This window comes from Actinocorallia sp. A-T 12471 (genome assembly GCF_033875155.1).
Classification (GTDB): Bacteria; Actinomycetota; Actinomycetes; order Streptosporangiales; family Streptosporangiaceae; genus Actinocorallia.
Genome location: NZ_JAWZTE010000010.1, coordinates 226842 through 283368, shown reverse-complemented (window position 1 = coordinate 283368; position 56527 = coordinate 226842). Strand labels below are relative to the sequence as shown.

At 70.8% G+C, this 56527-nt stretch carries 53 protein-coding genes and 2 riboswitches (2 of these 55 only partly in view); of the genes, 30 read left to right on the top strand and 23 right to left on the bottom strand.

All coding sequences use genetic code 11. From position 1 onward, the window contains the following. The 3 genes from R9X44_RS25935 to R9X44_RS25925 all read left to right on the top strand — a co-directional run. Positions 1-422 carry the 3' portion of an EF-hand domain-containing protein gene (locus R9X44_RS25935; RefSeq protein ID WP_319816886.1) on the top strand. 127 nt of this gene lie to the left of the window's left edge, so only the last 422 of its 549 coding nucleotides appear in the window; its start codon lies beyond the left edge, outside the window; it ends in the stop codon at positions 420-422. After that, a complete protein-coding gene (locus tag R9X44_RS25930; RefSeq protein ID WP_319816885.1) occupies positions 422-1444 on the top strand; it encodes a terpene synthase family protein in 1023 nt (340 codons plus the stop codon). The genes R9X44_RS25935 and R9X44_RS25930 overlap by 1 nt, the downstream gene beginning before the upstream one ends. A gap of 68 nt (positions 1445-1512) precedes the next feature. Further along, a complete protein-coding gene (locus R9X44_RS25925) occupies positions 1513-4506 on the top strand; it encodes a bifunctional [glutamine synthetase] adenylyltransferase/[glutamine synthetase]-adenylyl-L-tyrosine phosphorylase (protein WP_319816884.1) in 2994 nt (997 codons plus the stop codon). Here R9X44_RS25925 and R9X44_RS25920 read toward each other — a convergent pair. Then, positions 4472-5368: a phosphatase PAP2 family protein gene (locus R9X44_RS25920; RefSeq protein ID WP_319816883.1), complete on the bottom strand. Its 897-nt coding sequence runs from the start codon at positions 5366-5368 to the stop codon at positions 4472-4474. The genes R9X44_RS25925 and R9X44_RS25920 overlap by 35 nt on opposite strands. Positions 5369-5556: 188 nt before the next feature. Further along, positions 5557-5952, bottom strand: a complete 396-nt coding sequence (locus R9X44_RS25915; protein WP_319816882.1) for an OsmC family protein — start codon at positions 5950-5952, stop codon at positions 5557-5559. 214 nt (positions 5953-6166) lie between these two features. Between R9X44_RS25915 and R9X44_RS25910 the strand changes: the two genes are divergently transcribed. Together R9X44_RS25910 and lipB are read left to right on the top strand one after the other, a co-directional pair. Then, positions 6167-6895, top strand: coding sequence for a peptidase E (locus R9X44_RS25910; protein WP_319816881.1), 729 nt, complete (start codon positions 6167-6169; stop codon positions 6893-6895). Between the two features lie 82 nt (positions 6896-6977). Then, complete coding sequence (gene lipB, locus R9X44_RS25905) at positions 6978-7646, top strand: lipoyl(octanoyl) transferase LipB (RefSeq protein WP_319816880.1); 669 nt, start codon at positions 6978-6980, stop codon at positions 7644-7646. A gap of 12 nt (positions 7647-7658) precedes the next feature. Here lipB and R9X44_RS25900 read toward each other — a convergent pair whose 3' ends face one another. Then, the gene (locus R9X44_RS25900; RefSeq protein WP_319816879.1) at positions 7659-8135 is read right to left on the bottom strand and encodes a DUF1877 family protein; all 477 of its coding nucleotides are present in this window, start codon (positions 8133-8135) and stop codon (positions 7659-7661) included. 123 nt (positions 8136-8258) lie between these two features. Continuing rightward, positions 8259-8579 (bottom strand): YbjQ family protein, encoded by a 321-nt coding sequence (locus R9X44_RS25895; protein WP_319816878.1) that lies wholly within the window; start codon positions 8577-8579, stop codon positions 8259-8261. A 58-nt stretch (positions 8580-8637) separates the two neighbouring features. Here R9X44_RS25895 and lipA point away from each other — a divergent pair, with 58 nt between their 5' ends. After that, positions 8638-9570 carry a lipoyl synthase gene (gene lipA / locus R9X44_RS25890; protein ID WP_319816877.1) on the top strand — a complete coding sequence of 311 codons (933 nt, stop codon included), beginning with the start codon at positions 8638-8640 and terminating at the stop codon, positions 9568-9570. A 10-nt stretch (positions 9571-9580) separates the two neighbouring features. Further along, positions 9581-10258, top strand: a complete 678-nt coding sequence (locus tag R9X44_RS25885; RefSeq protein WP_319816876.1) for a DUF4191 domain-containing protein — start codon at positions 9581-9583, stop codon at positions 10256-10258. A gap of 352 nt (positions 10259-10610) precedes the next feature. Here the strand turns inward: R9X44_RS25885 and R9X44_RS25880 are convergent, their stop codons facing one another. Continuing rightward, positions 10611-11084 carry an RDD family protein gene (locus R9X44_RS25880; RefSeq protein ID WP_319816875.1) on the bottom strand — a complete coding sequence of 158 codons (474 nt, stop codon included), beginning with the start codon at positions 11082-11084 and terminating at the stop codon, positions 10611-10613. Positions 11085-11218: 134 nt separating this feature from the next. Between R9X44_RS25880 and glnA the strand changes: the two genes are divergently transcribed. Further along, positions 11219-12643, top strand: coding sequence for a type I glutamate--ammonia ligase (glnA, locus tag R9X44_RS25875; RefSeq protein WP_319816874.1), 1425 nt, complete (start codon positions 11219-11221; stop codon positions 12641-12643). A gap of 183 nt (positions 12644-12826) precedes the next feature. Here glnA and R9X44_RS25870 read toward each other — a convergent pair whose 3' ends face one another. Beyond that, a complete protein-coding gene (locus tag R9X44_RS25870; protein WP_319816873.1) occupies positions 12827-13780 on the bottom strand; it encodes an AraC family transcriptional regulator in 954 nt (317 codons plus the stop codon). A 148-nt stretch (positions 13781-13928) separates the two neighbouring features. Between R9X44_RS25870 and R9X44_RS25865 the strand changes: the two genes are divergently transcribed. From R9X44_RS25865 to R9X44_RS25855, 3 genes are all read left to right on the top strand, one after another. After that, a complete protein-coding gene (locus tag R9X44_RS25865) occupies positions 13929-14753 on the top strand; it encodes an NAD(P)H-binding protein (protein ID WP_319816872.1) in 825 nt (274 codons plus the stop codon). Between the two features lie 124 nt (positions 14754-14877). After that, on the top strand, positions 14878-16413 hold the full coding sequence (locus tag R9X44_RS25860; protein ID WP_319816871.1) for an acyl-CoA synthetase: 1536 nt from the start codon (positions 14878-14880) through the stop codon (positions 16411-16413). 21 nt (positions 16414-16434) lie between these two features. Further along, the gene (locus R9X44_RS25855; RefSeq protein ID WP_319816870.1) at positions 16435-17805 is read left to right on the top strand and encodes an aldehyde dehydrogenase family protein; all 1371 of its coding nucleotides are present in this window, start codon (positions 16435-16437) and stop codon (positions 17803-17805) included. A 38-nt stretch (positions 17806-17843) separates the two neighbouring features. Here the strand turns inward: R9X44_RS25855 and R9X44_RS25850 are convergent, their stop codons facing one another. From R9X44_RS25850 to R9X44_RS25825, 6 genes are all read right to left on the bottom strand, one after another. After that, a complete protein-coding gene (locus R9X44_RS25850; protein WP_319816869.1) occupies positions 17844-18737 on the bottom strand; it encodes a TIGR01777 family oxidoreductase in 894 nt (297 codons plus the stop codon). 35 nt (positions 18738-18772) lie between these two features. After that, positions 18773-20197, bottom strand: a complete 1425-nt coding sequence (gene sucB, locus R9X44_RS25845; RefSeq protein WP_319816868.1) for a 2-oxoglutarate dehydrogenase, E2 component, dihydrolipoamide succinyltransferase — start codon at positions 20195-20197, stop codon at positions 18773-18775. A gap of 68 nt (positions 20198-20265) precedes the next feature. Continuing rightward, on the bottom strand, positions 20266-21645 hold the full coding sequence (gene lpdA / locus R9X44_RS25840) for a dihydrolipoyl dehydrogenase (protein ID WP_319816867.1): 1380 nt from the start codon (positions 21643-21645) through the stop codon (positions 20266-20268). A 123-nt stretch (positions 21646-21768) separates the two neighbouring features. After that, positions 21769-23238 (bottom strand): leucyl aminopeptidase, encoded by a 1470-nt coding sequence (locus R9X44_RS25835; RefSeq protein ID WP_319816866.1) that lies wholly within the window; start codon positions 23236-23238, stop codon positions 21769-21771. Between the two features lie 64 nt (positions 23239-23302). Beyond that, positions 23303-24070 carry an adenosylcobinamide-GDP ribazoletransferase gene (locus R9X44_RS25830; RefSeq protein ID WP_319816865.1) on the bottom strand — a complete coding sequence of 256 codons (768 nt, stop codon included), beginning with the start codon at positions 24068-24070 and terminating at the stop codon, positions 23303-23305. Between the two features lie 32 nt (positions 24071-24102). Further along, positions 24103-25035 carry a bifunctional adenosylcobinamide kinase/adenosylcobinamide-phosphate guanylyltransferase gene (locus R9X44_RS25825; RefSeq protein WP_319816864.1) on the bottom strand — a complete coding sequence of 311 codons (933 nt, stop codon included), beginning with the start codon at positions 25033-25035 and terminating at the stop codon, positions 24103-24105. A gap of 84 nt (positions 25036-25119) precedes the next feature. On the opposite strand from R9X44_RS25825, the gene R9X44_RS25820 reads away from it, so the two are divergent. Further along, positions 25120-25344 carry a hypothetical protein gene (locus tag R9X44_RS25820; protein WP_319816863.1) on the top strand — a complete coding sequence of 75 codons (225 nt, stop codon included), beginning with the start codon at positions 25120-25122 and terminating at the stop codon, positions 25342-25344. Positions 25345-25663: 319 nt separating this feature from the next. Here the strand turns inward: R9X44_RS25820 and R9X44_RS25815 are convergent, their stop codons facing one another. Further along, entirely contained in the window at positions 25664-26665 is a 1002-nt protein-coding gene (locus R9X44_RS25815; protein WP_319816862.1) for an aldo/keto reductase family protein, read from the bottom strand. Positions 26666-26737: 72 nt separating this feature from the next. Further along, on the bottom strand, positions 26738-27325 hold the full coding sequence (locus R9X44_RS25810) for a DUF3043 domain-containing protein (RefSeq protein WP_319816861.1): 588 nt from the start codon (positions 27323-27325) through the stop codon (positions 26738-26740). A gap of 115 nt (positions 27326-27440) precedes the next feature. Here R9X44_RS25810 and R9X44_RS25805 point away from each other — a divergent pair, with 115 nt between their 5' ends. Together R9X44_RS25805 and pspAA are read left to right on the top strand one after the other, a co-directional pair. Further along, positions 27441-28232 (top strand): PspA/IM30 family protein, encoded by a 792-nt coding sequence (locus R9X44_RS25805; protein WP_319816860.1) that lies wholly within the window; start codon positions 27441-27443, stop codon positions 28230-28232. Between the two features lie 3 nt (positions 28233-28235). Continuing rightward, the gene (gene pspAA / locus R9X44_RS25800) at positions 28236-28514 is read left to right on the top strand and encodes a PspA-associated protein PspAA (RefSeq protein WP_319816859.1); all 279 of its coding nucleotides are present in this window, start codon (positions 28236-28238) and stop codon (positions 28512-28514) included. 72 nt (positions 28515-28586) lie between these two features. On the opposite strand, the gene nadA is transcribed toward pspAA, so the two are convergent. Beyond that, the gene (nadA, locus tag R9X44_RS25795) at positions 28587-29738 is read right to left on the bottom strand and encodes a quinolinate synthase NadA (protein WP_319816858.1); all 1152 of its coding nucleotides are present in this window, start codon (positions 29736-29738) and stop codon (positions 28587-28589) included. Between the two features lie 206 nt (positions 29739-29944). Between nadA and erpA the strand changes: the two genes are divergently transcribed. Both erpA and R9X44_RS25785 read left to right on the top strand, forming a co-directional pair. Continuing rightward, the gene (gene erpA, locus R9X44_RS25790) at positions 29945-30289 is read left to right on the top strand and encodes an iron-sulfur cluster insertion protein ErpA (protein ID WP_413774987.1); all 345 of its coding nucleotides are present in this window, start codon (positions 29945-29947) and stop codon (positions 30287-30289) included. Positions 30290-30422: 133 nt separating this feature from the next. Next, positions 30423-31385: a carbohydrate kinase family protein gene (locus R9X44_RS25785; RefSeq protein ID WP_319816856.1), complete on the top strand. Its 963-nt coding sequence runs from the start codon at positions 30423-30425 to the stop codon at positions 31383-31385. A 331-nt stretch (positions 31386-31716) separates the two neighbouring features. Here the strand turns inward: R9X44_RS25785 and R9X44_RS25780 are convergent, their stop codons facing one another. Next, positions 31717-32019 (bottom strand): sulfurtransferase TusA family protein, encoded by a 303-nt coding sequence (locus R9X44_RS25780; RefSeq protein WP_319816855.1) that lies wholly within the window; start codon positions 32017-32019, stop codon positions 31717-31719. 45 nt (positions 32020-32064) lie between these two features. Further along, positions 32065-33198 (bottom strand): cysteine desulfurase family protein, encoded by a 1134-nt coding sequence (locus R9X44_RS25775; protein WP_319816854.1) that lies wholly within the window; start codon positions 33196-33198, stop codon positions 32065-32067. 169 nt (positions 33199-33367) lie between these two features. Here R9X44_RS25775 and coxB point away from each other — a divergent pair, with 169 nt between their 5' ends. The 4 genes from coxB (at position 33368) to R9X44_RS25755 (ending at position 37802) form a co-directional block, all read left to right on the top strand. Then, positions 33368-34177 carry a cytochrome c oxidase subunit II gene (coxB, locus tag R9X44_RS25770; RefSeq protein ID WP_319816853.1) on the top strand — a complete coding sequence of 270 codons (810 nt, stop codon included), beginning with the start codon at positions 33368-33370 and terminating at the stop codon, positions 34175-34177. Continuing rightward, positions 34174-35883, top strand: a complete 1710-nt coding sequence (gene ctaD / locus R9X44_RS25765; protein ID WP_319816852.1) for a cytochrome c oxidase subunit I — start codon at positions 34174-34176, stop codon at positions 35881-35883. The genes coxB and ctaD overlap by 4 nt, the downstream gene beginning before the upstream one ends. Before the next feature lie 3 nt (positions 35884-35886). Then, positions 35887-36297 (top strand): cytochrome c oxidase subunit 4, encoded by a 411-nt coding sequence (locus R9X44_RS25760; protein ID WP_319816851.1) that lies wholly within the window; start codon positions 35887-35889, stop codon positions 36295-36297. A 227-nt stretch (positions 36298-36524) separates the two neighbouring features. After that, a complete protein-coding gene (locus tag R9X44_RS25755) occupies positions 36525-37802 on the top strand; it encodes a L,D-transpeptidase (protein WP_319816850.1) in 1278 nt (425 codons plus the stop codon). 90 nt (positions 37803-37892) lie between these two features. On the opposite strand, the gene trpD is transcribed toward R9X44_RS25755, so the two are convergent. Continuing rightward, positions 37893-38945, bottom strand: a complete 1053-nt coding sequence (gene trpD / locus R9X44_RS25750; protein ID WP_319816849.1) for an anthranilate phosphoribosyltransferase — start codon at positions 38943-38945, stop codon at positions 37893-37895. A 63-nt stretch (positions 38946-39008) separates the two neighbouring features. Further along, positions 39009-39437, bottom strand: coding sequence for a hypothetical protein (locus R9X44_RS25745; protein WP_319816848.1), 429 nt, complete (start codon positions 39435-39437; stop codon positions 39009-39011). A gap of 230 nt (positions 39438-39667) precedes the next feature. Here R9X44_RS25745 and R9X44_RS25740 point away from each other — a divergent pair, with 230 nt between their 5' ends. Genes R9X44_RS25740 through R9X44_RS25725 form a run of 4 tightly spaced genes read left to right on the top strand, consistent with a single transcriptional unit; the run spans position 39668 to position 43847 of the window. Then, positions 39668-40303: a heme-copper oxidase subunit III gene (locus tag R9X44_RS25740; RefSeq protein WP_319816847.1), complete on the top strand. Its 636-nt coding sequence runs from the start codon at positions 39668-39670 to the stop codon at positions 40301-40303. Positions 40304-40315: 12 nt separating this feature from the next. Further along, the gene (locus tag R9X44_RS25735) at positions 40316-41143 is read left to right on the top strand and encodes a c-type cytochrome (RefSeq protein WP_319816846.1); all 828 of its coding nucleotides are present in this window, start codon (positions 40316-40318) and stop codon (positions 41141-41143) included. Then, complete coding sequence (locus R9X44_RS25730) at positions 41140-42222, top strand: ubiquinol-cytochrome c reductase iron-sulfur subunit (protein ID WP_319816845.1); 1083 nt, start codon at positions 41140-41142, stop codon at positions 42220-42222. Before R9X44_RS25735 ends, R9X44_RS25730 begins: the two co-directional genes overlap by 4 nt. 2 nt (positions 42223-42224) lie before the next feature. Continuing rightward, positions 42225-43847, top strand: a complete 1623-nt coding sequence (locus R9X44_RS25725) for a ubiquinol-cytochrome c reductase cytochrome b subunit (RefSeq protein WP_319816844.1) — start codon at positions 42225-42227, stop codon at positions 43845-43847. Between the two features lie 489 nt (positions 43848-44336). Here R9X44_RS25725 and R9X44_RS25720 read toward each other — a convergent pair whose 3' ends face one another. The 3 genes from R9X44_RS25720 to R9X44_RS25710 form a co-directional block, all read right to left on the bottom strand. Next, positions 44337-44618, bottom strand: coding sequence for an Lrp/AsnC ligand binding domain-containing protein (locus R9X44_RS25720; protein ID WP_319816843.1), 282 nt, complete (start codon positions 44616-44618; stop codon positions 44337-44339). A gap of 67 nt (positions 44619-44685) precedes the next feature. Beyond that, positions 44686-45435 (bottom strand): rhomboid family intramembrane serine protease, encoded by a 750-nt coding sequence (locus R9X44_RS25715; RefSeq protein ID WP_319816842.1) that lies wholly within the window; start codon positions 45433-45435, stop codon positions 44686-44688. Continuing rightward, entirely contained in the window at positions 45416-47170 is a 1755-nt protein-coding gene (locus R9X44_RS25710; protein WP_319816841.1) for a DEDD exonuclease domain-containing protein, read from the bottom strand. Before R9X44_RS25710 ends, R9X44_RS25715 begins: the two co-directional genes overlap by 20 nt. 115 nt (positions 47171-47285) lie before the next feature. On the opposite strand from R9X44_RS25710, the gene R9X44_RS25705 reads away from it, so the two are divergent. The 6 genes from R9X44_RS25705 to R9X44_RS25680 all read left to right on the top strand — a co-directional run bounded on the left by R9X44_RS25705 (position 47286) and on the right by R9X44_RS25680 (position 54454). After that, on the top strand, positions 47286-48554 hold the full coding sequence (locus R9X44_RS25705; RefSeq protein ID WP_319816840.1) for an NYN domain-containing protein: 1269 nt from the start codon (positions 47286-47288) through the stop codon (positions 48552-48554). Positions 48555-48741: 187 nt separating this feature from the next. Continuing rightward, entirely contained in the window at positions 48742-49725 is a 984-nt protein-coding gene (locus R9X44_RS25700) for an NlpC/P60 family protein (RefSeq protein ID WP_319816839.1), read from the top strand. Between the two features lie 438 nt (positions 49726-50163). Next, positions 50164-50364, top strand: a riboswitch (cyclic di-AMP (ydaO/yuaA leader). Positions 50365-50411: 47 nt separating this feature from the next. Continuing rightward, entirely contained in the window at positions 50412-50930 is a 519-nt protein-coding gene (locus R9X44_RS25695; protein WP_319816838.1) for a C40 family peptidase, read from the top strand. A 101-nt stretch (positions 50931-51031) separates the two neighbouring features. Further along, a riboswitch (cyclic di-AMP (ydaO/yuaA leader) is annotated at positions 51032-51187 on the top strand. 12 nt (positions 51188-51199) lie between these two features. Continuing rightward, entirely contained in the window at positions 51200-52009 is an 810-nt protein-coding gene (locus tag R9X44_RS25690; protein ID WP_319816837.1) for a CHAP domain-containing protein, read from the top strand. Between the two features lie 77 nt (positions 52010-52086). Continuing rightward, positions 52087-53271 (top strand): hypothetical protein, encoded by a 1185-nt coding sequence (locus R9X44_RS25685; protein WP_319816836.1) that lies wholly within the window; start codon positions 52087-52089, stop codon positions 53269-53271. Between the two features lie 58 nt (positions 53272-53329). Further along, a complete protein-coding gene (locus R9X44_RS25680; RefSeq protein ID WP_319816835.1) occupies positions 53330-54454 on the top strand; it encodes a glycosyltransferase family 4 protein in 1125 nt (374 codons plus the stop codon). 357 nt (positions 54455-54811) lie between these two features. Here the strand turns inward: R9X44_RS25680 and R9X44_RS25675 are convergent, their stop codons facing one another. Next, on the bottom strand, positions 54812-56527 hold the 3' portion of the coding sequence (locus R9X44_RS25675) for an AMP-dependent synthetase/ligase (protein WP_319816834.1). It continues 66 nt past the right edge of the window; the window shows 1716 of its 1782 coding nt (coding positions 67-1782); the start codon falls outside the window, past its right edge; it ends in the stop codon at positions 54812-54814.

Here is a 56527-nt window from a genome sequence, read left to right as displayed (position 1 = left end):
GCGAGCCGCCGACCTCGTCCCCCGGCAGGACCCTCCTTGAGTCCTTCGACCTGGTGTGGGCCGCGGTGATGTCCCGGCTCGACCTCGACGCCGACAGCCGCATCGGCCGCGACCAGTTCCGCAGGGGCATGGCCGAGGCGTTCATCGTCGGACCGGACTACGAACCCGTCCTGCGCCCCGCCAACCAGGCCGTCGCCCGCATCTGCGACGCCGACGCCGACGGCCTCATCGACCCCGTGGCGTTCCGCACGATGCAGACCGCCTACGGCACCGCAGAGGCCGACATCGCGAGCGCGTTCGGCGCGCTGGACGCCGACGGCGACGGCATGCTGACCGTCAGCGAGCTGGAGCGCGCGGCCCGCGAGTTCTACACCGGCGACGACCCGCGGGCCGGCGGCAACTGGCTGTTCGGCCGGATCTGATGGACGTCTCCCTCCTGCTCCCGCTGGCCGAGCGCATCCCCGCGCTCGTCGCCCCCTGCCGCGTCCACGAGCGCCTGTGGCCGATCGGCGAGGAGTCCACCGCGTGGGCGCGCACGCACGGCCTCGTCCTCGGCGAGTCCGACTCGACCCGGCTCGGCCGCGGCCGCTTCGAGCGGCTGGTGTGCCGGCTGCTCCCGGACGTCGCGCCCGCGCGCGCGGTGCTCGTCGCCGAATGGCTGGTCTGGCTGTTCGCCCTTGACGACCAGATAGACGACGGCGGCCTCGGCGGCTCGGCCACCGCCGTCGACGCCCTGTACGAGCCGCTCATCCTCACGCTGCGGCGCGGCGACGCGCGGCCCGGCGCGAGCGTCCTCGAGGCGTCGCTTGCCGACCTGTGGGCCCGTACCGCCCCCGGCATGAGCCAGGACTGGCGGCGCAGGTTCCGCGACCATGTCGCCTGGCACCGGCAGGGCTGCCTTGACGAGGCCGTCGCGCGCCGTACCGGCGAGCTGCCCGCGCCCGGCCGCTACCCGGCAGTCCGACGCCGTCTGCACGCCCCGTTCCTGCTCGACCTCCTTGAGCCCGCGTTGGGCGCCGAGGTACCGGCCGAGGTACTGGGCACCAAGACCTGGCAGCTGCTGCGCGACGGCACCGCCGACGTCACCGCGTGGTGCAACGACCTCGTCGCCTACACGCGCGAGGAGCACAGCCCGCTCAACCATGTCGCGGTCACCGCGCGCCAGCTCGGCCTGTCCCCGCGCACGGCGGCCGCGGTGCTCGTGCACGAGCGGATCTGGGCGCGGCTGGAAGACGTCGCGCGCGCGGCCCGCGCGCTGGACGGCGAGATGCGCAGACTGCGTCTCGACCCCGTGCGGGCGCGCGGCGTCTCGCGGGTGGCGTGCGCGATGCTCGCCGCGCCGCGCGCGCAGCTCGACTGGCTGCACGAATGCGGCAGGTACAGCCCGATGCCCGATCCGTCCGTTCCCTCACCGCGCCGTAAGCCGCGCGTAACCTTGACGTGAGATCTGTAACGTTCCGGAGACCTTGCCGCCCTTGATCCGGTGCGCGGGCGGCGGGGAGGGTTACTTTGATGGGTGTGAGTGAACGCCGTACCTCCCTCGCCGCCAGGCTCGCGCGGTTGGGCTTCACCGACGCGTCGGCGGCTGAGGAAGCCCTTGCCGCCACCCGTGGGCCTGCTTCCGGTGGCCCGCTAGACGACTCCGTAATCGACGCGCTGGGCGGGACGGCAGATCCCGACCTCGCCCTGACGGGCCTGCTGCGGCTCGCCGAAGCCGATCCAGGGCTGCCCGGCCTGCTCCAGGCCGATCCGGCCTTCCGCGCCAGGCTGCTGGCCGTGCTCGGCGTCAGCGCCGCCCTGGGCGACCATCTGACCCGCCACCCCGAGCAGTGGAACGTTCTCAGGGGCGAGCCCGTCGCGCCGAGCCCCGCCGAGCTGCGGGCCGACCTGCTGCGGGCCGTCGGGGCCGATCCCGACGCCGTCGCCCCCGTCGCCGCGCCGGGCGGGCTCGACGCCCTGCGCGTCGCCTATCGCCGCCGCGTGCTCAGCCTCGCCGGCCGCGACCTGTGCGGCGAGTGCGACGTCAGCGAGGTCGCCGCCGAACTCGCCGCGCTCGCCGACGCCGCCCTCGAGGCGGGCCTGGCGATAGCGCGGGAAGAGGTCCCCGACCACGCGCTCGCGCGCCTCGCCGTCATCGGCATGGGCAAGTCGGGGGGACGCGAGCTCAACTACGTCTCCGACGTCGACGTCGTCTTCGTCGCCGAACCCGTCGAGGGCGCGGACGAGGAGGCGGCGCTGAAGGCCGCGACCAAGATGGCGGGGGCGATGATGCGCGCCTGCTCGGCGACCACCCCCGAGGGGTCGCTGTGGGAGGTCGACGCCAACCTCAGGCCGGAGGGCAGGTCGGGCCCGCTGGTGCGCACGTTGGCCAGCCACCGCGCGTACTACGAGCGCTGGGCCAAGACCTGGGAGTTCCAGGCGCTGCTCAAGGCGCGGCCCGTCGCCGGCGACGCCGAACTCGGCAGCGCCTACCTCGAGGCGATCTCGCCGATGGTGTGGAAGGCCGCGGCGGGCGAGGACTTCGTCGCCGACGTGCAGGCCATGCGCCGCCGCGTCGAGGACGACCTGCGCGAGCGGCACGGCGAGGTCGAGCGCCAGCTGAAGCTCGGCCCCGGCGGCCTGCGCGATGTGGAGTTCGCCGTCCAGCTGCTCCAGCTCGTGCACGGCAAGGCCGACGAGCTGCTGCACAGCGCCAACACCCTGGAAGCGCTCCAGGCGCTTTCCGAGGGCGGGTACGTCGGCCGCGAGGACGCCGCCGACCTCGCCGCGGCCTACCGGTTCCTGCGCCGCACCGAGCACCTGCTCCAGCTCTACCAGCTCCGCCGCACCCACCTGGTGCCCGAGGGCCACGCCGAGCTGCGCAGGCTGGGCCGCGCGCTCGGCCTGCAAGGCGACCCCGCAGAGCGGTTCACCGAGCAGTGGCGCAAGTACGCGCGCGGCGTCCGGCGCATCCACGAGAAGCTGTTCTACCGGCCGTTGCTGCGCGCGGTCGCCAACCTGCCGGACGAGGCGCGCCTGACGCCCGAGGCGGCCCGCGCGCGGCTGCTCGCCCTCGGCTACAACGACCCGGCCGGCGCGCTGCGGCACATCGAGGCGCTCACCAAGGGCGTCTCGCGCCGCGCGGCCATCCAGCGCACGCTGCTCCCGGTGATGCTCGGCTGGTTCGCCGACGCGCCCGACCCCGACGCCGGGCTGCTCGGCTTCCGCCGCGTCTCCGACGCCCTGGGCAGCACCCCCTGGTACCTGCGGCTGCTGCGCGACGACGTCACCGTCGCCGAGCGGATGGCGCGGCTGCTGGCGTCCAGCGCCTACGTCACCGACCTGCTGCTGCGCGCCCCCGACGCGGTCACCCTGCTGGGCGGCGACGCCGAGCTCGCGCCGCGCGCGGTCGAGGACCTGCGGGCCGAGGCGATGGCCGTGGTGTCACGGCACGAGGACCGCGAGAAGGCCGAGCACGCCGTCGCCGCCGTGCGCGCGATCCGGCGGCGCGAGCTGTTCCGGGTCTCGGTCGCCGACCTGCTCGGCGTGGTCGACGTCCGCCAGGTGTGCGAGGCGCTGACCGACATCACCTCGGTGACGATCGAGGCGGCCCTCGAGGCGGCGATCAACAAGGTCGAGATGGAGCGCCGCACCCCGCTGCCGTGCGACGTCGCGGTCGTCGCGATGGGCCGCTTCGGCGGGCACGAGCTCGGCTACGGCAGCGACGCCGACGTCATGTTCGTCTACGAGGCGCACGAGGGCGTGGAGGACCGCGAGGCCCACCGCGCCGCGCACGCCGTCGCCGAGGAGCTGCGCAGGCTGCTCGCGCTGCCCGCGCCCGAGCCGCCGCTGGGCATCGACCCCAACCTGCGTCCCGAAGGCAAGTCCGGGCCCTTGGTCCGGAGCCTTTCGTCGTACGCCGCCTACTACGGGCGCTGGTCGTCGCCGTGGGAGAGCCAGGCGCTGCTGCGCGCCGACCCGCTCATCGGCCCGGCCCACCTGCGCGCGCGCTTCGCCGAGGTGATCAACCCCATCCGCTGGCCGGAGGGCGGCATCTCCGAGCGCGACGTGCACGAGATCCGGCGGCTCAAGGCGCGCATGGAGGCCGAGCGGCTGCCGCGCGGCGTCGACCGGCGCCTGCACCTCAAGCTCGGCCCCGGCGGACTGTCGGACGTCGAGTGGGTGGCCCAGCTCCTCCAGCTCAAGTACGCCTCGGAGGTGCCGGGACTGCGCACGACGCGCACGCTCGCCGCGCTGGAGTCGGCCGTGGAGTACTCGTTGCTCGAAGCGCACGACCAGCGGGTGCTCGCCGACGCCTGGGACCTCGCCACCCGCATCCGCGGCGCGGTCATGCTGGTGCGCGGCCGCGCCTCCGACCTGCTGCCGACCGACCACCACCGGGAGCGCACGGCGGTCAGCCGGATGCTCGGCTACCCCGGCACCGGCGACATGCTGGAGGACTGGCGCAAACACGCAAGGCACGCGCGCGAGGTCACCGAGCGGGTCTTCTACGGAAACGCGCGCTGACCCACGGCACGGCTTTGAGTCTCGGCGCGGTTTTGAATCTCGCCGCGCCGAGGGCCGCGCCGAGCGCGCCCAGCACGAGGGCGACCCCGGCCACCACGTCCAGGACGTAGTGGTTGGCGGTCGCCAGCACCACCGCGAACGTGCACACCGGGTAGATGACGCCGAGCAGCCGCGTCCACCAGCGGCGGCCGTGGACGGCGAGCGCGATCCCGCACCACAGCGCCCAGCCCGCGTGCATCGACGGCATCGCCGCGTACTGGTTCGTCATGGCCGCCGACACGTCCGACGCGTACAGGCCGGGCGTCCCGAAGACCGTCACGGGGTCCAGGAAGCCCTCGGAGGGCAGGAAGCGCGGCGGGGCGAGGGGATAGAGCCAGAAGCCCACGAGCGCCAGTCCTGTGGCCGCCACGAGGGCCGTGCGCAGCGGCGCGTAGTGCCGCGCGCGGGCCAGGTAGAGCCACACGAGGACGGCGAGCGTCACGGCGAAGTGCGCGCCGAGGTAGAACAGGTTCGCCGCGAGCGACAGCGCCTCGCTCGCCACGAGCGCGCGGTTGAGCGCGAGCTCCACGTCGAGGAACATCGCGCGTTCGACGTCGAGGACCGCCGCCGCGTTGGCGAACGCCCGCGCGGGGCCGCCCGGGTCGTTCAGCAGAATCCTGACGAGCGAGTACGCGGCGTAGAAGACGACGACGAGCAGCAGTTCCCTGCGGACCGACGGCCGCAGCGACGACGGCGTCGGCTGCGTCGGGGGAGCGGGGGCGGGCTTGCGGGGAGCGGGCTTCGGGGTTGGGTCGGGGAGCGGCGGTGGGACGGACACGGCGTCCGCCGCGCGCGGCGGCGCGGCGGCGACCGGTCCGCCCAAACCGGTCAGGCCAGGTTGACCAGGGGCAAGGGGGGCGATGCGCACCATGCAGTCCATCGTCCGGTGGGGGACACGGGTCTGTGATCACCGGAGCGGACGGTCTTCGCCTAGCCTTCTGGGTGGACGCCCACCCCGAGAGTCCTCCGGGAGAACCGGGAGTGCGGCCCTCGCGGAGCGGGCCCGGGAACTCAGGGAAGGCGCTGCTCGACCGGCATCGGGTTCTTCAGCGCCTTGCCGACCGGGCAGTACCGCTCGTGGACGCGCTCGGCCACCGCGCGGAAGACCTCCCCGGCCTTCTCGTCCTCAGGGGGGAGTTCGACGTCATACGTGATGGTGAAGGACCTCAGCTCGGTGTCGGAGACCTTCTCGGCCTCCACGACCGTCGCCAGGGCGTTCAGCCGGTGGCCGCGCTTGGTCGTCAGCGGCTCGACCGTCGCCAGCTCGCACCCGCCGAGCGCGGCGAGCAGCAGCTCGACGGGGGAGAACACGTTCTCGTCACGGATCGAGCCGATCTCGATCCTGCCTCCCCGCCCGTTGGTGGCGACGAATCCGGTCTCGGTGCGTTCGACCCGTACCGACGGCATGGTTCCTCCCGGTGCCCGAAGATCTGCTTGCGTCCGCAACGGTAGCGCCCGCGCGATCATCCCCATTCCTCGTCGAGGATGTCCCCAGAAACGCGGAAACGCCTTTCCCTGGCTGTCCGTAGCCGTACGGTGACTCTGCAAGGGGTTCTGACTGCCTTCCGCCAACGGGGGTACCGGGAACCCTGGGGACCGCCCACGAGAACCGGGAGCACAGTTGAGCACTGACGGACAGCCGCACATCCTCGCCATCGGCGGCGGGACCTTCGTGTCCAACGGCAGGTTCGGCCTCGACCCGAGCCCGCTGCTGCGCTACGCCTTCGACCTGACGGGCCAGGACCGCCCGCGCGTCTGCTTCCTGGCCACCGCCCTGGGCGACCAGCCCGAGCGCGTCGCCCTCATGTACGAGGCGTTCGGCAGGATGGACGCCGAGGTCAGCCATCTCGCGCTGTTCCCCATGCCGAACATGGAGGACCTGCGCGGCCACCTGCTCGCCCAGGACCTCGTCTACGTCACCGGCGGCAGCGTGGTGAACCTGCTCGCGCTGTGGCGCGCGCACGGCCTCGACGAGGTCTTCGCCGAGGTGTGGCGCTCGGGCGTCGTGCTCGCCGGGCAGAGCGCGGGCGCGCTGTGCTGGCATTCGGGCGGCAACACCGACTCCTACGGGCCCGCGCTGCGCCCGCTCACCGACGGGCTCGGCCTGCTGCCGTACTCGTGCGGCGTCCACTACGACAGCGACGCCCAGCGCCGTCCGCTGCTGCACTCCTCGATCGCCTCGGGCGAACTGCCCGACGGCTACGCCGCCGACGAGGGCGTCGCGCTGCACTACGTCGGCACCGAGTTCGTCCAGGCGGTCGGCTCCGGGCAGTCCGGGCGCGCCTGGCGGATCGAGCGCGACGGGACGGGGGTGAAGGAGACCCCGATCGAACCCCGCCAGCTCCGGTGACCGTCGGGCGGATCGTCAGGCGGCTCAGTTCCCGCTGAGGTCGGGAGGGTCGGCGCGGGGGGCCGTCGAGTATGGTCGGAGCGTGATTTTTGTGCATGCGGGCTTCGGTGACCAGGCTGTTCCCTACGAGGAAGGGTGGGCGCTGCAGCGCCGCACCCACGAGCGCCGGGTGGCCGACGCCGTCGAGGACACGGTGATCATGCTGGAACACCAGCCGGTCTTCACCGCGGGCAAGCGCACCGAACCCCTCGACCGCCCGTTCGGCGACCCCGGCGCGCCGGTGATCGACGTCGACCGCGGCGGCAAGATCACCTGGCACGGGCCCGGCCAGCTGACGGTCTACCCGATCGTGCGGCTGCCCGACCCGATCGACGTCGTCGCCTTCGTCCGCAAGGTCGAGGAGGCGATGATCGGGGTGCTCGCCGAGTTCGGCGTCGAGGGCGTGCGGGTCGAGGGGCGCAGCGGCGTGTGGATCGTCGACGGCAAGGGCCCCGACCGCAAGCTCGGCTCGGTCGGCCTGCGCGTCTCCCAGGGCGTGACGATGCACGGCATCCAGATCAACTGCGACTGCGACCTTGGCTGGTTCGACAAGATCGTGCCGTGCGGGATCAGCGACGCCTCGTCGACCTCGCTCACCCGCGAGCTCGGCAGGACGGTGACCGTCCGGGAGGTGCTCCCGCTGGCCGAGCGGCACATCGCCAGGGAGCTGGGCGCGGCGGAGACGTTCCACCGCACCCTTGCCCAGCTCTGAGGGACGCGGGCGTCAGCCCATCGTCTTGAACACCGCCTCGCCGCGGTCGGCGGCGTCGGTGAAGAACCGGCCGAGCGCGTCGTAGCACGGCCGGAACAGCTTGTCGCGCGCGTCCTCGCCCCAGGCTTGGACGCCCTGCACGTCGGCCTCGGCCATCGCGACGAGGTCGAACCGGCGTGAGGGGAAGGGCGTCGCGGACAGGTGGTCGGCGGCGACCTTCACCCTGTCGGGGGACAGGAAGATGATGTCGAAACCGAGGGCCTCGTTGCCGTCCTCGGTGAGCAGACGCCCCCCGCAGACGATGTCGGCCTCGGGCGAGCGCCCCTCCCACGGATCACCCGTGATCAGGTAGTGCAGGCCCTGCCAGTTTCCGCCCAGGTCGAGCACCCGCCCGGTGTGGGCCTGCCGCCAGCCGGCGGCACCGAACACCCTGCGCCCCGCTTCGCCCGGGTCGGCGCCTCCCTCCACGGGCAGCCTCAAATAGGTCATGGCCAGCGCCACGGCGGTTCCTCTCCCTTGCTCCAAGCTTGACAACAGCGAGTCACCCTAGGGAGTTCGGCGGCGGCCGGGGGCGCGAATCGCGGGAATCGGCTCCCAAGCGCCCCCCGATTGTTATAGAGGCCGTATTCTGACGGCGGTTCCGTAGGCGCAGATCTCCGTTCCGGTGTCGCGCAGGTCGTTGCTCTCGTACCGGACGGCGAGGATCGCGTCGGCGCCCTTGGCCCTGGCGTTCTGGATCAGCCGCTCGCGCGCCTGCATCCGGAAGTCGTGCAGCTCGCGCGCCAGCCCCTGCGGCTCACCGCCCAGGAACGTCTTGATCCCCGCCTCGATGCTCGACAGTCCGCTGCGGACCATGACGGTGAGACCGAACACATCTCCGATGACCTCGGTGACCTCGTAGCCGGGGATGTCGTTCATGGTGGACACGATCACGGGGGCACGGCCTTCCTTGGGGGCGTGAGGGGGCCTTTCCTGGACGTACTCTAAACGTGTGAGTGCTGTGGCCCCAGAGGGACGGAAGCTGCTGCGGCTTGAAGTCCGCAACGCAGAGGTGCCGATCGAGAAGAAGCCGCCGTGGATCAAGACACGGCTGAAGATGGGCCCTCAGTACAAGGAGCTGACCCAGCTCGTCAAGGACGAGGGTCTGCACACGGTCTGCCAGGAGGCGGGCTGTCCCAACATCTTCGAGTGCTGGGAAGACCGGGAGGCGACCTTCCTGATCGGCGGAGACCAGTGCACGCGGCGCTGTGACTTCTGCCAGATCGACACCGGCAAACCCGCCGATTACGACACCGGCGAACCCGTCAGGGTGGCGGAGTCGGTGGCGTCGATGGGGCTGAGGTACGCCACCATCACCGGCGTCGCCCGCGACGACCTGCCCGACGGCGGCGCGTGGCTGTACGCCGAGACCGTACGGCAGATCCACCAGCAGGTGCCGGGCTGCGGCGTCGAGCTGCTCGCGCCCGACTTCAACGGCGTGCCGGAACTGCTCGGCGAGGTCTTCGCGGCCGCGCCCGAGGTGTTCGCGCACAACCTTGAGACGGTCCCGCGGATCTTCAAGCGGATTCGTCCGGCGTTCCGCTACGAGCGGTCCCTTGACGTCATCACCCAGGCGCGCGCTGCGGGGCTCGTCACCAAGTCGAACCTGATCCTCGGCATGGGCGAGACCCGCGAGGAGGTCTCCGAGGCGCTGCGCGACCTGCACGGCGCGGGCTGCGAACTGATCACGATCACGCAGTACCTGCGGCCGACCCCCCGCCACCACCCCGTCGAGCGGTGGGTGAAGCCCGAGGAGTTCGTCGAGCTCCAGGACGAAGCCGCCGAGATCGGGTTCGCCGGGGTGATGTCCGGACCCCTGGTACGGTCCAGCTACCGCGCGGGACGCCTGTACCGGCAGGCCATTGAGGCCCGCGCCGATCACTAGGATGAACAGCATGGCAGAGAACGAACAGCCCGGGCGGTTCAAGCAGATCCGCATGGTCGCCGGGATGGTGGCCAAGGCCGACCGCAAGGCGCTCCCCATCGTCTTCGGCTCGGCGCTGGGCACGCTCGCGATCTTCGTGCTGATCGGGATCTTCGTCGGCCCGCTGTGGTTCATGATCCCGCTCGGCCTGATGCTGGCGATCATCGTCGGCCTCGTGATCTTCGGGCAGTTCGCGCAGCGGACCCAGTACCGGATGCTCGAGGGGCAGATCGGGGCGGCCTACGGCGTCCTTGACACGATGCGGGGCAACTGGGTCGTCACCCCGGCCGTCGCGGGCAACCGCAACATGGACGTGGTGCACAGGGTCGTCGGGCGTCCCGGCGTCATCCTCGTGTCGGAGGGGCCGTCGAGCCGGGTCGGGTCGCTGCTGGGCGCGGAGAAGAAGAAGGTCTCCCGGCTCGCCGCGGGCGTCACGATCTACGACATCCAGGTCGGCACCGAGGACGGCCAGGTGCCGCTCGCCAAGCTGCAGAACAAGCTCGCGAAGCTGCCGCGCAACCTGACCAAGGCGCAGGTCAACGACCTGAACGACAGGATGCGCGCGTTGCCGCAGCGCCCCGCGGCCCCCGGCGGACCGATGCCCAAGGGCGTCCGCCTCCCCAAGGGCCCCAAGCCCCCCCGCCGCTAGACGATCCCCCCGACCTCCGGTCGCGGGCCCGTCGGCGTTCGCGGGCTGGGCCGGGAGGCCGGAGGGGCCGTGGGCGTCTTGCGGGGACGTTCGCGGAGGGGCCCGTCGGGGCGAGCCGGAGGCCAGAGGAGGCGCGTCGGCGTCTTGCGGGGGCGTTCCGCTTCCGGGAGGCCGGAGGGGGCCCGGTCGGCGTTTGTGGGGTGGGCCGGAGGCCGGTAGGGGCCCGTCGGCGTTGTGGGGTGGGTTTGTGCGGCCGTCAGGGCGCGTCTGGTGGCTTGGGGGAGGTGTCGGGCATAACCGCTATGTCGGGCGGGTGGTGGGTCCGTCACGGGGCTCAGGGGCCCGGCGGGGGTCAGTACTCGATGACGGCGGTGTTGGCGGCGCGGTCGTGCAGGCCGCGGTGGTCGCGGTCCCACAGGAGCGCGGGGACCATCAGGCCGAGCAGCAGCGCCCGCGCCGCGCCCCACAGCGGGCCGACCGGACGGCCGTCGAGCCTGACGACGCGCAGGCCCGCGATCCGCTTGCCGAGGGTCGTGCCGACGAACGCGACCCCGATCCACGCCTGCAGCAGGAACACGCCGAGGTTCAGCCACACCCCCGCCTGGTCGGACCAGCCGAGCACGCCCGAGATCCACCCGGCGACGAGCATCGAGGCGAACCAGTCGATCAGCAGGGCGACGAGCCGTCTGGCGTAGCTGGCGGCCGAGCCGGAACCGCGCTTGGGGAAGCCGAGGCGCTCACCGGGATAGCCCAGGTCCGCGCCCGCCGTGCGGGCGCCGGTCAGCCAGGTTCCGGTCCAGTTCGGGCCCTTGTCGTTACCGCTCACCCCACAAAACTACCGGTACCGGCCAGGCGGACTGTCGTGCCCCGCCATCTCCGAGGGCGAAGCGTAGGCTTGGCTGGCGGGTTACAAGGATGTGACCTCGTGAGATCGGTAGAAAAGCCCGTTGAGGAGGCTGGATGTTCAGCAGCGCCGAGGAAGTCCTGAGCTACATCCGGGAGGAGGACGTCCAGTTCATCGACGTCCGTTTTGTCGACCTGCCCGGCACGGTGCAGCACTTCACGTTTCCCGCCTCGAACTTCGGTGAGAACGTCTTCACCGACGGACTCATGTTCGACGGTTCGTCCATCCGCGGATTCCAGGAGATCCACGAGTCGGACATGCTCCTGCTGCCGGACCCGTCGACCGCGGTGATCGACCCGTTCCGCCAGCACAAGACGCTCAACATCACCTTCTTCGTGCACGACCCGCTGACGGGCGAGCCCTACAGCCGCGACCCGCGCAACGTCGCCAAGAAGGCACAGGACTACCTCGTCGGCACCGGCATCGCCGACACCGTCTACTTCGGGCCGGAAGCTGAGTTCTACGTCTTCGACGACGTGCGTTTCCGCACCGCCGCCAACGAGGGCTTCTACTTCCTCGACTCGATCGAGGGCGCGTGGAACACCGGACGCAAGGAGGAGGGCGGCAACCTCGGCGCGAAGCCCCCCTACAAGGGCGGCTACTTCCCCGTCCCGCCGATGGACCACTACACCGACCTGCGCTCGGAGATGGTCCAGCAGCTCATCGGCGTCGGCATCGACGTCGAGATGCAGCACCACGAGGTCGGCACCGCCGGTCAGGCCGAGATCGACATCCGCTTCGCGCCGCTGCTGCAGTCGGCCGACCAGCTGATGCTCTACAAGTACGTGGTGAAGAACGTCGCGCGCCAGCACGGCAAGGCAGTCACGTTCATGCCGAAGCCGATCTTCGGCGACAACGGCTCGGGCATGCACTGCCACCAGTCCCTCTGGAAGGACGGCAGCCCGCTGTTCTACGACGAGGTCGGCTACGCGGGCCTGTCGGACACCGCGCGCTTCTACATCGGCGGCCTGCTCAAGCACGCGCCCGCCCTGCTGGCCTTCACCAACCCGACGGTGAACAGCTACCACCGCCTGGTCCCCGGCTACGAGGCCCCGGTCAACCTGGTTTACAGCCAGCGCAACCGCTCGGCCTGCATCCGCATCCCGATCACCGGCACGAACCCGAAGGCCAAGCGCATCGAGTTCCGCGTCCCCGACCCGTCCTGCAACCCGTACCTGGCCTTCGCCGCCATGCTCATGGCCGGCCTCGACGGCGTCAAGAACAAGATCGAGCCCGTCGAGCCCGTCGACAAGGACCTCTACGAGCTCCCCCCCGAAGAGGCCCGGGGCATCCCCCAGGTCCCCGGCTCCCTGGACGCCGTCCTCACCGCCCTGGAAGCCGACCACGACTTCCTCCTGGAAGGCGGCGTCTTCACCCAGGACCTCATCGAAACCTGGATCACCTACAAGCGCGAAAACGAACTCGACCCCATCCGCCTCCGCCCCCACCCCCACGAATTCGAACTCTACTTCGACGTGTAGCAGGATTCCCGCCCCGGGGATGACAAGATTATTAGGTTAGGCTAACCTAAGTGTTGCGTCGGCGGGGTGGTCGACGCGGTTCGGTCGGGTGTCCGGGTTCGGGTGTTCGCAGGCTCAAGCCGGAGCGGGCGCCCGACCGAACGGGGCAGGCCATGAGGCGACGGGAGTGAGTTCCCCGTCGCCTCACGGCGTTGGGGGGCGGCGCAGCGAGCCGGGGGAGGCCGCGTAGGCGCGGCGGAAGGCTCGCGAGAAGGCGGCCTCGGACTGGTAGCCGACGCGGCGGGCGATCGTCTGCAGGGGGTCGGGGGAGTCCTGGAGGAGCGCGTGGGCCAGGGCAAGGCGCAGGGACGTCAGATACTGGCCGACGGGCTCGCCGACAAGTCCGGTGAAACGGGCGGAGAAGGACGAACGGGATAGGCCGGAGGCGTGTGCGAGGGCCGCGACGGTCCAGGGCCGCGCCGGGTCCCGGTGGATGAGCGCGAGCGCCCGCCCGACGTGCTCGTCCCGCAGCGCCGCGAGCCAGCCCTGACGGGCCAGCGGCGAAGCGTCGAGCCAGGCGCGGATGGCCTGGACGACGAGCACATCCGCGAGCCTGGTCAGCACGGTCTCACCGCCGGGTCGCAGCGCCGCCGCCTCCCTGGCGATGAGCCGGACGGTCCCGGCGAGCCACCCGTCGTCGTCCCACGCGCCGGTGTGCAGCACCTCGGGCAGATGCGCGACCAGGCGGCGGCCGGTCGGATGGTCGAGCCGGACGACCCCGTACAGCGCGAGCGCCGCTTCGCCCCCGCCGCCGTACCGCATGATCTCGTACCGTTCGCTGACCTGCTCGACGGGGATGTCGAACAGCGGGACGGGCGCGCCGCCCTGCCCGTCGTGCAGGGTGTGCGGGACGCCGTGGGGCACGAGCGTGATGCTGCCCGCCTCAAGCGCGCGGGGCGGCGCACCCTCGACCTGCAGGACGCCCCGGCCCGAGGTGACGACGACGAGCGCCATGCACCCGTCGAACGCGGGCATCGCGATGGACCAGGGCGCGGTGAGTTCGGCGCGGCAGTAGAGGGTCCCGGTCAGGCGCAGCAGGTGGAGCGCGTCGCCGAGCGGGTCCGGCGTGGGCGACGGAGGCCCGGGATGGTCCGGCATGCCGCCCATGGTCGCAGCGGGACGCTGAACGTCCAAGGTTCCGGACGATCTGCAAGGAACAGCGGATTTTCCATCATTGATCATCCGAATCCCGGCGTCGATGCTGGACGTGACACCGACCGATGTGTCACCGACCAAGGGAGAGATCATGCGGAACCCGGCAATTCTCGTCGTAGGGGCCACGGGCAAGACCGGCAGGCGTGTCGCGGCGCGGCTCAGCGCGCGCGGGGTCGCGGTCAGGGGAGTCTCGCGCTCCTCGTCCCCCGCCTTCCACTGGGCGCAGCCTGAGACCTACGCGGCGGCGTTGAAGGGCGTCACTGCCGCGTATGTCACCTATCACCCGGACCTCAACGCGCCGGAGGCGCCTGACGCGATCACTGCGTTCGTCGAGGAGGCCCGCGCCCAGGGCGTCAGGCGGCTGGTGCTGCTGTCGGGCAGGGGCGAGTCGGGCGCGCGGCGCTGCGAGGCGATCGTCGCCGAGTCCGGCCTGGAGTACACGGTGTTGAGCGCGGCATGGTTCGCGCAGAACTTCAGCGAGGGCGTGCTGCTCGACCAGGTGCGCGCCGGATTCGTCGCGATGGCGGCGGGTGCGGTCCCCGAGCCCTTCGTGGACGTCGAGGACATCGCGGACGTGGCGGTCGCGGCCCTCACCGGCGACGCCCACGTGAACCGCGTCTACGAGCTGACGGGCCCGCGCGCCCTCACCTTCCACGAGGCGGCCGCCGAGATCGCCGAGGCGGCGGGCCGTCCCGTCGTCTACCTGCCGATGGAACTCCCCGAGTTCCGCGCGGCCCTCGCCGAGACCGACGGCCCCGAGTACGCCGACCTCATCACCGCCCTGTGCGCCGAGGTCTTCGACGGCCGAAACGCGACCCCCACCGACGACATCACCCGCGCCCTCGGCCGCGCCCCCCGCGACTTCACCACCTTCTGCCACACCGCCGCCGCCACCTGGCGCACCGAGTCCCGCTGAGGCGGAGGACGGCTCGGTGGGGGGACGGGGTCTTCTAGAATCGGGTTCGGATAAGTCTTCCCTTACCGGTGGGTGGTGTTACAGAATGCGAAAAACGTAACACCGCTTCAACGTTGAGGTGCTCATGGATCTGGGAACCATTGCGGGTCGTACGCCGGACAAGCCGGCGGTGATCATGACGGGGTCCGGGCGTGTTGTGACGTTCGGGGAGCTCGACGCGGCCTCGAACCGGCTGGCCCAGGTGTTCTACGCGGCGGGGATCAGGGCGGGGGAGCACGTCGCGGTCATGATGGAGAACCGGTGGGAGCTGCTGGCCGTCGCGTGGGCGGCGCAGCGGTCCGGGCTGTACTACACGGCCGTCAGCAACCGGCTCACCGTCGACGAGGCCGCGTACATCGTGGACAACTGCGGGGCCAAGGCGTTCGTGGCGTCGCCGGCCGTCGGGGAGGTCGCGGCGCAGATCGCGGCGGGGAACGACAGGCTCGTGGTCAGGCTGATGCCCGAGGAGCAGGCCCCGGGCTTCGACTCCTACGAGGACGTCGTCGCGGCGGCGTCGCCTGAGCCGCTGGCCGAGCAGCTCGAGGGCGTCGACATGCTCTACTCGTCCGGCACGACCGGACGGCCCAAGGGCATCAAGCCGAAGCTCGAGCGCGTCGCGTTCGGTGAGCAGCCCGGCATCCTGTACTCGCTCATCCAGATGCTGTTCGCCCCGGACGAGGACTCCGTCTACCTGTGTCCGGCTCCGCTGTACCACGCCGCGCCGCTGCGCTACTCGATGGCCTTCCACAGGTTCGGCGCGACGGTCGTGGTCATGGAGAAGTTCGACCCCGAGGAGGCGCTGAAGGCGGTCGAGCGTTACGGCGTCACGCACGGGCAGTGGGTCCCGACGATGTTCATCCGGATGCTGAAGCTGCCGGAGGAGGTCCGCAAGTCCTACGACCTGTCCAGCATGAAGTACGCCGTGCACGCGGCCGCGCCGTGCCCGGTCCCGGTCAAGCACCAGATGATCGAGTGGTGGGGCCCGATCCTGCACGAGTACTACGCGGGCACGGAAGGCAACTGCTTCGTCTACACCGACTCCGAGGGCTGGCTTGCCCATCCCGGCACCGTCGGCAGGGTCCTGCTGGGGGAGGTGCACGTGGTCGGCCCGGACGACGAGGAGGTGTCCGTGGGCGAGACGGGCACCCTGTACTTCGGCAACGGGCCGCAGTTCGAGTACCACGGCGACCCGGAGAAGACCAAGTCGTCCCAGGACCCGCTCGGCCGCGGCTGGACGACCCTCGGCGACATCGGCCACGTCGACGCCGACGGCTTCCTCTACCTCACCGACCGCCAGTCCCACATGATCATCAGCGGCGGCGTGAACATCTACCCGCAGGAGGCAGAGAACCTCCTCGCGGTGCACCCGAAGGTCGCCGACGTCGCGGTCTTCGGCGTGCCGCACCCGGAGATGGGCGAGGAGGTCAAGGCGGTCGTCCAGCTCGCCGACCCGGCCGACGCCGGCGACGCGGTCGCCGCCGAGCTGATCGCGTACTGCCGCGACAACCTCGCGCACTTCAAGTGCCCGCGCTCGATCGACTTCCGTGACGAGCTGCCCCGCCACCCCACGGGCAAGCTCCTCAAGCGCGTCCTGCGCGACGAGTACTCCACCAAGTCCTAACAAGTCCCGGGAAGGACCGACATGTCCATACCGATCGCCGAGCAGGTGGCAAGGCTGCGCGAGACCTTCGCCGCGGACCGCACCAAACCCGCCGCGTGGCGGGTGCGGCAGCTCGACGCGCTCGGCCGGCTGCTTGCCGAGCGCGAGGACCAGATCAGCGAGGCGCTCGCCGCCGATCTGGGCAGGGACGCGTTCGAGAGCTGGCTCACCGACCTGACCTCCACCCGCGTGGAGCTCGTCGACGCCAAGAAGAATGTGCGCAAGTGGATGCGGGCCAAGCGGGTGAGCACCCCCCTCACCCTCCAGCCCGCCAAGTCATGGGTGCAGTACGAGCCGCTCGGCGTCGTGCTCGTCATCAGCCCGTGGAACTACCCGTTCTACCTCGCGGTGAGCCCGCTGATCGCGGCGCTGGCGGCGGGCAACTGCGTGGTGGTGAAGCCGTCGGAGCACGCCCCGGCGACGTCGGCGCTGCTCGCCGAACTCCTGCCCGCCTACCTCGACGCCGACGCCGTCGCCGTGGTGGAGGGGGCGGCCGAGGCCACCCAGGAGCTGATCGACCAGGGCCTCGACCACGTCCTGTTCACCGGCGGCCCCGGCATCGCCAAGGCCATCATGGCGGGCGCGGCCAAGCACCTGACGCCGGTCACCCTCGAGCTCGGCGGCAAGAGCCCGGCGATCGTCACCAAGGACTCCGACCTCGCGGTCGCGGCCCGGCGCGTCGCCTACGGCAAGTACGTGAACTCCGGCCAGACCTGCATCGCGCCCGACTACGTGCTCGCCGAGCGCGGCGTCGCCGACGCGTTCGCCCAGGAGGTCGTCAGGGCCTTCGACGCGATGACCGAGGGCAAGGGCGGCAAGGCCCGCAGGATCGTCAACGAGCGGCACGCGCAGCGGCTGACCGGCCTGCTCGACGGGCACGGCGGCAAGGTCGTCACCGGCGGCGAGTCGGCCCCCGACGACAAGGTCGTCGACTTCACCGTCGTGGTCGACCCCGATCCGGACGCGCCGCTGATGACCGAGGAGATCTTCGGCCCGATCCTGCCGATCGTCCGCTACGACTCGCTGAAGGACGCGATCGACTTCGTCCGCGCCCGGCCGAAGCCGCTCGCCGCGTACCTGTTCAGCCCGTCCAAGGACGACGAGCGGGCCTTCCTCGCCGACGTGAGCGCGGGCGGCGTGGTCGTCAACCACGTCATGTTCCATGTGCTCAACCCGCACCTGCCGTTCGGCGGCGTCGGCAACAGCGGCATGGGCGCCTACCACGGCGAGTTCGGGTTCCAGACGTTCAGCCACCGCAAGGCCGTGCTGCGCAAGCCGCAGTCGCCCGACCCGAAGCTGATCTACCCGCCCTACACCGAGGGGACCCGCAAGCTCCTGCGCCGCTTCATGTGACGTGAGGGCCCGATCCCGCCACCCCTGGGATCGGGCCGTCAGCGGCCGAACATCACGCGCAGCGCGGGTGCGAGTTCGGGGTCGGCGAAGGCGAACCCGTCGGCGAGCAGCCTGGTCGGCGCGATCCGCTGGCTGACCAGCGGCCCCTCGTCGGCGAACTCGCGCAGCGCGAGGCGCAGCGCGGGCGCGGGCACCGTGAGGAACGACGGACGCCCCAGCGCGCCGGCCAACGCCTTGGTGAACGTCGCGTTCGTGACGGGATCGGGAGACACGAGGTCCACTGGCCCGGACAGTTCGGAAGAAATCAGATGCGTCAGCGCGCGTACCTCGTCGCGCAAGGTGATCCAGCTCATCCACTGCCGTCCCGCGCCGAGCTTCGCGCCGAGGCCGAGCCGGAACAGCGGAAGCAGCGGCTTCAGCATGCCGCCGTCGCGCGCGAGCACGATCCCCGTCCTGGGGTGCACGACCCTGATCCCGGCCGACGCGGCGGGCGAGGCGGCGCCCTCCCAGTCGGCGACGACCTGGGCGAGGAAGCCGCCGCCCTGCGGGTCCTCCTCGTCGCGCACATGGTCGCCGGTCGATCCGTAGAACCCGACGGCCGACCCGCTGACGAACACACGCGGCCGCGCGTCGAGCCCGGCAAGCGCCCCCGCCAGCAGCGCGGTGCCCTTCACCCGGCTGTCACGGATCTGCTTCTTGTACGCGGCGGTCCACGGCCTGTCCCCGACGCCCGCGCCCGCCAGATGGACGACGGCGTCGCACCCCTCAAGCCCCGAAGCGTCGATCCGGCCCCCGGCCGGGTCCCAGAACACCTCGTCCGGATGCCGGGGCTCACGCCGCACCAGCTTGGAGACGACGAAGCCCTCGCCGCGCAGATGCGCGGCGAGGGCTCCGCCGATCAGTCCTGAGGCACCCGAGATGATCGCTCGCATGCCCGAAGACTAGCCGCTCAGGGCCGGGACGACCCTTACAGGCCGAGCTCCGACTCGAAGTGGCCCTCCTCGAGCCGTGCCTTGACCGTGGTGAGGAAGCGGGCGGCGTCCGCGCCGTCCACGACCCGGTGGTCATAGGTGAGGGCGAGGTAGACCATGGAGCGGATCGCGATGACCTCGCCCAGGGCCGCGTCGTTCACCACGACAGCGCGCTTGACGACCGAGCCGGTGCCCAGGATGCCGACCTGCGGCTGGTTGATGATCGGCGTGTCGAACAGCGCGCCGCGGCTGCCGGTGTTGGTCAGCGTGAACGTGCCGCCGCCCAGCTCGTCCGGGCTGACCCGGTTGGTCCGGGTGCGCTCGGCGAGGTCGGCGATCTTGCGCGCGATCCCGGCGAGGTTGAGCTCACCGGCGTCCTTGATCACCGGGACGATGAGGCCCTTGTCGGTGTCCACCGCGAAGCCGAGGTGCTCGGCGTCGTGGTAGGTGACGGTGTGCTCGGCGGAGTCGACGACCGCGTTGAGGTTCGGGTGCGCCTTCAGCGCCTCGATGGTGGCGAGGGCGAAGAACGGCAGGTACGACAGCTTGACGCCCTCACGGGCGAGGAAGTCGGCCTTGGCGCGGTCGCGCAGCCGCGCGATCTTGGTGACGTCGACCTCGACGACGCTCGTCAGCTGGGCGGAGACCTGGAGGGACTCGACCATGCGGCGGGCGATCGTCTGGCGCAGGCGCGACATCTTCTCGGTGGTGCCGCGCTTGGCCGCGGCGGCGGCCGGAACCGGAGCCGGGGCGGCCGGGGCCGACGGCGTCGCGGGGGCGGCGGCGACCGGGGCCGGAGCCGGAGCGGCGGCCTTGGCCTTGGCGGCGTCCTGGACGTCCTGCTTGCGGATGCGTCCGCCGACGCCGGTGCCCTTGACGGTGGCCAGGTCGACGCCGAGCTCCGAGGCCATCTTGCGGACCAGCGGCGTCACGTAGGCGCCTTCGGCCTCGACGGCGGGAGCGGCGGCGGCCGGCGCGGCCGGAGCTGCGGGCGGCCAGGCGGCGGGAGCGGGCTCGGGGGCAGGGGCGGGAGCGGCGGGCGCGGGAGCCGGAGCGGCGGCCTGCGGAGCCGGGGCGGGTGCCGGGGCCGGGGGCGCGGGCGGGGCCGGAGCGGGCTCCGGCTCGGGCTCGGGCTCCGGCGCGGGGGCGGCGGCGGGCGCGGCCGCGGGGGCCGGAGCCTCACCGGCCTCCCCGATGGTCGCCAGCAGCGCGCCGACCTCGACGGTCTCGTCCTCGGCGACGGCGATGCTGGTAAGCACGCCCGCGGCCGGCGAGGGGATCTCGGTGTCGACCTTGTCGGTCGACACTTCGAGCAGCGGCTCGTCGACCTCGACGGTCTCCCCCTCTTTTTTGAGCCAACGGGTGACGGTGCCCTCGGTGACGCTCTCGCCGAGCTGGGGCATGGTGACGGAGACCGGCATGGTTCTCAGCGACTCCTCTGTCGAACTGCTTCGTTTGGCTGTGTCAGCCTTGGATGGGGTTGGCTGGGTCAGCCGTGGACGTGCAGGGGCTTGCCGGCGAGCGCGAGCGCTGCCTCGCCGACGGCCTCGGACTGGGTCGGGTGCGCGTGGATGAGCTGCGCGACCTCCGAGGGCAGAGCCTCCCAGTTGTAGAGCAGCTGGCCTTCGGTGACCAGCTCGCCGATTCTCGCACCCACCATGTGGACGCCGAGGATCGGGCCGTCGACCTCGGCGATCATCTTGACCTCGCCCTGGGTCCCGAGGATCTTGCTCTTGGGGTTGCCCGCGAGGTCGTAGGTGATCTCCTTGATCTCAAGGCCGAGCTCACGCGCCTTGGCGGAGGTGATGCCGACCGAGGCGACCTCGGGGTTGGAGTAGGTGATGCGCGGGACGCCGTCGTAGTCGATCGGGGTCGGGTTGAGGCCCGCGATCCGCTCGGCGACGAGGATGCCCTCGGCGAAGCCGACGTGGGCGAGCTGGAGCGTCGGGATGAGGTCGCCGACCGCGGAGACGGTCGGGACCGAGGTGCGGCAGTACTCGTCCACGACGACGAAGCCGCGGTCCAGGCGGACGCCCGCCTCCTCGAAGCCCAGGCCCTGCGAGACCGGGCCGCGCCCGACGGCGACGAGCAGCAGCTCGGCGTCGATGGTCTTGCCGTTCTCCAGGCTGACCGACACGCCCGAGTCGGTGGTCTTCGCGCCCGCGAAGCGCACGCCGATCTCGAACTTGATGCCGCGCTTGCGGAACGCGCGCTCAAGGCGCTTGGAGGAGGTCTCCTCCTCCAGCGGCAGCAGGTGCGGCAGCGCCTCGACGATGGTGACCTCGGCCCCGAAGGAGCGCCACACGGACGCGAACTCGACGCCGATCACGCCGCCGCCGAGGATCACCACGGACGACGGGACGCGGTCGAGCTCGAGCGCGTGGTCGCTGGAGATGATCCGGTTGCCGTCGATCTCCAGGCCGGGCAGCGACTTGGGCACCGAGCCGGTGGCCAGCAGGATGTGCGCGCCCTCGTAGACGTCGTCGCCGACGGCGACGGAGGTCGGGGAGGCCAGGCGGCCCAGGCCGTTGACGATCTCGATGCCCTTGGACTTGATCAGTCCGGTGAGGCCCTTGACCGTGGTGGAGACGATCTTGTTCTTGTACCCCTGCACGCCCTCGACGTCGATGCCCTCGAACGTCGCCTTGATGCCGTAGTTCTTCGCCTCGTTGATCTCGTCGGCGACCTCGGCGGCGTGCAGCAGCGCCTTGGTGGGAATGCAACCCCGGTTGAGGCAGGTGCCCCCGAGGTTGGAATCCTTCTCGATCAAGGCGACGCGCAAGCCCAGCTCGGACGCTCGTAGCGCCGCGGCGTAGCCCCCGCTTCCGCCTCCGAGTACGACGAGGTCGTACGGGCCCTTGTTCGCCACTTGATGCTCCTTCTAAGCCGATCTACGCTGAACGACCCGGCGGGGTGAAGCCGAGAATTGCCAGGTAGGACAATCTTTTCACTTGTACTGACCGGTAGGGCCGGGGTGTGGAGATGAGACGGGTCACAGGTTCCCGTCGGCCACTTCCCTGGCGAGGCGGACCAGGGTCCGGGTCGCGGCGCCCGTTCCGCCCTTGGGGATGTATCCGTACGGCTCGCCCTTGTTGAAGGCCGGGCCGGCGATGTCCAGATGGGCCCAACGCACGCCGTCGGGCACGAATTCCTTGAGGAACACCCCTGCGGCGAGCATGCCGCCCCAGCGCTCGGAGGGGATGTTGGCGATGTCGGCGACTGGGGAGTCGAAGCCCTTGCGCAGCTCCTCGGGCAGCGGCATGCCCCACGACGGCTCGCCGACGGCCTCGGCGGCCGCCACGATCTTGGCGCGGACGTCGTCGTCGTTGGCCATGACGCCGGTGAGGCGCACGCCCAGCGCGACGAGCGCGGCCCCGGTGAGGGTCGCCACATCCACCAGCAGGTGCGGAGAGTCCTCGGCCGAGCGGACGATCGCGTCGGCCATGACGAGGCGGCCCTCGGCGTCGGTGTTGAGGACCTCGACGGTCTTGCCGCCGTAGATGGTGATGACGTCGGAGGGACGCTGCGCGGAGCCGGACGGCATGTTCTCCGCGATCGCCAGGTAGCCGATCACGTTGACCTTGGGCTTGAGCGCCGCGACGGCCTGGAGCGCGCCCAGGACCGCGCCCGCGCCGCCCATGTCGGACTTCATCCAGTCCATGCCCTCGGCTGGCTTGATCGAGATGCCGCCGGTGTCGAAGGTGATGCCCTTGCCGACGAACACGACGTTCTTGTCGGCCTCGGGGTGGGAGTAGGCGAGGCGGACCAGGCGCGGCGGGTTCACCGAACCCTGCCCGACCCCGGCGATGCCGCCGTAGCCGCCGTCGACCAGCGCGCGCTCGTCGAGGATCTCGATCTCCAGGCCGGACTCCTTGGCCACGCGGTCGGCCACGTCGGCCAGGTCCTCGGGCGACAGGTGGGACGGCGGGGTGTTGACCAGGTCGCGCACGAGGGTGACGGCCTCGGCGATCGCGGTGTCCTCGGCGACGCGGCCCTCGGCGTCGGCGGGGGCCGCGAGCAGCAGCTCCTCGACGGTCTCCGGCTGCTCGCCGGTGCGGTAGCGGGCGAAGGCGTAGTTGCCGAGGAGCGCGCCCGTGGCGACGGCGGAAGCGGAGTCGGCGTCGGAGGCCGGAAGCGCGAGGGCCGCCTTCGCGGTGCCCGCAAGTGCGCGTACCGCGGCACCCGCGGCGCGGCGCAGGGTCTCAGCTGAGGGATCGTCGCCGAGGCCGACGGCCACGATGACCGAGGCGGGCAGCGCGCCCAACGTCGGGAGTTTGTGCACCTCGCCCGGCTTGCCGGTGGCGCCGACGGCTTGCAGGGCCTCGACGAGGCGCCCGCCCAGGGCCTGGTCGACCCCCGCGGCGCCCGGCGCCAGCGCGGGACCGGGCAGGACGCCGACGACGACCGCGTCGACGTCCAGGGAGGCCGGTTCGTTCTGGGTGAGCTTGAGATTCGTCGTCACGTCTCTCGACCTTACTCGCCCCCCGCACCGGATTTCCCCGTTTCGATCAAGCGTCGCCGCCCGATCAGTCACCCAGCGTAAGCGAAATCAGGGTGACGGTCACGGTGAGTTCGCAGAGCGCGCCGAGCACGTCACCGGTGATCCCGCCGAACCTGCGCACCAGGTGGCGGCGGAACAGCCCCGCCGCGAGGAGCCCGGCGAGGGGGGCGAGGGCGAAGGGGAGGGCGTCGCGCGGCGAGCCCGTCAGGGCGAGGGCGGCGAGGGCGGAGACCGCGATGACCAGGGCGGTGAGCGCGGTGCCGACCCCCCTGCCGACGGTGCCCGCGACCATCGAGCCAAGGCCGTCGGGGCGTGCCGCCGGGACGCCGGGGGCGCAGGCGCGGACGATCGCGGTGCGGCCCGCGACGGCGGCGACGGCGAGGGCGAGCGCGGGGTGGGCGGCCTCGGCGGTCGCGGTGATCTGCACGAGGGCGGTGAAGACAAGGGTGAGCACGCCGAAGGGGCCGATATCGGACTTCTTCATGATTTCCAGGGCGGTCTCGGCGGGGCGTCCGCTGCCCAGGCCGTCGGCGACGTCGGCGAGGCCGTCCCAGTGCAGGCCGCGGGTCAGGACCGCGCCGAGGCCCACCGCGAGCGCGGCCGCGAGGAGCTGCCCGGTTCCGGCGAAGGAGAGGGCGGCGTATAGGCCGCCCTGTAGGACGCCGACGGCGAGGCCGACGACGGGCGCGAGCCGCATCGCCGCGCCGAACTCCACGCGGCCCGCCCGCGCGTAGCGGACCGGAAGCACGCTGAGCAGACCGAACGAAAGCCGCAACCCCACAGGAACCTCCACGGCGGCCGACCCTACCGCGCCGGGAGGGACGCTCAGAGGGCGACGACGCGTCCGGCGACCACGAGCGCGACGTCCTCGGACTCGGCGGCCAGGCGCTGGTTGACGTCGCCCAGGAAGTCGCGGAAGAGGCGGCCCGCGCGGTTGTCGGGGACCAGGGACAGGCCGACCTCGTCAGAGACGGCGACGACGACGGCCGAGGCGGCACGCCACGAGGCAGTCAGGGAGTCAAGGCGGGGGAGCACCGCGTCGGGGGACTCCCAGGCCCCTGTTTCGTCCATGGCGGCGGCGAGCCAGGTGCCCAGGCCGTCGATGAGGAGGGGGCCTTCCGCGTTGCGGAGGACGGCGTCGAGATCCGTGGTCTCCAGGGTCGCCCAGCCGGGTGGGCGGCGGACCTTGTGCGCGCCGACACGCCGGGCCCAGTCGGGATCGGCTTCTGCGGTCGGGCCCGTCGCGACGTAGGTGACGTGGGGGTGGGCGGCGAGACGGAGTTCGGCTTCCGCGGACTTGCCTGAGCGGGAGCCGCCGAGCAGAAGCGTCCGGTGCGGGGGCGTCGGGGGGGAGGTCCAGAAGGCGAGGCGGCGTGTGAGTTCGGACTCGTCGCGGATTCTGTGGTCCAGGTGGACGGCGTGTACGGACGTCCGGGGGCCGACCGCGCCGGACGCGCGCAAGGCGCCGAGGTGGGACGGGTCGGCGAGAAGGTCCAGAAGGACGGCTTCGTAGACGATCCCGTCTTCGGGTTCGGGGAGGCCGCCGGGGTCGGCGCACAGCAGGTCGCCGCCGTCCGGGGCGGTCACGGCGAAGCCGCCGGGGAGCCGCCGCGCGGCGAGCTCGTCAAGGGGGGTGCCGTCGACCAGGACCCGCAGGGGCGCGTGCGGCGCGGCGCGCACCGACCGGCACGAGGCGCAGCGGCAGTCCGGCACGGGCCAGCCCCCGGGCGAGGCGTCTCCCTCGATCACGACGTCCACCCGACTATGATCTCGGGGCGTCCACCCCGTCCCGGCGCGGGGGCGCGCGACACTCTGCCCGGGTCGAGGGGAGTTCAGGCGAACATGGCGTGGAGCTGGCGTTACGAGAAGGACGACGGCACGGTGATCCCCCCCAACGGGCTCCCCGGCGTGCACGACCAACCCGAATACCAGTCCACCCAGAGCGACGCCGAAAGCTGGCTGGGCGAGAACTGGCGCACCCTGGCCGCCGCCGGCGTGGCCCAGGTCCACCTCCTGGACGACGACCGCCCCATTTACGGCCCCCTCAAACTAGAACTGGCGGAATAACCCCGCCTAGAACTAGCGGAATAGCCCCGCCTAGAACTGGCGGAATAGCCCCGCGAGGGTTCCAGCTAAGCCGGGGCCACGGCCTCTGAGCGGAACACCCCGCAGAGTTTCCAGCTAAGCCGGGGCCACGGCCTCTGAGTGGAAGACCCCGCAGAGTTTCCAGCTAAGCCGGGGCCACGGCCTCTGAGTGGAAGACCCCAGAGTGATTGGGCGCGCCGCCGTCTGGACCGGAGCCTTGCGAGCCGCAAGGCGAGCAAGGCGGAGGGAAGACGGCGGCTTAGAGCGCCCAATCACCGCCGCGGCGGAGCCGCGGCCAATGTCATGGTCTGGTGGCCGGAGACTGGGTGTTGGCGGGGTCGCGGGTGATGACGTCGCCGAGGGTGGCGTCGATGCGGGCCAGGAGGGCCGGGTCGAGTTCGACGCCGGCGGCCTTCACGTTGTCGCGGACCTGTTCGGGGCGGGAGGCCCCGACGATGGCGGCGGAGACGTTGGGGTTCTGCAGGACCCAGGCGACGGCGAGCTGGGCCATGGTCAGGCCCGCCTCCTCGGCGATCGGCTTCAGGTTCTGGACGCGGGTGAGGACGTCGTCGCCCATCCACGCCTTGACGAAGTCCGCGCCGCCCTGCGCGTCGGTGGCGCGCGAGCCCGCGGGCGGCGGCTGGCCGGGCAGGTACTTGCCGGTGAGGACGCCCTGCGCGATCGGCGACCAGACGATCTGGCCGATCCCCTCGCGCTCGCACAGCGGCACGACCTCGGCCTCGATGACGCGGTGCAGCATCGAGTACTGCGGCTGGCTGGAGATGATCCGGTCGAACCCGCGCGCTTCGGCGATCTTCAGCGCGGCCTCGATCTCCTCGGCCCGCCACTCCGACACGCCGATGTACAGCGCCTTGCCCTGCCGGACGACGTCCTCGAACGCCCGCATCGTCTCTTCCAGCGGCGTCTCGTAGTCGAACCTGTGCGCCTGGTACAGGTCGACGTAGTCGGTGCCGAGACGGCGCAGCGACCCGTTGATCGACTCCATGATGTGCTTGCGGGACAGGCCGCGGTCGTTCGGACCGGGACCCGTCGGCCAGTAGACCTTGGTGAAGATCTCCAGGGACTCGCGCCGCACGCCCTTCAGCGCCCTGCCGAGCACTTCTTCCGCGCGCGTTCCGGCGTAGACGTCGGCGGTGTCGAACGTGGTGATGCCCTCGTCGAGCGCCGCGGCGACGCACGCGCGCGCCGCGTCCTCCTCGACCTGGGAGCCGTGCGTGATCCAGTTCCCGTAGGCGATCTCGGAGATCTTCAGCCCGCTCCGACCCAGGTAACGAAATTCCATAACCCCGATTATGGTCGCGTCCGGGCCGGTCCGGGACATCGACGTCCCCGGGCCGGGGGCGTCGCGGACCCGTCAGACGAGGTTCTTCTCGCCCGGCTTGCGACGGGGGTTGGGCAGGCGCAGGCGGCGGATCTGCAGCGAGCGCGAGGCGGCGTACAGGCCGACGCCCTTGACGCTCTCGCTCGGGAAGCGCTCCTTGGCGAGCCGCTTGACGCCCTGGGCGATGAGCAGGCTCTCGGTCAGCACCACCGCGAGCAGGACCGGCGGCACCAGCACGAACACCAGCTGCGTGAAGGTCGACGGGACGAAGCTCGCGATCACCACGACGAACATGATCAGCATCAGGTACGAGCCGACCGTGCGGCGCGCGTCCACATAGTCGCGGGCGAGCTGCCTGACCGGCCCCTGGTCGCGCTTGGGCAAGTATTTGGCATCGCCCCTGGCCATGCCCTCACGGGCCTTCTCGCGGTCGCGCGCCTGCCGCTCACGGACCGCCTTGTAAGCCTCCTTGCGGTCCTTGGGCGCGCTCACACGCTGGTGGCGCCGGTTGCCCTCGGCCTCGGCGCGCTTGGGCGTCGGACGGTTCTTGCCGCCCTCCTTGAGGGGGCGGTCATCGACCGTCTCTGGGGTCTGCGGGGTTGTACCGCCACGTCGGAACACAGAAGGAAGGATATTTGATGCCGATACCGGTGAGGAACCTCGTAGATCCCCCGAGCGTCGAAAGCGTAGGGTTAAGGAAGGCCCGACCCGCAACACGAAGGGACGTCCGCGCGCGATGAGCGTGATGAAGCGAATGTCGATGATCTTCAGGTCCAAGGCAAACAACGCGCTGGACCGCATGGAGGATCCGCGGGAGACCCTGGACTACTCCTACCAGCGCCAGGTGGAGATGCTCCAGAAGGTGCGGCGGGGCGTGGCCGACGTGGCGACCTCGCGCAAGCGCCTCGAGCTCCAGATCTCCCGGATCGAGGGAGAGCACAACAAACTGACCGACCAGGGCCGCAAGGCGCTCGAGCTGGGCCGCGAGGACCTCGCGCGCTCCGCCCTTGAGCGCCGCGCGGGCCTCGACACCCAGCTCGCCGACCTGCGGGTGCAGTACCAGCAGCTGCAGGGCGAGGAGGAGAAGCTCGTCCTGGCGGCGCAGCGGCTCCAGTCCAAGGTCGACGCCTTCCGTACCCGCAAGGAGACGATCAAGGCGACCTACACCGCGGCCGAGGCGCAGACCAGGATCAACGAGGCGTTCAGCGGCATCTCCGAGGAGATGGGCGACGTCGGCCTGGCGATCCAGCGCGCGGAGGACCGCACGGCGCAGCTCCAGGCGCGCGCCGGGGCGATCGACGAGCTGCTGGCGTCCGGCGCGCTCGAGGACTACTCGGGTCCGCGCGACGACATCCAGGCCGAGCTCGACCGGATCGGTGCGGGCAGCGGCGTCGACATCGAGCTCGAGCGGCTGAAGGCCGAGCTGAACCAGGGCAGCCTGCAAAAGCAGCTCGACCCGGGTTCCCCGCGGGCACAGCAGCCGCAGCAGGGTCAGCAGCAGGACCAGAGGCCGCAGCAGGGGGGCTGAGCGATGATCGTCAGGATCATGGGCGAGGGCCAGGTGAAGATCGCCGACGGTGATCTCCCGGAACTGAACAAACTTGACGACACCCTCGAGGCGACCATCGGAGGCGGCGACGACGCGGCCTTCCGCGCCGCCTTCACCGCCCTGCTGGACCGCGTCAGGGAACTGGGCACCCCCCTGCCCGACGACAGCCTTGAGTCCTCCGAGCTCATCCTCCCGCCCGCCGACGCCCATATCGACGAGGTGAAGAGCATGCTCGGCGACTCCGGCCTGATCCCCGACTGAAGGATCTCCGCCGCGCCCCTGCCGCCAGGCCCCCCGATGTCCCCGCAGTCCCGAAGGACTGCGGGGAAGGGATTACGGCAGGGCGAGCATCTGGTCGAGGGCGGCGCGGGCGTGGTGGGCGGTGTCGGGGTCGACGGTGATCTGGTTGGGGACCTCGCCCCGGACCAGGGACTCCAGCGCCCAGACGAGGTGGGGCAGGTCGATGCGGTTCATGGTCGAGCAGAAGCAGACCGCCTTGTCCAGGAACATGACGTTCTTGTCCGGGTGCGCGGCGGCGAGGCGCTTGACCAGGTTGAGCTCGGTGCCGATGGCCCAGGAGCTGCCGGGTTCGGCGGCGTCGAGCGCCTTGATGATGTACTCGGTCGAGCCGATGTAGTCGGCGGCCGTGACGACCTCGTGCCTGCACTCGGGGTGCACGAGCACGTTGACGCCGGGGACGCGCTCGCGGACCTCGTCCACCGAGGCGCGGCTGAACCGTCCGTGGACCGAGCAGTGCCCCTGCCACAGGATCATCTTGGCGTTCCGCAGCTGCTCGCGGGTGAGGCCGCCGCTCGGGCGGCGCGGGTTGTAGACCACGCAGTCCTCGAGCGTCATGCCCATCTCCAGCACCGCGGTGTTGCGGCCGAGGTGCTGGTCGGGCAGGAACAGCACCTGCTCACCCCGGGCGAACGCCCAGTCGAGCGCGCGCTTGGCGTTCGATGACGTGCACACGACGCCGCCGTGCCGTCCGACGAAGCCCTTGATGTCGGCCGAGGAGTTCATGTACGTCACGGGCACGACGCGGTCGGCGATGCCGGCGTCGGCGAGGGCGTCCCAGCAGTCCTCGACCTGGTCGAACGTCGCCATGTCGGCCATCGAGCACCCGGCGGCGAGGTCGGGGAGGATGACCTTCTGCTCGGGGGTGGTGAGGATGTCGGCGGACTCGGCCATGAAGTGCACGCCGCAGAAGACGATGTAGGGCGCGTCGGGCTTGGCCGCGGCGTCGCGGGCGAGCTTGAACGAGTCGCCGGTGACGTCGGCGAACTGGATCACCTCGTCGCGCTGGTAGTGGTGGCCGAGGACGAAGACGCTGTCGCCCAGCGCCTCCTTGGCCGCGCGGGCCCGCGCGACGAGTGCGGGGTCGGACGCCGGGGGCAGGTCGCCGGGGCATTCGACGCCGCGCTCGGTGGCGGGGTCCGCGCCCTTGCCGAGGAAGAGCAGCGGCAGGTCGGTGGTGGTCGTCACGGGGGCTCCCTTCCCGCGAACGGGGACTTATCGTCGTTCTGACGAAACCAGTCTAACCACAACGCCCGGTATGCCCGTGAATCGGGGGGTATGGAGGGACGAAAAAACCCCGCGGTGCGGGGAAGAACCGCACGGGCAGGTACGTTGTCACTTGAAGCAGTCCGACTGCCAAGCAGAAACTCGCCCCGCACCGGGAGTACATGAACATGACGGAGACCAGCACTCAGTCGGGGATCAACCTCACCGACGCCGCCGCGCAGAAGGTCAAGGACCTGCTGGAGCAGGAGGGCCGTGACGACCTGGCCCTGCGCGTCGCCGTGCAGCCCGGCGGCTGCTCCGGCCTGATCTACCAGCTCTTCTTCGACGAGCGTTCGCTCGACGGCGACGTCATCGCCGACTTCAACGGCGTCAGCGTGGTCACCGACCGGATGAGCGCCCCCTACCTGGGCGGCGCGACCGTCGACTTCGTCGACACCATCGAGAAGCAGGGCTTCACGATCGACAACCCGAACGCGACGGGTTCGTGCGCCTGCGGCGACAGCTTCTCCTGAGCGGCGGCGTTCCACGGCGTCACGGCGTCGTTCACGAGGGTGTCCAACCCTCGAAGGGCCTGGCACAGTAATCTGTGCAGGCCCTTTTTCTTATGTGTTTTCCCGCAGCCACGCCAACGAGGAGAGCTTCGCCGTGCGCATCGCCGTGACAGGTTCCATCGCGACCGACCATCTGATGACCTTCCCCGGCCGGTTCTCCGACCAGCTCCTGCCCGACCAGCTCGCCCAGGTGTCGCTCTCCTTCCTGGTCGACGAGCTGGAGATCCGCAGGGGCGGCATCGCGGCGAACATCTCCTACGGACTCGGCTCGCTCGGCCTGCGCCCCCTGCTCGTCGGCTCGGTCGGCGCGGACTTCGCCGACTACCGGGCCTGGCTCGAGCGCCACGGCGTCGACTGCGCGGGCGTCCACGTGTCGGAGCTGCGGCACACCGCGCGCTTCATGTGCACCACCGACACCGACCACAACCAGATCGCGTCCTTCTACGCGGGGGCGATGGCCGAGGCGCGCAACATCGAGCTCGCCCCGCTCGGTGAGATCGACCTCGTCGTGGTGAGCCCGAACGACCCCGAGGCGATGGTCAGGCACACCGACGAGTGCCGCGACCGCGGCATCGCGTTCGCCGCGGACCCGTCACAGCAGCTCGCCCGGATGGACGGCGCGGAGGTGCGCAGCCTCATCGGCGGCGCGCGCTTCCTGTTCACGAACGAGTACGAGAAGGCCCTGTGCGAGCAGAAGTCCGGCTGGACCGACGCCGACGTGCTCGACCGGGTGGACATCCGGGTGACGACGCTCGGCGCGAAGGGCGTCGTCATCGACCGCAAGGGTGAGCCCGGCCTGCACGTCCCGGCCGCCCCCGACGTCCGCAAGGTGGAGCCGACCGGCATCGGCGACGCCTTCCGCGCCGGCTTCCTCGCCGCCGTCGCCTGGGACCTGAGCCTGGAGCGCGCCGCCCAGCTCGGCAACCTCCTGGCCGCCCACGCCCTCGAAACCGCCGGCGGCCAGGAATACTCCCTCGACAAGTCGGTCCTCATAGCCCGCATGTCCACCGCCTACGGCCCCGAAGCCGCCACCGAAATCGCCACAAACCTCACCTAACAACCCCTCTCCGCGCAGTCCCTCCGGGACTGCGCGGAGAGGGCCCTGCTCGCGCCCGGGGGTTGAAGGGAGCGCCGTCAGGCGCGGTCCCAACGCGCTCGGGGGTTTAAGGGAGCGCCGCTAGGCGCGGCCCCTCACGTGATCGGGCGCCCTGGGCTGCCCCGGAGGCCCCCAGGGCCGGAGGGGCAGCCCAGGCTTGCGAAGCGCCCGATCACAGCCCGCCCGTAGGCCCCCGGGGCCGGAGGGCGGGCCAGCAAACACAGCCCCTAGGGCCGGAGGGTGGGCCGGCAAACACAGCCCCCAGGGCCGGAGGGCGGGCCAGCAAACACAGTTAGTAGTCCCGCTTGACGTGGAAGGCCCAGCCGCCTTGGGGGAGGGGTTCTTCGCGGACGAAGGTCTGGGACTTCATGCGGCACCAGGCGGGGATGTCGGTGCGGGCGGCGACGTCGTCGGCCTTGACGGCGACGATCTGGCCCAGGGGGACCTCGCGGATGCGTTCGGCGAGCATGATGATGGGGATGGGGCACTTGCGGCCCAGCGCGTCGAGCATCAGGTAGGCGGGGGGGCCCGCGGGCACGGGGACGGGCGGGGGTGACGCCTGCTCGGCCCGGGGGGCGCGGCGGCGGAAGCGCATGGTCTGCTTCCCTTCTGCTGTTGCGGTGCGTCTCGCGGGTGCGGGTCAGCCGGTCGCGCCCGCGCTGCGGCGCAACCTCGCCGCCGTCTCGGGCAGGACGCCGAGGAATCTTTCGACATCCTCGGCGGAAGCTCCCCGGGGCAGCGATACCCGGACGTTTCCATGGGTAATCACACCCATTGCCTCCAAGACGTGGCTAGGACGAAGGCTATCCGCCGTGCACGAGCTGCCCGACGAAACCTCAAAACCCAGCCTGTCGAGTTCGGTGACAATGGCCTCCCCTCCGACATACAGAAGGGAGAAGGTGACGAGGTGCGGCAGCCGCCGTACGGGATCGCCCACGACCTCGACGTCCTCGACGAGCCGGGGCACCTCACGGCGAACGCGTTCGACGAGCTCCCACAGCCGCGCGTTCTCCTCGGGCGCTTCGGCCAGCGACGCCTCCAGCGCCGCCGCCGTCGCCACCGCGCCCGGCACGTTCTCGAAGCCCGGCACGCGGCGCGCCCCGCGCTCGTCCTCGGGCAGCGGCGAGCGCCAGCGCACGCCCTTGCGCACCACGAGCAGCCCGACGCCGGCCGGCCCGCCGAACTTGTGCGCGCTCGCCGTCAGCAGCGACCACCCGCCGGGCACCTCGACCCTGCCGAGCGACTGCGCGGCGTCCACCAGCAGCGGGACGCCCCTTTCCCGGCACGCCTCGGCCGCCTCGGCGACGGGCTGGACCGTCCCCACCTCGTGGTTGGCCGACTGGAGACACGCCAGCGCGGTGTCCGGGCGCAGCGCCGCGGCGAACGCGTCGGGGTCGACGCGCCCGTACAGGTCGACGGGTACCTCGGTGACCTCGCCGCCGTCGCGCTCGTGCGCCTCGGCCGCGTGCAGGACGCTGGAGTGCTCGACCGCGCTCACCACGAGATGCCGTCCGACGCGCCGCCGCCCCGCGAGCGCGCCGAGGACCCCGAGATGCACCGCCTGCGTGCCGGAGGTGGTGAAGGAGACCTCGTCGTGACGGGCCGACAGCGTCGCGGCGATCCGCGCGCGTGACTGATCAAGTAGCATTCTGGCCCGTCGTCCCGATCCGTACAGGCGTGCCGGGTCGGCCCAGCCGGTCTCCAGCGCCTCGAGCAGCGCGTCGCGTGCGGCGGGATGAAGGGGTTCGGTCGAGGCGGCGTCGAAAAAAGGCACACCACGACACTAACGGGGGTCCCGGAGGGGACTCTCCGGACAGTCGCGCTAATGTGTCCACCACAACGAGGGAACTAGTGAATTGCAGCCGCCCGGGGCAGCTCCCGGGCTTCATCTGTGGGGAAGGCAATCCGTGAGTCCGACCCGCTCTAGGGAGCGGCGTGAGCCAGTGAGTGGCCGCCGCCGAGCGCTGTCCAGCGCGTCCGCGCTGGCTCTGCTGGCGATGGCGGCCACCGCCTGCGACGCCGAAGAATGGAAGCGCGTAGGCTTCCCCGAGCCCTCCAGCGAGCAGGCGCATCGCATGCTCTCGCTCTGGCAGGGCACGTGGATCGCCGCGATCGCTGTCGGCGTCGTCGTCTGGGGCCTGATCATCTGGGCCGTGTTGTTCCACCGCAAGCGGAAGGGCCAGGAGGGCCTTCCCAAGCAGGTGCGCTACAACCTGCCGGTCGAGATGCTGTACACCGCCGTGCCGTTCGTCATCATCGGCGTCCTGTTCTTCTACACCGCGCGTGACCAGAGTTACGTCGAGGACCTGAAGGAGAACCCGGACGTCACCGTCGACGTCATCGGCTACCAGTGGAGCTGGCAGTTCGACTACATCGGCGACCAGTTCAAGAAGGCCGACGGCTCACCGGTCAGCATCGTCGGAACTCCGACCGCCCCCGACGCCCCCGGCGGCACCGGCAACGGCGAGAAGCCCGTGCTGGTCCTGCCGGTGAACAAGACTGTCCACTTCAACCTCAAGTCGGACAACGTCATTCACTCGTTCTGGGTTCCCGCGTTCCTCTACAAGAAGGACGTCATGCCCGGCTTCGAGAACCAGTTCCAGCTCAAGCCGACCAAGACCGGGACCTATGAGGGCCGGTGCGCCGAGCTGTGCGGTGTCGACCACACGCGGATGCTGTTCCAGGTGAAGGTCGTGACGCAGGGCGAGTTCGACGCCTACATCGCCGAGCAGAAGGGCGGGGGCGCGCAGTGACCGCGATCTCAGAGCAGCCCGCCGCGATCGCGGGCGGCCAGCGCACCAGCAAGGGCCGGTTGGTCGTCAGCTGGATCACGTCGACCGACCACAAGGTCATCGGCTACCTGTACATCATCACCTCGTTCACGTTCTTCCTCATCGGCGGCGTGATGGCGCTGGTGATGCGCGCCGAGCTCTTCGAGCCCGGCCAGGACATCGTGAGCAACGAGCAGTTCAACCAGCTGTTCACGATGCACGGCACGATCATGCTGCTGATGTTCGCGACCCCGCTGTTCAGCGGCTTCGCCAACGTCATCATGCCGCTCCAGATCGGCTCGCCGGACGTGGCGTTCCCGCGCATGAACATGCTGGCGTACTGGTTCTACCTGTTCGGCAGCCTCATCGTCGTCGCCGCGTTCCTCACGCCGGACGGCGCCGCGAGCTTCGGCTGGTTCGCCTACGCCCCGCTGTCGGACTCGGTCCGCTCGCCGGGCATCGGCGGCGACATGTGGGTGGTCGGCCTGACCCTGTCGGGTCTCGGCACCATCCTCGGCGCGGTCAACTTCATCACCACGATCATCGGGATGCGCGCGCCCGGCATGACGATGTTCCGCATGCCGATCTTCGTGTGGAACACGCTGCTGACCTCGATCCTGGTCCTGCTGGCCTTCCCGGTCCTGGCCGCCGCGCTGCTCGCGCTGTACGCCGACCGCAAGTTCGGCGCGCAGGTCTTCAACGCCGAGAACGGCGGCGCGATCCTGTGGCAGCACCTGTTCTGGTTCTTCGGCCATCCAGAGGTGTACATCCTCGCGTTGCCGTTCTTCGGCATCGTGACGGAGATCCTCCCGGTCTTCAGCCGCAAGCCCATCTTCGGCTACATCGGCCTCGTCGGCGCGACCATCGCGATCGCCGGCCTGTCGATCACCGTCTGGGCGCACCACATGTACGTGACGGGCCAGGTGCTCCTGCCGTTCTTCTCGTTCATGACGTTCCTCATCGCGGTGCCCACGGGTGTGAAGTACTTCAACTGGATCGGCACGATGTGGCGGGGCCAGTTGACGTTCGAGACGCCGATGCTGTTCTCCCTCGGCTTCCTCGTGACGTTCCTGTTCGGCGGTCTGACCGGCGTCATCCTCGCCTCGCCGCCGCTTGACTTCCAGCTGTCGGACTCCTACTTCGTCGTGGCGCACTTCCACTACGTCGTCTTCGGCACCGTGGTGTTCGCGATGTTCGCGGGCTTCTACTTCTGGTGGCCGAAGTGGACCGGCAAGATGCTGAACGAGCGCTGGGGCAAGATCCACTTCTGGACGCTGTTCGTCGGCTTCCACATGACGTTCCTCGTCCAGCACTGGCTTGGCGCGGAGGGCATGCCGCGGCGCTACGCCGACTACCCGTCGGAGTTCGTCGGGCTGAACCAGCTGTCCACGGTCGGCTCGTTCCTGCTCGGCGCGTCGATGCTGCCGTTCTTCTACAACGTCTACATCACGTGGCGTAAGGGCAAGAAGGTCGAAGTCGACGACCCGTGGGGCTACGGCTGCTCGCTGGAGTGGGCGACGTCGTGCCCGCCGCCGCGGCACAACTTCAACTCGATCCCGAAGATCCGCTCGGAGCGTCCGGCGTTCGACCTGCACCACGCCGCCGAGGCGGCCAAGGCTGCCGAGCTCGCGGGCGTCGACCTCGCGGCGATCGACGCGGGCTCCGACGTGCAGAAGCGGAGGTCATGACCGATGCGCGTTCAGGCGTACATGTTCTACGGGTGCGGGATCTTCTTCCTGATCACCGACATCGTGTACTGGTCCTTCTCCGGCGAGTGGACCGGCACGACCGCCATGGCGCTGGCCGTCGGCCTCGCGTTCATGATCGGCATCTACATCCACTTCACGGTCAACCGGATCGAGAAGCTGCGCGGCGCTGAGCTGCCCGAGGACGACAAGCTCGGCGACATCGCCGACTCGGCCGGCGACCAGGGCTTCTTCAGCCCGCACAGCTGGTGGCCGCTGTGGGTGGGCCTGTCGGCCGCCGCCCTGTGCCTCGGCATGATCTTCGGCACCTGGCTGATGCTGCTCGGGGTGGCGCTGCTGATCCTCACCTCGATCGGCTTCGTGTTCGAGTACTACCGGGGCCAGTACGTGGCCTAGCCCATCCCGGGCTTCCCGGGTAGGCAAAACCTCACGCCGAAGGCCGGTGTCTCCCTAACGGGGGCACCGGCCTTCGGCATACTTGCGTACCGTCACCGGGCGTTCACCCGCCGATGTTTCCGGGCGAGCGCCGCACGGGTATCAAGATCGCAGGAGGCGGAGATCCCGCACCCCTCCACAGTGGTCTTCGGGGGCCCAGGACGGGACGACACACAGGAGGTTCAACGGTGCAGGTCAACCGCGCCGCCACCAGGGCGGGAGCCGCAGGACTGCTCCTGGTCCCGCTGCTCGCGAGCTGCTCGAGCGAGAAGCCGGCGAAGCCGGAGGCCGCCGTGGCGATCTCCCCGGTCAACGCGGGGACCGTCCAGCCGGACACTCCGGTCACCGTTCAGGCGAGCAAGGGGACCCTCCAGAACGTCACGGTGACCGACGCCAAGGGGCAGACCGTCCCGGGCGTCCTGGCCGCCGACCGGACCTCGTGGCAGTCCAGGTATCCGCTCGATCCGAGCGCGCGGTACTCGGTGCTGGCGACCGCGCTGGGGGCCGACGGCCAGGTGCAGACCGCGGAGTCGGCGTTCAGCACCGCGAAACCGTCTGAGACGGCCACCGGGGAAATTTCCTTCCCCGAGGCGAACGAGACGGTCGGGGTCGGCATGCCGATCAAGATCAACTTCGGTCGCGAGGTCGTCAACAAGGAGGCGGTCGAGAAGGCCCTGGAGGTGCGGGCGTCGCAGCCCGTCGAGGGCGCGTGGCGCTGGTTCGACGACCAGAGCGTCATCTTCCGCACCAAGGACTACTGGCCCGCGCACACCAAGGTCAGGCTGATCGGGCACCTGGCGGGCGTCCAACTCGCCAAGGGCGTCTACGGGGAGAAGAACCTCGACCGCAGCTTCCGGGTGGGGGAGCGGATCGAGACAGTCGGCAACGCCAAGACGCACAAGGTCGAGGTGAAGATCGCGGGCAAGAAGGCCCGCACGATGCCCGCCAGCATGGGCATGGGCGGCCAGTACAAGTACCTGACGACCTCCGGAAACCATCTGACGATGGAGAAGGAGTACATGACCGTCATGACGTCGCCGGACGCGGGGCCGGGACAGCCCGGCTACTACCAGCAGAACGTCTACTGGACGGTCCGGATCTCCAACAGCGGCGAGTACCTGCACAGCGCGCCCTGGTCGGTCGGCTCGCAGGGGTACGCCAACGTCAGCCACGGGTGCATCAACCTGTCGCCGGACAACGCCAAGTGGTTCCACAAGATCAGCCACCGGGGCGACCCGGTGAAGATCGTCGGGACCGCGCGGCCGCTCGAGCCGGAGAACGGCTGGGGGTACTGGCAGCTCGACTGGAAGAACTGGCTGAAGACCAGCAAGGCCCAGGGCTTCACCACCGCCGCGATGGACGGGGCCGAGCACGCGCCCGCCAAGGCGGAGGCGGCGTCCAAGACGCCCGCGAGCAAGCCCGACAAGGCGCCCGCGGTGCCCGCCGCGCCCGCAGGGGCGCCCTGAGGCGTCAGAAGCCGGGAAGCACACAGCCGAGAAACACAGAAGGGGGCCTGCGGGCCCCCTTTCGCGTGTGACGGATGGGGCCCGGGAGGCTCAGGACGGCCTGTGCCGCTGTGAGATGCTCACCCAGCGCTCCAGGAGGTCCCTGGCTGCTCCGGAGTCGATCGCCTCTCCCGCGCGCTCGTAGGCGTCCTTGAGGGCCGGGACGAGGCCGTCGGGGCTCGGGGCCCCCTCGGCGGCGACGAGCGCGGCCGCGGCGTTCAGCCGGACCATGTCGCGGATCGGGCCCTGCTCCCCGGCAAGGACCTTGTGCACGACGCCCGCGTTGAAGGTCGCGTCCGCGCCCCGGAAGTCGGCGAGGGTCGCCCGGGGGATGCCCAGCTCGGCGGGGTCGAAGACGGTTTCGCCGACGACGCCGTCGCGGACCGTCCACACCTTCGACGGGCCGGTCGTGGACAGCTCGTCCATGCCGTCCTCGCCGCGGAAGACCAGGCCGGTCGAGCCGCGCTCGGCGAACACCCCGGCCAGCACCGGCGCCATCCGCTCGTGGAAGACGCCGACCGCGAACGACTTCGGCCGCGCCGGGTTGGTGAGCGGGCCGAGGAAGTTGAAGACCGTCGGGGTGCCGAGCTCGCGACGGGGTCCGGCGGTGTAGCGGAAAGCCGGGTGATATACGGGCGCGAACAGGAACGCCACGCCCGCCTCGCGGGCCACCTTCTCGGTCGCCGCGGGAGGCAGGTCGATCACCACGCCGAGCGCCTCGAGCACGTCGGCGGTGCCGCACGACGACGACGCCGCGCGGTTGCCGTGCTTGACGACCTTCGCCCCGGCCCCGGCCGCCACGATCGAGGCCATCGTGGAGAAGTTCACCGTGTGGTGCTGGTCGCCGCCGGTGCCCACCAGGTCGACGAGGTCGCCCTCGATGTCCAGCGGGGTGGCGTTGGCCAGCATCCCCGCCGCGATGCCGCCGACCTCCGCGACCGTCTCGCCCTTGGCCCGCAGCGCCACCGCGAACCCGGCGATCTGCGCGTCCGTCGCGGCGCCCGCCATGATCTGGCTCATCGCCCAGCCCGTCTCCTCCGAGGTCAGGGACTCCCCGGAAAGCAGGGCGTTGAGCAGGGCTGGCCAGGTGGTACGGGCGCTCACGGCGGATTCTCTTTCGGGCTCGTTCGGGCTCGGACGGTCGGAACGGGGCGGGCGGGCGCGGCGCTACAGGACGGGCAGCCGGTCCTGGGCGCGGCGGCGCAGCAGCTGCGCGGCGGTCTTGGCGACCTCAAACGGGTCGAGCGGCTGGGTGACGACGCCGTCGGCCCGCGACCAGGTCGCCAGCCAGCCGTCGTCACGGCGCGCGATCACCGCGAGGACCGGCGGGCAGTCGTAGACCTCGTCCTTGGCCTGGCGGCACACGCCGAGGCCCCCGGCGGGCTGCGCCTCGCCGTCGACGATGGCAAGGTCTATGCCGCCGGCGTCGAGCAGGCGGACGACGGCGGGCTGGGTCGCGCACTCGACGTACTCCACGGGCGGGAGGTCGGCGGCGGGGCGGCGGCCGATGGCCAGCCGGATCTGCTCACGGGTCGCTGCGTCGTCGCTGTAGACGAGGACCTTGACCGGGGAGGCGGTGGCGTCCGTGGTGCTCATGGCGCAAACATACTCCTTCAGCACGTTCCCACAAGGGCGGACGCGGCGTCCGGACCGGGTGCGCGAAGATGGCCGACGGGTCCGCGACCTGGCCGCCCACCAGGACGTCCGCGCCGGGTCACGGGCGGTCGTCCATAACGTGACGGGGCGCGGCGAAGTTCCAAGTTGTGACCGAAGCTTCGGCCGCAAACGGGGGGTCATGCGCAGGGTGGCCGCGAGGTGCCGTAATAATGCTGCCCGTGGCAACTGCATCCGCGATAAAGACAACTACGCATGGCGGCCGGGCGAATCGTCCGAACCTCGTCAATGTGGGGACGATCGTTTGGCTGTCGTCCGAGCTCATGTTCTTCGCGGCGTTGTTCGCGATGTACTTCACCATCCGGTCGGTGACAACGGGCGCCGGAGGAGAGTGGCCCCAGGCCGAGCTGAACCTGCCGTTCGCGGCGGTCAACACGCTGGTCCTCGTGCTCTCCTCGGTGACCTGCCAGATGGGCGTCTTCGCCGTCGAGAAGAAGGGCGGCTCCGACGCCGACCGTCTCCGGAAGATGCGCTTCTGGTACGTGATCTCCTTCCTCATGGGCCTCTACTTCGTGCTCGGACAGCTCTGGGAGTACCGGGAGCTGATCCACCACGGCACGACCCTGTCCGCGAGCGCCTACGGCTCGGTCTTCTACTTGACCACCGGGTTCCACGGCCTGCACGTGACCGGAGGTCTGATCGCGTTCCTGTTCGTCCTGGGACGCACGTACGCCGCGAAGCGCTGGACCCATGAGCAGGCGACGAGCGCGATCGTCGTTTCGTACTACTGGCACTTCGTGGACGTGGTCTGGATCGGCCTGTTCGCGACCATCTACCTGATCCGATAACGAGGACCATCCGTGACTAGGTTCACCGCATGGCGCCGGCGCTCCTGGGCGGGCTACGCCGTCGTGCTGGCCGCCCTGGTGGCCATCGGCGCCATTTACGCCGGTGTGTCGCCCGCAACCGACCAGGCGCAGGCGACCGGCACCCAGGCGCAGGCCGCCGACCTGGCCAAGGGCAAGTCGCTGTTCAACCAGAACTGCGCGAGCTGCCATGGCCTCAACGCCGAGGGCACCAAGGACTCCTACGACAACACGATCGCGCCGAGCCTCATCGGCGTGGGCGCCGCGTCGGTCCACTTCCAGATCACCACCGGCCGGATGCCGGCGATGACGAACGCCGCGCAGGTCCCGAGCAAGAAGGTCGTCGCGCCGTTCGACGACGAGGCGAACGTCACCGCGGTCGCCGAGTACATCCAGTCGCTGGGCGGCGGCCCTGGCGTCCCGATCGTGCCCCAGGGCGGCGACGCGGCGCTGGGCGGCAAGCTCTTCCGCACCAACTGCGCGCAGTGCCACAACTTCACCGGCCAGGGCGGCGCCCTGACCGAGGGCAAGTACGCGCCCGACCTGCTGGAGACCACGCCCGTCCAGATCTACGAGGCGATGCTCACCGGTCCGCAGGCGATGCCCGTCTTCAACGACACGACGCTGACGCCCGAGGACAAGGCGGCCATCATCGCCTTCATCGAGACGACCCGTGAGGAGCCCAACCCGGGCGGCGCGGGCCTCGGCCGCATGGGCCCGGTCTCCGAGGGCCTCGTCGGCTGGGTGGTCGGCATCGGCCTGCTCGTCTTCGCGTCAATCTGGATCACCGCCAAGAAGCCGAAGAAGCTGAAGAAGTCATGAGCGACGAAACCAACGAGAACTCAGCGCCCGAGCGCGTGATCGGCACGCCGACCACCGCTCCGGTCGGCAAGGTACTGGTCGCCGACGACGAGGCCGGGCCCGTCAAGGCCGGCTTCGAGCTCGACGAGCGCAAGGCCAAGAAGGCCGAGCGGATCGTCGCCTCGCTGTTCCTGCTGGCCTTCGCCGCGAGCGTCGGCTTCATGGTCTACTTCATCGGCTTCAGCGGCCGCGACGGCGGCATGCACGGCATCCACCGGGCCCAGGAGTCGAACCTGTGGCTCGGCGGCCTGATGACGCTGGCGTTCCTGTCGCTGGCGGCGGGCGTCACCGTCTGGTTCCGGCGGCTGATGACCAGCGTGCCGATCGAGCAGGAGCGGCACGACCTCGCCACCGACGAGGCAGCGCGCGCGTCGTTCGCGCGAGACTTCCAGCAGGGCGCGATCGACAGCGGGTTCGTCAAGCGGCCGCTGCTGCGCCGCACGCTGCTGCTGGCCGCCGCGCCGCTGGGCCTCGCGCCGCTGTTCCTGCTGCGCGACCTCGGCCCGCTGCCCGAGAAGCGCCTGCGCAGCACCTGGTGGGGCGAGGCAGTGGAGAAGGCGAAGAAGGAGGGCAAGAAGGGCGTCCGGATCGTCGTCGACGGCACGAACGTCCCGCTCAAGGCGTCCGACTTCAACTCGCCCGGCGGCATGATCACCGTGCTGCCCGAGGGCATCCACGAGAACGGCGAGGAGACGCTGACGCTGATCGCGAAGGCGTCGACCATCCTCATCAACGTGGAGCCCGACCTCATCAAGCCGGTGAAGGGCCGCGAGAACTGGACGGTCAACGGGATCGTCGCGTACTCCAAGATCTGCACGCACGTCGGCTGCCCCGCGGCCCTGTACGAGCAGACCACGCACCGCATCCTGTGCCCGTGCCACCAGTCGACGTTCGACGCGACCGACGGCGCGAAGGTCGTCTTCGGCCCCGCCGCGCGCGCGCTGCCGCAGCTTCCGCTCGCGGTCGACGACGAGGGCTACCTCATCGCGACCGACGACTACCCCGAGCCCGTCGGGCCTAGCTTCTGGGAGCGTGGCTGACCATGGCAGACGAGACACTGCCCAAGGCGGTCGCGGGACCGCTGAACTTCGTGGACGACCGGCTGGGGACCGTCGGCTTCATGAAGCGGAACGTCAAGAAGGTCTTTCCCGACCACTGGTCGTTCCTGCTGGGCGAGATCGCCCTGTACTCGTTCATCATCCTGCTGCTGAGCGGCACGTTCCTCACGCTCTGGTTCAAGCCGAGCATGCTGGAAGTGCACTACCACGGCTCGTACGAGCCGCTGGTCGGCGTGCAGATGTCCGAGGCGTACGCGTCGACGCTGCACATCACGTTCGACATCCGCGGCGGTCTGCTCATGCGGCAGATCCACCACTGGGCGGCCATCCTGTTCATGGCCTCGCTGATGGTGCACATGCTGCGCGTGTTCTTCACGGGCGCGTACCGCAAGCCGCGTGAGATCAACTGGCTGATCGGCCTCGGCCTGTTCACCCTCGGCATGCTCGAGGGTCTGTTCGGGTACTCGCTGCCGGACGACCTGCTGTCCGGCACCGGTCTGCGGATCACCCAGGGTGTGCTCGAGGCGATCCCGATCGTCGGCACCTACGGGTACATGTTCCTGTTCGGCGGGGAGTTCCCCGGCGTGGACATCATCCCGCGCATGTTCACCCTGCACATCCTGCTGATCCCGGGCATCATCCTCGCGCTGATCACCGCGCACATGATGATCATGTGGCACCAGAAGCACACCCAGATGCCGGGCACCGGCGGCACCGAGACCAAGGTGACGGGCTACCCGTTCTACCCGGTCTTCATGGCCAAGGCCGGCGCGTACTTCCTGTACACCTTCGGCGTCATCGCGCTGCTCGGCACGTTCGCCCAGATCAACCCGATCTGGCTGTTCGGCCCGTACGACCCGTCGGCGATCTCGGCAGGTTCGCAGCCCGACTTCTACATGGGTCTGCTCGAAGGGTCGCTGCGGCTCATGCCGGGCTGGGAGATCACCGCCTGGGGCCACACGCTGAGCCTGAACGTCCTCATCCCGGCGCTGGTGCCGCTCGGCATCATCTTCACCGGGGCGGGCGTATGGCCGTGGCTGGAACGCTGGATCACCGGCGACCACCGGTACCACCACGTCAACGACCGTCCGCGCAACGCTCCGACCCGTACCGCGCTCGGTGTCGCGATGGTCGCGTTCTACGGTCTGATGTGGCTCGCCGGCGCCAACGACGTGCTCGCCGAGAAGTTCCACCTGTCGCTGTACGCGACGACCTGGTTCTTCCGCTTCGCGATCTTCATCGGCCCGTGGCTGGCTTACCTCATCACCAAGCGGATCTGCCTGGGCCTCCAGCGCAGCGACGCGGCGACGATGGCGCACGGCTACGAGTCCGGCACGATCGTGATGAGCCCGGAGGGCGAGTTCTCCGAGCTGCACAAGGAGCCCGCCGACTTCGAGAAGGCGAAGCTGCTGTCCAAGGAGGAGCCCAAGGCCCCGCTGCCGGCGATCGACGCCAACGGCGTCCCCGCCAAGGGCAGCAAGGGCCCGCTCGGCCACCTGCGGACCCGCCTCGCCATGTGGTACAACGCCGACTCGATCCCCGTCGAGGGCGACGGCGACCCGCACCACCACGGTCACGACGACCAGCACAAGGAGCTGACGCACTAGCTCACCGGTTGCCACACCAACCGACGCGGGCCCTCCCTACGGAGGGCCCGCGTTTGTGCTCCCTAACCCCTTTTCGCCGCAGTCCCTTCGGGACTGCGGCGAAAATCTGCGCCCGCCGGGCTCCTGTGGGCCGACGCGCGGGCCGGGCCCGCTGCTGCAGCCGCCGTGCGCGCCCTAGCTGCGCCACAGTCCCTTCGGGACCGCGGCGAAAAGGGGTTGCGCCCGTCGGGCGCGGCGGCGCCTGGCCCGGCCTCGCCGGTTCCGCCGGTCTTCGCGCATGCCCGGTCCCCGTTGCAGTCCCGAAGGGACTGCAACGGGGAGCCGCGGCGCTCCCGGGCTCCTGGCGGGGTGATGCGGGCGCTGAGCTTGCTGGCCCTGCGGCCGTCGAGCACGCCTGGAGGTCGTCGCAGTCCCGGAGGGACTGTGCCTTGCCGGGTGACGGTGGCCGGGCCGGAGCGCGCCGCAGTCCCGGAGGGACTGCGGCGGGGGTTAGTCGGGGAGGCCGAGGGAGAAGACGGACTCCAGGTCGTGGCGGGAGTAGGTGCGGAAGGCGATGTGGGTGTCGGTGTGGACGACGCCGGGGACCTTGTTGAGGTGGCCGGGGATTATTTCGGCGAGGTCGTCGTGGTGGCGGACGCGGACCATGGCGAGCAGGTCGTGGTCGCCGGTGATCGAGTAGACCTCGCTGACACCGTCGAGCTTCACGACGGCCTCGGCGACCTCGTTGATCTGGTCCACTTCCGTCTGGATCAGCACGATTGCGGTAATCAAGGGGGCTCCTCCTTTGCGTCCGGTTCCTCTCAGGTTACGAGGGGACCGGGGGAGAGGAGATCATGCCCTACCGGCGGGACGCCAGAGCGGCCGCCCTGGCGAGGGCTCCGGGCCTGCGCGCGAGCAGCCCGAGCAGGGCCCCGGCGGCGAATCCGTAGATGTGCGCGACATAGGCCACATCGTCGGCCGCGCCGAGGCTGAGCCACTGGATCACGAAGAACTGGCCGAGCAGCACCCAGGCGGGCAGCCGGAACGGCAGGAACCCGCTGACGAGCGCGATCGTCCGCGAGCGCGGGTGGATCGCCAGGTGGGAGCCCAGCACCCCCGCGACGGCCCCGGACGCGCCGATCAGCGGCGTCTCCGAGCCCGGTGACGTGATCGCGAACCCGTAGACGGCGGCGAGCCCGCACACCAGGTAGAAGAGAAGGAAGCGGAACCGTCCCAGACGGTCCTCGGTGGCCTGCCCGAACACGAACAGGTAGATCATGTTCCCCAGCAGGTGCAGCCAGCCGCTGTGCAGGAACATCGAGGTGAACGCCGAGAGCAGCGGGATCTTGCCGTATGACGCGGCCCCGCACTCGGCGGTGATCTCGGCGGGCAGCGGGATCGCCTCGTCGGAGGTGAGCTCGCGGGGGATCGCCCCGAACTCGTGGACGAAGACGGTCTGCGCGCACACCAGGGACCTGGCGTCGGCGTGGTCGTTGCCGAAGACCGCCATCGGGGTCAGCAGGAACACCACGAAGTTCGCCGCGATCAGGGCATAGGTGACGAGCGGGACCCGCCTGGTGGGCTGGTTGTCATACAGGGGAATCGCCACGTCGGCCAGCGTAGGGCTTCGGGTCCCCGTAGGCACCGTCGATCCACGTCCGCAGACCCTCCGCGCCGCCGACCGGGCAGCTCCACACCCCCGTCACCTCGACCAGGCGGACGCCGGGGGCCTCCAGCCACCGCAGGACGCAGTCCATCTCCTCAGGGGTCGCAGCGAAGCGCTGAGGGCCGCGCAGGACCGTCTCGGCGGTGGCGACGCACGCGTCGACGTACGGGCGGTAGCGGGGCGCTCCGGGCGGGATGACGCCGGTGGCGGCGAGCCGCCCTCTGCGGACCACGGCGAGTTCCCAGCCGCCCGACGCCTCCGGGCGCGCCGCGACGAGCTCGTCGCATCCGGCCAGGGACGCGAACCGCTGCGCGCGCCACGCGGCGCGCAGGAACGCGGCGAGTTTGTCGCGCCAGCCGGCGGCCTCCTCGTAGCGCAGCTCGCCCGCGAGCCTGTCGATCCTGCCGCGCGCGGCGCGCACGACGGGCCCGGCGTCGGCCGTCATCGCGGCGCGGGCGAGTTCGACGTGCCCGGCGTAGGTCTCGCGGGTCTCCCGGCCGTCGCAGGGCGAGCCGCAGCGGCCGAGTTCGGCGAGCGCGCACGAGTGCGTCTTGCCCGCGGCGATGCGGCGTTCGGTCAGCGGCTGGTTGCACTGGCGCAGCAGGGCGGTCTCGTGCAGGGCGGCGCGCGCCTCCTCGGCCGAGCCGGTGGACGGGAAGGGCCCGAGGTAGGCGGAGTCGTCGTCGCGGCATTCGCGCACCACCGACAGGCGCGGGAACGCCTCGTCGGTGAGCTTCAGCCAGACCGCGCGCTCGGGGAACTTCGACCTGCGGTTGTAGCGCGGCTTGTGCTCGGCGATGAGCCGCAGCTCGCGGACCTCGGCCTCCAGCGCGGTCGGGCACGGGATCGACCGCACCCGCTCGGCGATCCCGATCATCTCCCGGACGCGGCCGCGCGTCTCGCTGGCGGTGAAGTAGGACCGGACGCGGGTGCGCAGGTCGCCGCTCTTGCCGATGTACAGGATCTCGCCTGAGGCGTCCTCGAACAGGTAGACGCCGGGGCCGGACGGCACGTCGTCGGCGAGGCTCCGCTTGGCCTGCTGCTCGCGGGTGGGCGCCTTGGCGAACGACCGCGCCTCCTCGAGCGTGGCGACGCCGAACGCGCCGAGCCGTTCCAGCAGGCCGTGCAGCACGTCGACGGTCGCGCGGGCGTCGGCGAGCGCGCGGTGGTTCGGGCTCGTCGCGGCGCGGAAGAAGCGGGCGAGGGTGCCGAGCTTGCGGTTGGGCACCTCGTCGCGGGTGAGGACGCGCCTGGCGAGGTCGGCGGTGTCCAGGACGGGGAAGGCCGGCCACTCGTAGCCGTGCCGCGCGCATGCCGCCTTGAGGAACCCGACGTCAAAGGGCGCGTTGTGCGCGACGAGCACGGTGCCGCGCGCGAACTCCAGGAACGACGCCAGGACCTCGGGCACCTGTGGCGCGCCGACGACCATCTGCTGGGTGATGCCGGTCAGCACCGAGATGAACGGCGGGATGGGCAGCCCGCAGTCGACCAGCGTGCCGAGCTCGCCGACGGTCTTGCCGCCCCGCACCTTGACCGCGCCGATCTCGGTGATGCCGCACTCGTCGGCAGAGCCGCCCGTGGTCTCGAGGTCGACGACGGTGAAGGTGACCTCCGCGAGGGGGGTGCTGCGCGCCCCTTCCGCGAGAAGGTCTTCCAGTGAGCCTTGAACGCCTTGCATGCTCGGCACCGTAGGGGCCGCGTGTGACAAAATCTGCACAGACCGAAATCCGCGCGGACCGAGGAGCGGGACCATCACTTCGGACGAGAGCCTCAGCGGGCCACTGCCCGAGGCGGTGCGCCGCCGTGTGGTGGACGCGGCCGCCGAAGTGCTCGCGGGGCTTTCCGCCGAGGACGTGCCCGTGCCGTTGCGCAGGATCGCGAAGTTCCGCCCGAAGGCGCGCGCCCGCGAGGGCGGCTCGGTCATCGCCAAGCAGCTCGACGCCGACGCCGCGTTCCGCGCCCGGGTGGGGGACAGGCTGCGCGAGGCGGAACCCGAGCTCGCTGAAGCGCTCGAGCGCGGTGAGCGGCCGGAGGGCGCGGACTCCGTCCAGGTCGCGGCGGCGGCCTATCTGCTGCGTCCGGGCGGCTGGCCCGCGCACGTGGAGGCGGCGCGCGCGGAACTCGTGCGGGCCGCCGAAGACGCCAGGGAGTCCCAGGCCGTCCAGGAGGCCGCGACCCTGCGGGCGCGCCTTGACGAGGCGCGCGCGGTCCACGCGACCGAGACCGCGCGGCTGCGCGGCGAGCTGAAGGACGCCAAGGCCGAGGTCGCCGACCTGCGCCGCAAGCTCGGCGAGGAGCGCAGGGCGGCGCGCGAGGCGGTGGAGCGCGCGGCGGAGCTCGACGCCGAGCGGCGCGCCGAGCGCGAGGAGTCGCTGAGCGCGTTCGGCGCGCTGGAACGCGAGCTGAAGGCGGTCCGCGCCAAGCTCACCTCGGCCGAGGCCGCGCTGGAGTCGCACCGCAAGGCCGCGCGCGAGGGCCGCAGCATCGAGGACGTGCGGCTGCGGCTGCTGCTCGACACGCTCGTGGACGCCGCCCAGGGCGTGCGGCGCGAGCTGAACCTCCCGTCGGTCATCTCCCGCCCCGCCGACCACGTCGCGGGCGCGGTGGAGGCGGCCGGGGCCGCGCACGGCAGGTCGCTCGCCGAGCCCGACGCGCAGCTGTTCCAGGAGCTGCTGATGGCCCCGCGCGCGCACCTCATCGTGGACGGCTACAACGTCACCAAGACCGGGTACGGGGAGCTTCCGCTGGCCGACCAGCGGGCCAGGCTCGTCAGCGGGCTTGGCGGGCTGTATTCGCAGACGCACGCGGAGATCACCGCGGTCTTCGACGGCGCGCAGGTCGAGGGGCACGTCGCGGTGCAGGCGCCGCGCGGGGTGCGGGTGCTGTTCAGCAGGCCCGGCCAGCTCGCCGACGACCTCATCGCCGACCTCGTGCGGGCCGAGCCGCCCGGCCGGGTCTTCGTCGTCGTCTCCTCCGACCAGGAGGTCGCCGCCTCGGCGCGCCGCGCGGGCGGCAGGACTGCCACGGCGGGGCTGCTGCTGAAGCGTCTCGGCAGGTTCTGACGGCGCTGCGCGCGCCCGCGCGTCCGGCTCTGAGCTGGGTCGACGCCGTCACTGACCCGGGGAGTCTCCCGCTAAACCCGTCGAGGGTGAGAAAACCCTGAAATACCGGCGTTTCGGTTGTGGGGTGGTGCCTTCACTACTAGGGTCAACGGCTGACAAACCAGTGCAAGAAGGGGCGTTTCCCACAGTGGCCCAGAACACTCCGAAATTCCGCCGCCTGGCAGCTCTGTGCCTGGCCGCAGCCGTCATCTGGAGTGTTCCCGGCGTCGCCCAGGCCGAGCCGACCCGGGCCGAGGCGCAGAAGAAGCTCGACAAGCTCAACGAGCAGGTCGAGAAGCTCGTGGACAAGTACAACGCCCTCAACAGCGAGCTGAAGGTCGCCAAGCGCAAGCTCTCGTCCGCCAAGAAGGCCGCCGCCCGCGAGCAGAAGGCGTTCGACGACGCCCGCGAGGGCATCGTCCAGATGGCCAGCGACGCCTACAAGACCGGCGACATCAGCAACATCACCGCCCTGCTGTCCTCCGGCGACCCGCAGGACGTCCTGGACCAGGTGTCGATCTTCTCGCACGTGACGAGCCAGCGCGGCGACAAGATCAAGGACTTCCTCGCCTCCACCCAGCGGATGGAGCGCGAGAAGGGCAACGCCCAGGACGCCTTCGACAAGGTCAACGCCAAGGTCAAGGACATCGGCGACCAGAAGGCGGTCATCGACAAGGCGATCAAGAAGCAGAAGGACCTCGTCGCGAGCCTCGGCGGCGACACGCCGACCGCGTCGGGGCCCGTCGGCGGCACCTACACAGGCCCGGCGAGCGGCCCGGCCCGCACCGCCCTCGACTTCGCCTACAAGCAGCTCGGCAAGCCCTACATCTACGGCGGCACCGGCCCCACCGGCTACGACTGCTCGGGCCTGACGATGAAGTCCTGGGCCGCCGCGGGGGTCGCCCTGCCGCGCACGGCCGCCTCGCAGTACAGCGCCACCTCGGGCACCCGCGTGTCGTACGACAACCTCCAGCCCGGCGATCTCCTGTTCTTCAGCGGCCTCGGCCACGTCGGCATGTACGTCGGCGGCGGGCAGATGATCCACGCCCCCCGGACGGGTAAAAACGTGGAGATCGTCTCCGTTACCTCCGGCTACTACCGCGACCGCTTCATCGGCGCCGGACGGCCGTAGCGTCAGCCCCGCGTAACACCCCTGAAACGCCCGCTATAGGGCGTTTTAGGGGTCCCGAAGGGCTCCCCGGCGGGGTGAGACCTGTGTCACCCTCCCTTCATAGCCCGCTTCACCTGGGCATACCTGCCCGTGGTCATCTTTGCGGGGCATTTGCCTTTCGCTGTTTCTTTGGTACCTTCGAGTTGAAGGCAGCGTTATCCGAACGTTGCCGGGCGGTGGCTCCCCCCAGGCGCCACCCGTGGTACATCCGCCGACCAGCCTGATCCGAGAGCCGGTGTCTAGGACGACACCCGCGCCGCGCAGTGAAGCGTAGGACAGTGCGATCTGAGCCCCTGTTAGGGCGTCGGCGTCACCGACAAATCCAAACCGCAGTCGTGCGGTCGAGCCATGGACGCGAGCGCGTCCGGCTCATCCCGGGCCCCATCACGCCCGAGACCGCGACGGCTCACGCCGAGTCCGCGTCAACGCGGAGCCGGGGACCCAACCCGCAGGCACCCCGAACCACCCCCAAAGGGTTCGAGCCATGCCCGCGGTGGGGTTAATCGGCCAGGTCGCTCCCCAAAGCGGCAGGCCGTAGGGCACTTCTCCACTTCCGCCCGCACCCGTCAGCTAACCCGGTAGGCGTAAGGAAGAAGGAGATTCCCCTGTCTCGCACCCTTGGCACTCGCCTGCCTTCCGCCCGGCGTGTGCGGCTGGCCTCCGGCCTGCTCGCAACCTCGGTGCTCGCTCCGGTGGCCCTCATCTCGGTCCCGGCGCAGGCGGCCCCGGTCGAAGCCACGGCCACGGCGCAGAAGGCGACCAAGAAGAAAAAGAAGACCTGGGCCCAGCGCAAGAAGACCGCGCAGAAGGCCCTGGCCTGGGCGAAGAAGAAGAAGGGCAAGCCGTACGTCTACGGCGCGGCCGGCCCGAACTCCTTCGACTGTTCCGGTCTGGTCGGCTACGTCTACCGCAAGGCGGGCGTAAAGCTGCCGAGGACCACCACGTCGATCTACGGCCACGTCGGCCGGAAGATCAAGTGGAAGGACCTCTACCCCGGAGACCTCGTCTTCTTCTACGGAGGCCGAAGCCACGTCGGCATCGTCTCCAAGGTGTCCGGCAACAAGGTGTGGATGATCCACTCTCCCCGCACCGGTGACCACGTCCGCCAGGTACTGCTCGACAGCTACCGCAAGAAGAACTTCAACGGAGCCGTGCGCCCTTACTAGGCGCGCGCACCCACGGCGGGGATTCCCGCGAGACCCTCCGGAGTCTCCGCCGCGAACCTCAACAGTCAATGCACGCGGGACAGGCCCTCGAACGTCTGGGGGCCGTCCTCCCGCCGAGTCCGCGCCCAGCGCGGAGCCGGGGACCCACTCGTCGATCCGCAGTGATCGGCACGGGGTGAATCGGTGGCTTGCCACCGTAGGGCTCTTTCCAGGCCCGAATCCGTCAGCTAACCCGGTAGGCGGCATGGAAAACAGGAGTTGAAGAACGCATGTCCGGTCGTCACGCCAAGCAGACTGCTCTTACCCTCAAGCTCACCGGCGGTTTCCTCGCCGCCAGCCTCCTCGGTGGCACCTTCGGCGCAGCCGCCCACGCCAACACCCTCAACGAGAACGAGAAGTCCTCCGCCGAGGTCACCGCGTCCGCGATGAACCTGGCCGGCCTCGGCGCGGTCAACAAGGGCGGGCTGTCGGCCATCCAGGTCAAGCTGGACGGCAAGACCAAGGCCGCGACGGGCGCCAAGGACGCCGACGCGCAGACCAGGTCCGACGACCAGGCCGAGCGCGCGGCCGACGAGGAGCAGGCGATCGCCGGCGTCACCGCCAAGGAGTTCGTCGCCAAGGCCAAGACCCAGCTGGGCCAGGCCGAGGACTCCAGCGGCAAGACCAAGTTCGGCGAGTGGTACTCCCAGACCCAGCGCGCGGCCGAGACCGTCGCCCGCGACGGCGGCAGCCGGTCGGCCTACCTCGCCGCCGAGTGGTGCAACATGTTCGTCTCCTGGGTCGCCGAGGAGACCGGCATGAAGGACTCCGTCGGCCAGGACGCCTGGACCATCGCGCACGCGAAGTGGTTCAAGGAGGAGGGCCGCTGGGGCACCACGCCGAAGCCCGGCGCGATCGTCTTCTTCAACTGGAACGGTGAGAAGGGCCTGGACGACATCGTGCACGTCGGCATCGTCGACCACGTCGACGACGACGGCACGATCCACACCGTCGAGGGCAACACCGGCAACAAGGTCCAGGAGAAGGTCCGGTCCGCCAGCCAGATCGTCGGGTACGGCTACCCCGAGTACAAGGGCTGACGGCCCGCGTACTGAAGCCGATCAGTCGAAAGGCCCCGGAGCCTCGGAATCCGGGCGCGGTCATAGGATCGCTGCCCATGGAGTCCGACGCACCGGGGCCTTCGCGCGTCCGCAGCCGCCGCGCGGTGCTGCGCGCGGGGGTGCTGACGGCGTCGGCGGGGCTGCTCGCGGGATGCCGCGCGGACCCTGCCCCGACCGCGACGGGCCCGACGGCGTCGGCGGTGAACGCCCTGCTCGAAGCCCGCTCCAAGGCCGTGCTCGCCGGGGACGAGGCGGGCTTCCTCGCCTCGGTCGATCCGGCCGAGCCCGGGTTCGCCGCCCGGCAGGCCGAGCTGTTCGCCGCGCTGTCGGCGCTGCCGCTCGCCACGTGGCGCGAGACCGTCGAGAAGATCGACGGGAACCTCGTGACGGTCAGGACAGCCCACTCCTACAAGGGGTTCGCCGCCCAGGAGACCGTGCGGACCGCCTACCTGCGCGTCGGGACCGCCGGTCTCACCGGGGACGGCGGCGACGGGCACGCCGACGACCCGCAGATCTGGTCGAGGGGGAAGATCCGGGCGGTGCGCGGGAAATCCTGCCTCGTCGTGGGAGAGGGCCCGTTGGAACAGGTCGCGGCCGGGCTCGACCGGGCCGCCCCGGCCGTCACGGCGGTCGTGGGACGGGACTGGGCGCGCGGGGCCGTCGCGCTGGTCCCGGTGGACGGCGAGCACGCGCGCACCCTCGCGGGCGACCGTGATCTCGCGGAGGTCGCCGCGCTGGCCGCCGCCGCGCCCAACGTAGACGGAAGCCCCGCTCCCGCCCGCATCCTGGTGTCCCCGGAGGCGTGGCCGCGCCTTAGCGCGCTGGGTCGCCGGGTGGTCCTCACCCACGAACTCACCCATGTCGCCATGGACGCGGCGACCGACGCGACCACCCCCATGTGGCTCGTCGAGGGCTTCGCCGACTATGTCGGATATCTGGGCTCGGGAGCCGCGGACCGGACGGCCGCCGCCGAGCTGGCCCGCGAGGTCAGAGCCGGGAAGCTGCCCGCCGCCCTGCCCGGCCGCGACGCCTTCGCCGCGTCCTCCCCCCGCCTCAGCCAGAGCTACCAGGAGTCCTGGCTCGCCTGCCGGATGATCGCCGAAACCCACGGCCGCGCGAAACTCGTCGCCCTCTACCGCGCCGCCCGAACCCGCCCGGAGAAAGAAGCCCTCCGCGACGTCCTGGGCACCCCGGACATCGTCCCCGCCTGGCGCGCCTATCTCCGCGCCCGCCTCGCCTGACCCCGGGTGGGAGGGGCGGGGGGTGGTACGTGGGGGTGCGTGGCATTGTGGGGGTGCGATGAAGAGCCTTGTTGTCACCAATGACTTTCCGCCCCGGGCGGGGGGAATCCAGCAGTTCGTGCACCAGCTCGCGCTTCGGCGGCCCGAGGGGTCGGTCGTGGTTTACGCGCCGAAGTGGAAGGGGGCGCGGGCGTTCGACGCGGCGCAGCCGTTCGAGGTGGTGCGGCATCCGACGTCGCTGATGCTGCCCGAGCCGTCGGTGCTGCGCAGGGCGCGGGAGATCGCGCGGGCCGAGGGCTGCGACACCGTCGTGTTCGGGGCGGCCGCGCCGCTCGGGCTGCTCGCGCCCGCGCTGCGCTCGGCGGGGATCGGCAGGGCCGTCGGGATCACCCACGGGCACGAGGCGGCCTGGGCGCAGCTGCCCGGCGCGCGGACCCTGCTGCGCCGCATCGGCGACGGGCTCGACGTGCTGACCTACCTCGGCGAGTACACCCGCTCCCGGATGGCCGCCGCGCTGTCCCCGCAGGCCGCCGCCCGGATGACGCGCCTCGCCCCCGGCGTGGACGACGGGGTGTTCCGGCCGGACGCGGGCGGCGCGGACGTCCGCAAGCGGTACGGGCTCGACGGGCGGCCCGTCGCGGTGTGCGTGTCGCGGCTCGTGCCGCGCAAGGGCCAGGACGCCCTGATCAGGGTCTGGCCCGCCGTGCGCGCGCGGGTGCCGGACGCGGCGCTGCTGCTGGTCGGCGGCGGCCCCTACCGGGCCGAGCTGGAACGGCTCGTGGACGAGGCGGGGGTGCGCGACTCGGTCGTCCTCACCGGCTCGGTCCCCTGGCAGGAGCTGCCCGCCCACTACGCCGCGGGCGACGTGTTCGCCATGCCCTGCCGGACCCGGCGCGGCGGCCTCGACGTCGAGGGCCTCGGCATCGTCTACCTGGAAGCCTCCGCGACCGGCCTGCCGGTCGTCGCGGGCGACTCGGGCGGGGCCCCGGACGCCGTCCTCGAGGGGGAGACGGGCACCGTGGTCCCCGGCACGTCGCCCGGCGCGATCGCCGACGCCGTCGCGTCCCTGCTCGAGGACCCCGAGGCGGCCCGCGCGATGGGCGAGCGCGGCCGCGCCTGGGTCGAGCGTGAGTGGACCTGGGCCCGTCAGGCGGCCCGCTTCACGGCACTCCTGGAGCCCTGAAGGCCCCGGAAACCGAAGACCGCCGACGCCCGGGTGGGCGTCGGCGCTCCTTCTGGTCTGCTCGGCTGGGCGGGCGGCCCAGCGACTGCTACCTACCCTGACCGCGCCGGAGGGGAAGGGACTTCTTGGCGGCGCCGTGGCGGCCTGTCTTGGTCTGGGACTGCTGACGCGCCCTGTTGCGGGCCGAGCGCCGCCGGTCGTTCTGGGTGCCCTCTTCGATCTCGTTGCGTGATAGCCGGGCCATCGCTGGTCTACCCCCTTCACGGACGGTCACGGAAACCATCCATCCGTTGACCATCAGTATTGCCAGGGGTCGAACCAGGGCGGAACCGACGAAAGGTAGATCGTGCGTACGGCCTAGCGGTAGATCTCCTCGATCACACCGGCGAAGGCGGTGACGACGAGGTGCCGCTTCACCTTGAGCGACGGGGTCAGGTAGTCGTTCTCGACGGTGAAGTCGTCGTCGAGGATCTTGAACTTCTTGATCTGCTCGGCGTGCGACACCGAGAGGTTCGCCCCGTCGACCGCCTTGGCGATCTCCGCGATGACCTTCGGCTCCTCGGCCAGCTCGGCGATCGACTTGCCTTCGAGGCCGTTCGAGCGCTGCCACGGCTCGATCGCCTCGGGGTCGAGGGTGACCAGGGCGGCCACGAAGCGCTGCCCCTCGCCGACCACCAGGCACTGGCTGACCAGCGGGTGCGCCCTCACCCTGTCCTCCAGCGGGGCGGGGGCGACGTTCTTGCCGCCCGCCGTCACCAGGATCTCCTTCTTGCGGCCGGTGATCGACAGGAAGCCGTCCTCGTCCAAAGAGCCGAGGTCGCCGGTGCGGAACCAGCCGTCCTCGATCGCCTCCTTGGTGGCCGCCTCGTTGTTCCAGTAGCCGCGCAGGACGCCGACGCCCTTGGCGAGCACCTCGCCGTCGTCGCCGATCTTGACCGACGAGCCGGGCATGGGCCGCCCGACCGAGCCGATCTTGATGTGGCGCGGGGTGTTCACCGACAGCGGCGCGGTGGTCTCGGTGAGGCCGTAGCCCTCGAGGATGGTGATGCCGACGCCGCGGAAGAAGTGGCCGAGCCGCTCGCCGAGCGCCGCGCCGCCGGAGACCGCGTGGCTGACGTTGCCGCCGACGGCCTCGCGCAGCTTGGCGTAGACGAGCTTGTCGAAGACCGCGTGCTTGACCTTGAGGCCGAGGCCGGGGCCGCCCGGGGCGTCGAGGGCGCGGCTGTAGGCGATGGACGTCTCGGCGGCCTTGGCGAAGATCTTGCCCTTGCCGCCCGCGATCGCCTTCTGCTCGGCCCCGTTGTAGACCTTCTCGAACACGCGCGGGACGGCGAGCAGGAAGGACGGCTTGAACGAGCCGAGGTCCTCCAGCAGGTTCTTGATGTCGGGGCTGTGGCCGAGGACCACTCCCGACTCGATCACCAGCACCTGGATCATCCTGGCGAACACGTGCGCCAGCGGGATGAACAGGAGGGTGGAGCCCTGGCTGTCGCCGAGGATCTCATCGAGTTCGCCGACGCGGCCGTTGCGGCACAGCTCAACGAAGTTGCCGTGGGTCAGCTCGCAGCCCTTGGGGCGGCCGGTGGTGCCCGAGGTGTAGATCAGGGTCGCCAGGTCCGCGAGGCCGCGCGAGGTGCGGCGCTCCTCGAGGAGTTCGTCGGTGACGTCCGCGCCGGCCTCGGCGAGCTCGTCGAGGCCGCCGTCCTCGATCACCCAGACGCGCTCGCCGCCGGCCTCCTTGACCGACGCCTTGTGCGTGGAGTTCTCGGTGAAGACGCCGACCGCGCCGGAGTCCGACAGGATCCAGGTGATCTGCTCCACCGAGGAGGTCTCGTAGATCGGGACGGTGACCGCGCCGGCCGTCCAGATCGCGTAGTCCACGACGGTCCACTCGTACCGGTTGCGGGACAGCAGGCCGACCCTGTCGCCCGGCTGTACGCCGAGCGCGATCAGGCCCTTGGCCACCGCGACCACCTGGTCGCGGAACTCGCCGATGCTGACGGGGCGCCATGAGCCCTTGCCGTCCGGCCGCCGGAACGCGATCTTGCGTGGGTCGCGGGCGGCGCGTTCGAA

Bases quoted from the DNA above. Each gene is read 5' to 3' on its own strand.
- R9X44_RS25850 (WP_319816869.1), bottom strand. From the start codon at position 18,737: ATGCGAGCGATCATCTCGGGTGCCTCAGGACTGATCGGCGGAGCCCTC.
- R9X44_RS25745 (WP_319816848.1), bottom strand. From the start codon at position 39,437: ATGAGCACCACGGACGCCACCGCCTCCCCGGTCAAGGTCCTCGTCTAC.
- R9X44_RS25725 (WP_319816844.1), top strand. From the start codon at position 42,225: ATGGCAGACGAGACACTGCCCAAGGCGGTCGCGGGACCGCTGAACTTC.
- R9X44_RS25870 (WP_319816873.1), bottom strand. From the start codon at position 13,780: ATGCCGGACCATCCCGGGCCTCCGTCGCCCACGCCGGACCCGCTCGGC.
- R9X44_RS25730 (WP_319816845.1), top strand. From the start codon at position 41,140: ATGAGCGACGAAACCAACGAGAACTCAGCGCCCGAGCGCGTGATCGGC.
- sucB (WP_319816868.1), bottom strand. From the start codon at position 20,197: ATGCCGGTCTCCGTCACCATGCCCCAGCTCGGCGAGAGCGTCACCGAG.
- R9X44_RS25925 (WP_319816884.1), top strand. From the start codon at position 1,513: ATGGGTGTGAGTGAACGCCGTACCTCCCTCGCCGCCAGGCTCGCGCGG.
- R9X44_RS25815 (WP_319816862.1), bottom strand. From the start codon at position 26,665: ATGGAATTTCGTTACCTGGGTCGGAGCGGGCTGAAGATCTCCGAGATC.
- R9X44_RS25780 (WP_319816855.1), bottom strand. From the start codon at position 32,019: ATGCGCTTCCGCCGCCGCGCCCCCCGGGCCGAGCAGGCGTCACCCCCG.
- pspAA (WP_319816859.1), top strand. From the start codon at position 28,236: ATGATCGTCAGGATCATGGGCGAGGGCCAGGTGAAGATCGCCGACGGT.
- R9X44_RS25930 (WP_319816885.1), top strand. From the start codon at position 422: ATGGACGTCTCCCTCCTGCTCCCGCTGGCCGAGCGCATCCCCGCGCTC.
- R9X44_RS25885 (WP_319816876.1), top strand. From the start codon at position 9,581: ATGGCAGAGAACGAACAGCCCGGGCGGTTCAAGCAGATCCGCATGGTC.
- R9X44_RS25710 (WP_319816841.1), bottom strand. From the start codon at position 47,170: ATGCAAGGCGTTCAAGGCTCACTGGAAGACCTTCTCGCGGAAGGGGCG.
- R9X44_RS25820 (WP_319816863.1), top strand. From the start codon at position 25,120: ATGGCGTGGAGCTGGCGTTACGAGAAGGACGACGGCACGGTGATCCCC.
- R9X44_RS25760 (WP_319816851.1), top strand. From the start codon at position 35,887: ATGCGCGTTCAGGCGTACATGTTCTACGGGTGCGGGATCTTCTTCCTG.
- erpA (WP_413774987.1), top strand. From the start codon at position 29,945: ATGACGGAGACCAGCACTCAGTCGGGGATCAACCTCACCGACGCCGCC.
- R9X44_RS25865 (WP_319816872.1), top strand. From the start codon at position 13,929: ATGCGGAACCCGGCAATTCTCGTCGTAGGGGCCACGGGCAAGACCGGC.
- R9X44_RS25855 (WP_319816870.1), top strand. From the start codon at position 16,435: ATGTCCATACCGATCGCCGAGCAGGTGGCAAGGCTGCGCGAGACCTTC.
- R9X44_RS25690 (WP_319816837.1), top strand. From the start codon at position 51,200: ATGTCCGGTCGTCACGCCAAGCAGACTGCTCTTACCCTCAAGCTCACC.
- R9X44_RS25860 (WP_319816871.1), top strand. From the start codon at position 14,878: ATGGATCTGGGAACCATTGCGGGTCGTACGCCGGACAAGCCGGCGGTG.
- R9X44_RS25680 (WP_319816835.1), top strand. From the start codon at position 53,330: ATGAAGAGCCTTGTTGTCACCAATGACTTTCCGCCCCGGGCGGGGGGA.
- R9X44_RS25805 (WP_319816860.1), top strand. From the start codon at position 27,441: ATGAGCGTGATGAAGCGAATGTCGATGATCTTCAGGTCCAAGGCAAAC.
- R9X44_RS25915 (WP_319816882.1), bottom strand. From the start codon at position 5,952: ATGCCGTCGGTACGGGTCGAACGCACCGAGACCGGATTCGTCGCCACC.
- R9X44_RS25900 (WP_319816879.1), bottom strand. From the start codon at position 8,135: ATGACCTATTTGAGGCTGCCCGTGGAGGGAGGCGCCGACCCGGGCGAA.
- glnA (WP_319816874.1), top strand. From the start codon at position 11,219: ATGTTCAGCAGCGCCGAGGAAGTCCTGAGCTACATCCGGGAGGAGGAC.
- R9X44_RS25740 (WP_319816847.1), top strand. From the start codon at position 39,668: ATGCTGCCCGTGGCAACTGCATCCGCGATAAAGACAACTACGCATGGC.
- R9X44_RS25685 (WP_319816836.1), top strand. From the start codon at position 52,087: ATGGAGTCCGACGCACCGGGGCCTTCGCGCGTCCGCAGCCGCCGCGCG.